The organism is Sphingomonas sp. 3P27F8 (genome assembly GCF_005502745.1).
In the GTDB taxonomy this organism is placed as follows: Bacteria; Pseudomonadota; Alphaproteobacteria; order Sphingomonadales; family Sphingomonadaceae; genus Sphingomonas.
The window spans coordinates 112,027-168,721 of the sequence record NZ_SCNL01000003.1 but is presented as its reverse complement, the minus strand read 5'-3'; the positions used below and the strand labels follow the sequence as shown (position 1 = coordinate 168,721).

General features: G+C 63.8%; 56 protein-coding genes and 1 tRNA gene (2 of these 57 running past the window's edge). 33 read left to right on the top strand and 24 right to left on the bottom strand.

Translation table 11 applies throughout. The features are described from left to right. Positions 1 to 531 carry the 5' portion of a (2Fe-2S)-binding protein gene (locus tag FFS35_RS05495; protein WP_137786122.1) on the bottom strand. The gene continues 21 nt to the left of window position 1, outside the view, so only the first 531 of its 552 coding nucleotides appear in the window; it begins with the start codon at positions 529 to 531; its stop codon lies beyond the left edge, outside the window. Positions 532 to 678: 147 nt separating this feature from the next. On the opposite strand from FFS35_RS05495, the gene FFS35_RS05490 reads away from it, so the two are divergent. Next, positions 679 to 1,971, top strand: coding sequence for a sugar MFS transporter (locus FFS35_RS05490; protein ID WP_137786121.1), 1,293 nt, complete (start codon positions 679 to 681; stop codon positions 1,969 to 1,971). Positions 1,972 to 1,985: 14 nt separating this feature from the next. Here the strand turns inward: FFS35_RS05490 and FFS35_RS05485 are convergent, their stop codons facing one another. Continuing rightward, a complete protein-coding gene (locus FFS35_RS05485) occupies positions 1,986 to 3,107 on the bottom strand; it encodes a CaiB/BaiF CoA-transferase family protein (RefSeq protein WP_137786120.1) in 1,122 nt (373 codons plus the stop codon). A gap of 160 nt (positions 3,108 to 3,267) precedes the next feature. Between FFS35_RS05485 and FFS35_RS05480 the strand changes: the two genes are divergently transcribed. From FFS35_RS05480 to FFS35_RS05465, 4 genes are all read left to right on the top strand, one after another. Then, positions 3,268 to 4,704: an amidohydrolase gene (locus tag FFS35_RS05480; protein ID WP_137786119.1), complete on the top strand. Its 1,437-nt coding sequence runs from the start codon at positions 3,268 to 3,270 to the stop codon at positions 4,702 to 4,704. Further along, positions 4,704 to 5,999 (top strand): amidohydrolase family protein, encoded by a 1,296-nt coding sequence (locus FFS35_RS05475; RefSeq protein WP_137786242.1) that lies wholly within the window; start codon positions 4,704 to 4,706, stop codon positions 5,997 to 5,999. Before FFS35_RS05480 ends, FFS35_RS05475 begins: the two co-directional genes overlap by 1 nt. Before the next feature lie 39 nt (positions 6,000 to 6,038). After that, on the top strand, positions 6,039 to 7,217 hold the full coding sequence (locus FFS35_RS05470; RefSeq protein WP_137786118.1) for a VWA domain-containing protein: 1,179 nt from the start codon (positions 6,039 to 6,041) through the stop codon (positions 7,215 to 7,217). Positions 7,218 to 7,477: 260 nt separating this feature from the next. Then, positions 7,478 to 7,852, top strand: coding sequence for a hypothetical protein (locus FFS35_RS05465; protein ID WP_137786117.1), 375 nt, complete (start codon positions 7,478 to 7,480; stop codon positions 7,850 to 7,852). A gap of 3 nt (positions 7,853 to 7,855) precedes the next feature. Here FFS35_RS05465 and FFS35_RS05460 read toward each other — a convergent pair. Continuing rightward, positions 7,856 to 7,945, bottom strand: a tRNA-Ser gene (locus FFS35_RS05460). 263 nt (positions 7,946 to 8,208) lie between these two features. On the opposite strand from FFS35_RS05460, the gene FFS35_RS05455 reads away from it, so the two are divergent. From FFS35_RS05455 to mazG, 10 genes are read left to right on the top strand one after another with little or no spacing between them, the layout of a single operon-like run. Next, the gene (locus FFS35_RS05455; protein WP_137786116.1) at positions 8,209 to 9,243 is read left to right on the top strand and encodes a lytic murein transglycosylase; all 1,035 of its coding nucleotides are present in this window, start codon (positions 8,209 to 8,211) and stop codon (positions 9,241 to 9,243) included. Then, a complete protein-coding gene (locus tag FFS35_RS05450; protein ID WP_137786115.1) occupies positions 9,227 to 9,997 on the top strand; it encodes a septal ring lytic transglycosylase RlpA family protein in 771 nt (256 codons plus the stop codon). Before FFS35_RS05455 ends, FFS35_RS05450 begins: the two co-directional genes overlap by 17 nt. Before the next feature lie 9 nt (positions 9,998 to 10,006). Continuing rightward, positions 10,007 to 11,182, top strand: coding sequence for a D-alanyl-D-alanine carboxypeptidase family protein (locus FFS35_RS05445; protein ID WP_137786114.1), 1,176 nt, complete (start codon positions 10,007 to 10,009; stop codon positions 11,180 to 11,182). Next, positions 11,179 to 11,805, top strand: a complete 627-nt coding sequence (tmk, locus tag FFS35_RS05440; RefSeq protein ID WP_137786113.1) for a dTMP kinase — start codon at positions 11,179 to 11,181, stop codon at positions 11,803 to 11,805. Before FFS35_RS05445 ends, tmk begins: the two co-directional genes overlap by 4 nt. Next, complete coding sequence (locus FFS35_RS05435) at positions 11,802 to 12,752, top strand: AAA family ATPase (protein ID WP_137786112.1); 951 nt, start codon at positions 11,802 to 11,804, stop codon at positions 12,750 to 12,752. Before tmk ends, FFS35_RS05435 begins: the two co-directional genes overlap by 4 nt. A 9-nt stretch (positions 12,753 to 12,761) precedes the next feature. Further along, complete coding sequence (gene metG, locus FFS35_RS05430) at positions 12,762 to 14,306, top strand: methionine--tRNA ligase (protein WP_137786111.1); 1,545 nt, start codon at positions 12,762 to 12,764, stop codon at positions 14,304 to 14,306. Further along, positions 14,306 to 15,082 (top strand): TatD family hydrolase, encoded by a 777-nt coding sequence (locus FFS35_RS05425; protein WP_137786110.1) that lies wholly within the window; start codon positions 14,306 to 14,308, stop codon positions 15,080 to 15,082. Before metG ends, FFS35_RS05425 begins: the two co-directional genes overlap by 1 nt. Next, positions 15,079 to 15,843, top strand: coding sequence for an MBL fold metallo-hydrolase (locus FFS35_RS05420; RefSeq protein WP_137786109.1), 765 nt, complete (start codon positions 15,079 to 15,081; stop codon positions 15,841 to 15,843). The genes FFS35_RS05425 and FFS35_RS05420 overlap by 4 nt, the downstream gene beginning before the upstream one ends. Next, positions 15,840 to 16,442: a TIGR02281 family clan AA aspartic protease gene (locus tag FFS35_RS05415; RefSeq protein ID WP_137786108.1), complete on the top strand. Its 603-nt coding sequence runs from the start codon at positions 15,840 to 15,842 to the stop codon at positions 16,440 to 16,442. The genes FFS35_RS05420 and FFS35_RS05415 overlap by 4 nt, the downstream gene beginning before the upstream one ends. Before the next feature lie 30 nt (positions 16,443 to 16,472). Further along, positions 16,473 to 17,231, top strand: a complete 759-nt coding sequence (mazG, locus tag FFS35_RS05410; protein WP_137786107.1) for a nucleoside triphosphate pyrophosphohydrolase — start codon at positions 16,473 to 16,475, stop codon at positions 17,229 to 17,231. A gap of 4 nt (positions 17,232 to 17,235) precedes the next feature. Here the strand turns inward: mazG and hflX are convergent, their stop codons facing one another. The 12 genes from hflX to FFS35_RS05350 form a co-directional block, all read right to left on the bottom strand. After that, complete coding sequence (gene hflX / locus FFS35_RS05405; RefSeq protein ID WP_137786106.1) at positions 17,236 to 18,531, bottom strand: GTPase HflX; 1,296 nt, start codon at positions 18,529 to 18,531, stop codon at positions 17,236 to 17,238. Next, positions 18,528 to 19,091 carry an RNA chaperone Hfq gene (hfq, locus tag FFS35_RS05400; RefSeq protein ID WP_137786105.1) on the bottom strand — a complete coding sequence of 188 codons (564 nt, stop codon included), beginning with the start codon at positions 19,089 to 19,091 and terminating at the stop codon, positions 18,528 to 18,530. Before hfq ends, hflX begins: the two co-directional genes overlap by 4 nt. Positions 19,092 to 19,155: 64 nt before the next feature. Beyond that, positions 19,156 to 20,526 carry a sigma-54 dependent transcriptional regulator gene (locus tag FFS35_RS05395; RefSeq protein WP_137786104.1) on the bottom strand — a complete coding sequence of 457 codons (1,371 nt, stop codon included), beginning with the start codon at positions 20,524 to 20,526 and terminating at the stop codon, positions 19,156 to 19,158. Position 20,527: 1 nt separating this feature from the next. Beyond that, positions 20,528 to 22,762, bottom strand: coding sequence for an ATP-binding protein (locus FFS35_RS05390; RefSeq protein WP_137786103.1), 2,235 nt, complete (start codon positions 22,760 to 22,762; stop codon positions 20,528 to 20,530). 61 nt (positions 22,763 to 22,823) lie between these two features. Next, positions 22,824 to 24,257, bottom strand: a complete 1,434-nt coding sequence (gene ntrC / locus FFS35_RS05385; RefSeq protein WP_137786102.1) for a nitrogen regulation protein NR(I) — start codon at positions 24,255 to 24,257, stop codon at positions 22,824 to 22,826. Further along, positions 24,254 to 25,327, bottom strand: a complete 1,074-nt coding sequence (locus FFS35_RS05380) for an ATP-binding protein (RefSeq protein WP_137786101.1) — start codon at positions 25,325 to 25,327, stop codon at positions 24,254 to 24,256. The genes ntrC and FFS35_RS05380 overlap by 4 nt, the downstream gene beginning before the upstream one ends. Continuing rightward, entirely contained in the window at positions 25,327 to 26,325 is a 999-nt protein-coding gene (dusB, locus tag FFS35_RS05375) for a tRNA dihydrouridine synthase DusB (protein ID WP_137786100.1), read from the bottom strand. The genes FFS35_RS05380 and dusB overlap by 1 nt, the downstream gene beginning before the upstream one ends. Before the next feature lie 73 nt (positions 26,326 to 26,398). Beyond that, positions 26,399 to 28,036, bottom strand: coding sequence for an inorganic phosphate transporter (locus FFS35_RS05370; protein WP_137786099.1), 1,638 nt, complete (start codon positions 28,034 to 28,036; stop codon positions 26,399 to 26,401). A gap of 100 nt (positions 28,037 to 28,136) precedes the next feature. After that, entirely contained in the window at positions 28,137 to 28,655 is a 519-nt protein-coding gene (locus FFS35_RS05365) for a GNAT family N-acetyltransferase (RefSeq protein ID WP_137786098.1), read from the bottom strand. Beyond that, complete coding sequence (ndk, locus tag FFS35_RS05360; RefSeq protein ID WP_137786241.1) at positions 28,656 to 29,078, bottom strand: nucleoside-diphosphate kinase; 423 nt, start codon at positions 29,076 to 29,078, stop codon at positions 28,656 to 28,658. Positions 29,079 to 29,161: 83 nt separating this feature from the next. Next, on the bottom strand, positions 29,162 to 29,602 hold the full coding sequence (locus tag FFS35_RS05355) for a DNA polymerase III subunit chi (RefSeq protein WP_137786097.1): 441 nt from the start codon (positions 29,600 to 29,602) through the stop codon (positions 29,162 to 29,164). Further along, a complete protein-coding gene (locus FFS35_RS05350; protein WP_137786096.1) occupies positions 29,602 to 31,074 on the bottom strand; it encodes a leucyl aminopeptidase in 1,473 nt (490 codons plus the stop codon). The genes FFS35_RS05355 and FFS35_RS05350 overlap by 1 nt, the downstream gene beginning before the upstream one ends. Positions 31,075 to 31,261: 187 nt before the next feature. On the opposite strand from FFS35_RS05350, the gene lptD reads away from it, so the two are divergent. The 4 genes from lptD (at position 31,262) to rsmA (ending at position 36,739) form a co-directional block, all read left to right on the top strand. Continuing rightward, positions 31,262 to 33,466 (top strand): LPS assembly protein LptD, encoded by a 2,205-nt coding sequence (lptD, locus tag FFS35_RS05345; protein ID WP_137786240.1) that lies wholly within the window; start codon positions 31,262 to 31,264, stop codon positions 33,464 to 33,466. 69 nt (positions 33,467 to 33,535) lie between these two features. Beyond that, positions 33,536 to 34,897 (top strand): peptidylprolyl isomerase, encoded by a 1,362-nt coding sequence (locus tag FFS35_RS05340; protein ID WP_137786095.1) that lies wholly within the window; start codon positions 33,536 to 33,538, stop codon positions 34,895 to 34,897. A 7-nt stretch (positions 34,898 to 34,904) separates the two neighbouring features. Beyond that, positions 34,905 to 35,903 (top strand): 4-hydroxythreonine-4-phosphate dehydrogenase PdxA, encoded by a 999-nt coding sequence (gene pdxA / locus FFS35_RS05335; RefSeq protein ID WP_137786094.1) that lies wholly within the window; start codon positions 34,905 to 34,907, stop codon positions 35,901 to 35,903. Further along, entirely contained in the window at positions 35,900 to 36,739 is an 840-nt protein-coding gene (gene rsmA, locus FFS35_RS05330; RefSeq protein WP_137786239.1) for a 16S rRNA (adenine(1518)-N(6)/adenine(1519)-N(6))-dimethyltransferase RsmA, read from the top strand. The genes pdxA and rsmA overlap by 4 nt, the downstream gene beginning before the upstream one ends. Here rsmA and FFS35_RS05325 read toward each other — a convergent pair. The 3 genes from FFS35_RS05325 to guaB are packed head-to-tail and all read right to left on the bottom strand — an operon-like array spanning position 36,729 to position 39,918. Then, positions 36,729 to 37,235, bottom strand: a complete 507-nt coding sequence (locus tag FFS35_RS05325) for a tetratricopeptide repeat protein (protein ID WP_137786093.1) — start codon at positions 37,233 to 37,235, stop codon at positions 36,729 to 36,731. The genes rsmA and FFS35_RS05325 overlap by 11 nt on opposite strands. A 34-nt stretch (positions 37,236 to 37,269) precedes the next feature. Continuing rightward, positions 37,270 to 38,445, bottom strand: a complete 1,176-nt coding sequence (locus tag FFS35_RS05320; protein ID WP_137786092.1) for an RsmB/NOP family class I SAM-dependent RNA methyltransferase — start codon at positions 38,443 to 38,445, stop codon at positions 37,270 to 37,272. A gap of 15 nt (positions 38,446 to 38,460) precedes the next feature. Further along, the gene (gene guaB, locus FFS35_RS05315) at positions 38,461 to 39,918 is read right to left on the bottom strand and encodes an IMP dehydrogenase (RefSeq protein ID WP_137786091.1); all 1,458 of its coding nucleotides are present in this window, start codon (positions 39,916 to 39,918) and stop codon (positions 38,461 to 38,463) included. A gap of 119 nt (positions 39,919 to 40,037) precedes the next feature. Here guaB and FFS35_RS05310 point away from each other — a divergent pair, with 119 nt between their 5' ends. Next, positions 40,038 to 41,015: an SPFH domain-containing protein gene (locus FFS35_RS05310; RefSeq protein WP_137786090.1), complete on the top strand. Its 978-nt coding sequence runs from the start codon at positions 40,038 to 40,040 to the stop codon at positions 41,013 to 41,015. Then, complete coding sequence (locus FFS35_RS05305; protein WP_171007521.1) at positions 41,012 to 41,500, top strand: NfeD family protein; 489 nt, start codon at positions 41,012 to 41,014, stop codon at positions 41,498 to 41,500. The genes FFS35_RS05310 and FFS35_RS05305 overlap by 4 nt, the downstream gene beginning before the upstream one ends. On the opposite strand, the gene FFS35_RS05300 is transcribed toward FFS35_RS05305, so the two are convergent. Next, the gene (locus tag FFS35_RS05300; protein WP_137786089.1) at positions 41,462 to 41,794 is read right to left on the bottom strand and encodes a hypothetical protein; all 333 of its coding nucleotides are present in this window, start codon (positions 41,792 to 41,794) and stop codon (positions 41,462 to 41,464) included. The genes FFS35_RS05305 and FFS35_RS05300 overlap by 39 nt on opposite strands. Positions 41,795 to 41,863: 69 nt before the next feature. Then, on the bottom strand, positions 41,864 to 43,477 hold the full coding sequence (locus FFS35_RS05295; RefSeq protein ID WP_171007520.1) for a phosphoenolpyruvate carboxykinase: 1,614 nt from the start codon (positions 43,475 to 43,477) through the stop codon (positions 41,864 to 41,866). Positions 43,478 to 43,608: 131 nt separating this feature from the next. Here FFS35_RS05295 and FFS35_RS05290 point away from each other — a divergent pair, with 131 nt between their 5' ends. The 10 genes from FFS35_RS05290 to FFS35_RS05245 all read left to right on the top strand — a co-directional run bounded on the left by FFS35_RS05290 (position 43,609) and on the right by FFS35_RS05245 (position 51,004). Next, complete coding sequence (locus FFS35_RS05290) at positions 43,609 to 44,313, top strand: response regulator transcription factor (RefSeq protein ID WP_137786087.1); 705 nt, start codon at positions 43,609 to 43,611, stop codon at positions 44,311 to 44,313. Next, positions 44,282 to 45,847, top strand: a complete 1,566-nt coding sequence (locus tag FFS35_RS05285; protein WP_137786086.1) for a stimulus-sensing domain-containing protein — start codon at positions 44,282 to 44,284, stop codon at positions 45,845 to 45,847. The genes FFS35_RS05290 and FFS35_RS05285 overlap by 32 nt, the downstream gene beginning before the upstream one ends. Next, on the top strand, positions 45,840 to 46,268 hold the full coding sequence (locus FFS35_RS05280) for an aldolase (protein WP_137786085.1): 429 nt from the start codon (positions 45,840 to 45,842) through the stop codon (positions 46,266 to 46,268). Before FFS35_RS05285 ends, FFS35_RS05280 begins: the two co-directional genes overlap by 8 nt. After that, positions 46,262 to 47,179: an RNase adapter RapZ gene (gene rapZ / locus FFS35_RS05275; protein WP_137786237.1), complete on the top strand. Its 918-nt coding sequence runs from the start codon at positions 46,262 to 46,264 to the stop codon at positions 47,177 to 47,179. Before FFS35_RS05280 ends, rapZ begins: the two co-directional genes overlap by 7 nt. Before the next feature lie 17 nt (positions 47,180 to 47,196). Beyond that, positions 47,197 to 47,604 (top strand): PTS sugar transporter subunit IIA, encoded by a 408-nt coding sequence (locus tag FFS35_RS05270; RefSeq protein ID WP_137786236.1) that lies wholly within the window; start codon positions 47,197 to 47,199, stop codon positions 47,602 to 47,604. After that, entirely contained in the window at positions 47,601 to 47,870 is a 270-nt protein-coding gene (locus FFS35_RS05265; protein WP_137786084.1) for an HPr family phosphocarrier protein, read from the top strand. Before FFS35_RS05270 ends, FFS35_RS05265 begins: the two co-directional genes overlap by 4 nt. Continuing rightward, positions 47,870 to 48,670 (top strand): RNA methyltransferase, encoded by an 801-nt coding sequence (locus FFS35_RS05260; protein WP_137786083.1) that lies wholly within the window; start codon positions 47,870 to 47,872, stop codon positions 48,668 to 48,670. Before FFS35_RS05265 ends, FFS35_RS05260 begins: the two co-directional genes overlap by 1 nt. Before the next feature lie 68 nt (positions 48,671 to 48,738). Continuing rightward, positions 48,739 to 49,593 (top strand): MoxR family ATPase, encoded by an 855-nt coding sequence (locus FFS35_RS05255; protein WP_137786082.1) that lies wholly within the window; start codon positions 48,739 to 48,741, stop codon positions 49,591 to 49,593. Positions 49,594 to 49,714: 121 nt separating this feature from the next. Beyond that, the gene (locus FFS35_RS05250) at positions 49,715 to 50,272 is read left to right on the top strand and encodes a CHAP domain-containing protein (RefSeq protein ID WP_137786081.1); all 558 of its coding nucleotides are present in this window, start codon (positions 49,715 to 49,717) and stop codon (positions 50,270 to 50,272) included. Positions 50,273 to 50,425: 153 nt separating this feature from the next. Next, positions 50,426 to 51,004, top strand: a complete 579-nt coding sequence (locus FFS35_RS05245) for a hypothetical protein (protein WP_171007518.1) — start codon at positions 50,426 to 50,428, stop codon at positions 51,002 to 51,004. 93 nt (positions 51,005 to 51,097) lie between these two features. Here FFS35_RS05245 and secA read toward each other — a convergent pair whose 3' ends face one another. Continuing rightward, complete coding sequence (secA, locus tag FFS35_RS05240; RefSeq protein ID WP_137786080.1) at positions 51,098 to 53,833, bottom strand: preprotein translocase subunit SecA; 2,736 nt, start codon at positions 53,831 to 53,833, stop codon at positions 51,098 to 51,100. A gap of 114 nt (positions 53,834 to 53,947) precedes the next feature. Next, on the bottom strand, positions 53,948 to 54,301 hold the full coding sequence (locus FFS35_RS05235; protein WP_137786079.1) for a hypothetical protein: 354 nt from the start codon (positions 54,299 to 54,301) through the stop codon (positions 53,948 to 53,950). A gap of 50 nt (positions 54,302 to 54,351) precedes the next feature. Here FFS35_RS05235 and argJ point away from each other — a divergent pair, with 50 nt between their 5' ends. Both argJ and FFS35_RS05225 read left to right on the top strand, forming a co-directional pair. Further along, on the top strand, positions 54,352 to 55,578 hold the full coding sequence (gene argJ / locus FFS35_RS05230; protein WP_137786078.1) for a bifunctional glutamate N-acetyltransferase/amino-acid acetyltransferase ArgJ: 1,227 nt from the start codon (positions 54,352 to 54,354) through the stop codon (positions 55,576 to 55,578). A gap of 1 nt (position 55,579) precedes the next feature. Next, positions 55,580 to 56,191 (top strand): glutathione S-transferase N-terminal domain-containing protein, encoded by a 612-nt coding sequence (locus tag FFS35_RS05225; protein ID WP_137786077.1) that lies wholly within the window; start codon positions 55,580 to 55,582, stop codon positions 56,189 to 56,191. Positions 56,192 to 56,194: 3 nt separating this feature from the next. Here FFS35_RS05225 and trxA read toward each other — a convergent pair whose 3' ends face one another. After that, positions 56,195 to 56,518 carry a thioredoxin gene (gene trxA / locus FFS35_RS05220; protein WP_137786076.1) on the bottom strand — a complete coding sequence of 108 codons (324 nt, stop codon included), beginning with the start codon at positions 56,516 to 56,518 and terminating at the stop codon, positions 56,195 to 56,197. Positions 56,519 to 56,585: 67 nt separating this feature from the next. Next, on the bottom strand, positions 56,586 to 56,695 hold the end of the coding sequence (gene addA, locus FFS35_RS05215; protein WP_249341464.1) for a double-strand break repair helicase AddA. The gene runs 3,316 nt beyond the window's last position; the window shows 110 of its 3,426 coding nt (coding positions 3,317–3,426); its start codon lies beyond the right edge, outside the window — the gene reads right to left on this strand; its stop codon occupies positions 56,586 to 56,588.

Here is a 56,695-nt window from a genome sequence, read left to right as displayed (position 1 = left end):
GGGATTGAACGCCGGGACGGTGCGCGCTGCATCGCGCGGATCGATCCCGGTCCGCGCGCCGGCCGGCAGCGTCTCGTCGCCGCGCATCGCCCGCGCGGCGCGCTGGATTGCGTCGATCAGGCGAGGGTAAATCCCGCAACGGCACAGATTGGCTATCCCGGCTGCGATCTCCGCATCGCTGGGGCTGCGGCTGCGTTTGATGAGCACGGCGGCCGCCATGGTTATACCGGGGATGCAATAGCCGCATTGCGGCACGTTCGCGTCGATCAGCGCGAGTTGCACGGGGTGGGAGCGCTCTCGCGACAACCCCTCGATCGTGGTGACAAAGGTTCCCTCCGCCTGCTCCAGCGTAATTTGGCAGGATTTGATGGCCTTGCCGTCGACATCGACGATGCAGGCGCCGCAGCTTCCGGTGCCACACCCATATTTTGTGCCGGTCAGGTTCGACGCATCACGCAACGCCCACAGGAGCGGTGTCTGCGGATCCATGCGATATTCGATCGCTTCGTTGTTTACCGTCATCTTGGGCACGGCCGAATGCTAGGCTAACGGCGCAGCCTTCGCCAAGCGACTTGGCGAAGATTGTGGAATTTACCGGAAGGGGCCAACCAATCGGCTTGCTTTACCCTTCCGTCCGCCGCTTGAATGTTTGCCGGTGAGCGAAACTAGGAGAATGACATGCAAGCCCACGGCGCCTCCGGCCCGGCAAGTGGTGATGCCGAGCATGGTTATGATGCACCTGACCTGCGTGTTTTCGTCTTGGCGCTATTCTTCATCTTCGGTGGCATCACCAGCCTGAACGATGTCATCATTCCCAAGCTGAAAGAGCTCTTCACGCTCAATTACGCGCAGGCGCTGCTGGTGCAGTCATCGTTTTTCGGGGCGTATGCGATCATGTCGATCCCGGCCGCAGCAATCGTCCGGCGGGTCGGCTACATGCGCACTGCCGCGATTGGCCTTGTTGCCATGATGGCCGGATGCCTGTTGTTCGTGCCGGCATCTGCATCCGCGAAATTCAGCCTGTTTCTGTTCGCGCTCTTCGTGCTCGCCAGCGGCATCACGATCGTGCAGGTGGTGGCCAATCCGCTTATTTCCTTGCTGGGCCCGCCAAAGAGCGCGCACAGTCGGCTCACCTTCGCGCAGGCTTTCAATTCCCTGGGCACCACGATTTTTCCCTATGTCGGATCGATCGTGATCCTGGGCAGCCTCGCCAGGCTGGACGTAACGACGCTGACGGGCGCGGCGTTGAACACCTATCGCGCCCAGGAAACGCACATCGTCGTGGTGACTTATCTGTGCCTCGCGGCCGTCCTGGCCCTGGTGGCGTCAGTCGTCTGGTCGCGACGCAATCGATTGAAGGAAGAACAGGTCCACGGAAATATTTTCCAGGCTTTCCATCTGCTGTCGCGCCCACGCTTTGGAATCGGCTGCCTGTGCATTTTCCTGTATGTCGGTGCGGAGGTGGCGATCGGCTCCCTAATCGTGAGCTACCTGATGCAACCCGACGTGCTTGGGCTGAGCGATCAGGCTGCGGGCAAGCACGTGCCATTTTACTGGGGCGGGGCGCTGATCGGGCGCTTCATCGGTGCCTATGCGCTGACACGCCTGTCGCCGGGCAAGGTGCTGGCCGCAGTTGCGGCAGGGGCGATATTGCTGATCGCGGTATCCGCAAACACCAGCGGCATGGTTTCGGGCTGGGCGCTGCTGACGATCGGTTTGATGAACGCGATCATGTTTCCGACGATCTTCAGCCTCGCCAGCGAGGGGCTTGGCAAGCGCGCGGCAGACGGGTCGGGCGTGATCGCAACCGCGATCGTCGGCGGTGCGGTGATACCTCCGCTGACGGGGCATCTGGCGGATATCAGCGGCAGCCTGCATTTTGCCCTGCTGCTGCCCGCGCTGTGCTACGCCGCGATCCTCGCCTATGGCATCTACGCGCGCCACCCCGCGCCGGAATTGGAGGCGGCCTAGGCACGACTGTCAGGTCACAGACCCAGCGCGGCGACCTCCGCTTCGTCGAAACCAAGTTCTCGTAGAACGTCGGCATCGTGACGTTCACCCGCCATTACCGGCGTGACCGTGGTGCTTTTCGAGTAACGCGGCGCTGGCGCCGGCTGGCGCACGCCGGCCGCTTCGACGAACGTGCCGCGGGCGCGATTGTGCGGATCATTCCAGGCTTCGTCGAAGCCCAGCACCGGCGCAAAACATACTTCATGCCCCCTGAAGGCCTCGACCCAATCGTCGCGGGTGCGCGCCTTGAAGCGCTCGGCCAGCTCGGCCTTGAGCGCCGGCCACTGCCGCCCATCCATCTGTGCTGTCCACTTGTCGTCGGAAAGGCCCATCACCGCGCGGAATTCGGCATAGAATTGCGGCTCGATCGCGCCGAGCGAGATGAACTTGCCGTCCTGCGTCTCGTAGGTATCGTAGAAGTGCGCGGCCGTATCGAGCAGGTTGGTCCCGCGCTCGTCGCTCCAGCGCCCCATCGCGCGGAACGACCACATCATCGACATCAGCACGGCCGAGCCATCCGTCATTGCCGCATCCACCACCTGGCCCTCGCCGGTGCGCTGCGCATGCAGCAGGGCCGCGAGCATCCCGAAGACCAGGAACATGCCGCCACCGCCGAAATCGCCCGCCAGGTTGATCGGCGGGGTGGGCTTCTCGCCCTTACGCCCAAGCGCATGAAGGACACCGGAGATCGCGATATAATTAATGTCGTGGCCGGGTTCGGGTGCCATCGGCCCGGTCTGGCCCCAGCCGGTCATGCGTCCGTAGACAAGCTTCGGATTGTCGGCGAGCAGCACGTCCGGCCCCAGGCCCAGCCGCTCCATCACCCCGGGGCGAAACCCCTCTATGATCGCGTCGGCGGACTTGACGATCCGTCGCACCGCCTCGATCGATTTGGGATCTTTCAGGTCGAGGCCGATCGACTTGCGGCTCCGCAACAACGCGTCCTTGTTGTCGATGGTCAGGCCGCCGCCGCGCACCGGCCGATCGATGCGGATAACCTCCGCGCCATGGTCCGCCAGCATCATGCCGGCGAACGGGCCGGGGCCGATCCCGGCGAACTCGACTACGCGGATGCCGGCAAGGGGCGGGGTGCTCACGACATCTCTCTCCTATGTTATCTGGCCTCCGACTATCGCGCCGGGCCGCACCGGACAAGTGGAACATGACATTTGTTATGGAGCGATCGGTGGATCGCGCTATTGTCTTTGCGGTGCGCGCGGCCCATCAGTTCGCGCTCAAGTGCAAGAAGAGGGGTTCATGGGAATCACGGCTCAAAAGAAGGGCCTGCGCCTGTTGATGGGCGCCGCCGCGCTTTCGCTGGCGGCATGTGGCGCAGATGCGGAGCACCCGAAAACGCCCTCCAGCAGCCCGGCAAAATCGAGCGCGGCGGCCAAGCCATATTCGCGTGATCCCTTTCCATCCACTTATCATGCCTATCCCGGCGTCCCGACTCTGGTGCGCAATGTCACGGTGTTCGACGGCGAGGGCGGGCGGATCGAGAATGGCGCGGTTCTGTTCGCCGATGGGAAGATCGTGGCCATCGGCCAGACGCTCGATGCGCCCGCCAATGCACGGGTGATCGATGGGCAGGGCAAATGGATCACGCCCGGCGTCATCGATATTCACAGCCATCTCGGCGATTATCCCAGCCCCGGTATTCGAGCGCTGTCGGACGGCAATGAGGCGACTTCGCCCGTCACTGCCGATGTGTGGGCGGAGCATAGCGTATGGCCGCAGGATCCCGGCTTCAGCCGTGCACTTGCCAATGGCGGCGTCACCGCGCTGCAAATCCTGCCCGGGTCCGCCAATCTGTTCGGCGGCCGCTCCGTCGTGCTGAAGAACGTCTATTCGCGCACTGTTCAGGGGATGAAGTTCCCGGGTGCGCCTTACGGGCTGAAGATGGCATGCGGGGAAAATCCGAAGCGCGTCTATGGCTCCAAGGGCCGCGAGCCTTCCACCCGGATGGGCAATATCGCGGTTGACCGCGCCACCTGGGCGAAGGCGCAGGCATATAAGCGCAAATGGGACAAATACGAAAAGGATGGCGGCGATCCGCCGGAGCGCGACATAGCGATGGACACGTTGCGCGGGGTGCTCGCGGGGGAAATCCGCGTGCAGAACCACTGCTATCGGGCCGACGAGATGGCCATCGTCCTCGATATGGCCAAGGAGTTCGGCTACAAGGTGACGGCCTTTCACCACGCCGTCGAAGCTTACAAGATTGCCGATCTGCTGAAGGCGAGCGGCACCTGCGCCGCTGTGTGGGCGGACTGGTACGGCTTCAAGATGGAGAGCTATGACGGGATCGGCGCCAACCTTGCGCTGCTCGAGAAAGCCGGCGCCTGCGCGATGATCCACTCCGACGATCAGAACGGGATCCAGCGGCTCAATCAGGAGGTTGCGAAGGCGCTGTCTTCCGGCCGTCGTGCGGGGATCGATATCCCTGACGCGGTGGCGTGGAAGTGGCTGTCGCTCAATCCGGCCAAGGCGCTGGGGATCGATGACAAGACGGGCAGCCTCAAGCCCGGCAAGATGGCGGACGTGGTGTTGTGGAACGGCAATCCGTTCAGCATTTACACCCGACCCGAGAAAGTGTGGGTCGACGGCGCGATGCTGTATGATGCCAACGACCCGAAACGACGCCCGGTGAGCGATTTCGAGCTAGGCCAGCCCGGTACTGGAGATGTGAAGTGATCCGCGCCCTGCTCCTGTCCGCAGCCGCGCTGACCGCGGCTCCTGCAGTCGCCCAGACGGTCGCCATCACGGGCGCCACGGTCGCGCTCGGCGATGGCAGCGCGCCGATCAGGAACGGCACCGTCGTGTTTCGCGACGGCCGGATCGTCGCTGCCGGCGAAAATGTCGCGGTTCCGGCGGGCGCGGAAGTGATCGCCGCGAACGGCAAATGGGTGTCGCCGGGGCTGATTGCGGGCTTCACCGATCTCGGGCTGCAGGATGCTGGCGGAATAGAGGAAAGTAACGACACGTCAGCAAGCAGCAGCCCCTTCGCCGCCGCCATCGACGTTTCGCCCGCGATCAATCCCGCCGGGGCGAAGATCGCCAATGAACGTCTTGCTGGCGTAACGCGCGCGCTGATCGCCCCCGGCACGGCGGGATCGATATTCGCGGGGCAGGGGGCGGTGATCGATCTGGGCGATGATCCCGATGCAGTCACCCGGCCGCGCGCGTTCCAGTATGTCGAGCTCGGAGAGGGCGGCGCCCGCGATGCCGGCGGCAGCCGGCCGGCCGCTTATGCGCTGTTCCGCGACGCCTTGTCGCAAGCGCAGGATTACCGTCGGAATCCAGCCGCCTTTGGTGGCCGCGAGCGCGCGTCTCTCATCAAGCGCGGCGATGCGGACGCGTTGCTCAAGGTGATCGACGGTCAGGTGCCGCTTGTTGTCCACGTCGAACGCGCCAGCGACATCCGGACCGTGCTCGGGCTGGTGCGTGATTATCCAAGGCTGCGGCTGGTGCTGACTGGCGTCAGCGAGGGCTGGATGGTCGCCCGCGAGATCGCCTCTGCGAAGGTGCCGGTTGTAGCGGCTGCGCTGGCCGATCTGCCCGAGAGCTTCGAAGCGTTGGCGGCGACCGAATCCAATGTCGGGCGGATGCGCGCTGCCGGAGTGCAGGTCGCGCTGTCGGCTGCGGGCGCCTCGGGCGGGGAGCACAATATTCGGCAATATGCGGGCAATCTGGTTGCCATCACCCGCGTCCCCGGCGCGACCGGCCTGGAATGGGGGCAGGCGCTCGCCGCAATAACCTCCGGCCCCGCCGCCGCGCTTGCCATGGAGGGCGAGCTTGGTTCGCTGAAATCCGGCCGCCGTGCCGACGTCGTGCTTTGGGACGGTGATCCGCTGGAGATCGAATCACAGCCGGTCGCGGTGTGGATCGATGGGCGGCCGCAACCGATGCGTTCGCGCCAGACGGACTTGCGCGATCGATATCTTACGCCGAACGAAGGGCCTTTGCCCAAGGCCTATGACAGGCGCTAATGCAACTTTCCGCGTGCCGGACATTATCGGAGGCCTCGCATGTTCCTGAACTTTCTTGATGAACTGCGCAGCGCCGGGATTCCGGCAAGCATGAAAGAGCATTTGCTGCTGCTCGAAGCGCTCGAAAAGGATGTGATCGAACGGACGCCGGAGGATTTCTACTATTTGAGCAGGGCGGTCTATGTGAAGGACGAGGGGCTGCTCGATCGCTTCGACCAGGTCTTCGCCAAGGTATTCAAGGGCATTGAAACCAGCTTCGCCCAGCCCGGCGCTGAAATTCCCGAGGACTGGCTGAAGGCCGTCGCCGAGAAATATCTCACCGCGGAGGAGATGGAGGCGATAAAGTCGCTCGGCTCCTGGGACGAGATCATGGAGACACTCAAGAAGCGTCTGGAAGAGCAGCAGAAGCGGCACGAGGGTGGTAGCAAGTGGGTGGGCACCGGCGGCACATCGCCTTACGGCAACTCGGGCTATAATCCCGAAGGCGTGCGGATCGGTGGAGAGAGCAAGCAGAAGCGTGCGCTGCAAGTATGGGATCAGCGCGAGTTCAAGAACCTCGACAGCACCCGTGAGCTCGGTACGCGCAACATCAAGATCGCGCTGCGCCGCCTGCGCAAGTTCGCACGCGAAGGTGCCGCGGACGAACTGGACATCGATGCGACGATCGACGGCACTGCGCGACAAGGCTGGCTTGACGTCCATATGCGTGCCGAACGGCGCAATGCCGTGAAATTGTTGCTGTTTCTGGATGTCGGCGGCTCGATGGATCCGTTCATCAAGCTGTGCGAGGAACTGTTCTCCGCCGCCACGACCGAGTTCAAGAACCTTGAGTTCTTCTACTTTCACAACTGCCCTTATGAGGGCGTGTGGAAAGACAACCGTCGCCGCTTTTCGGAACGCACGCCGACCTGGGACGTGCTTCATAAATTTCCGCACGATTATAAGCTCATCTTCGTGGGCGACGCGGCAATGAGCCCGTATGAGATCACGCATCCGGGCGGGTCTGTGGAGCATTTCAACGAGGAATCTGGCGCGGTGTGGATGCATCGCCTGGCCACGACCTATCCGGCCGCTGTATGGCTGAACCCGGTCGCCCAAGGTCAGTGGGGCTATTCGCAGTCCACGAAGATCATTCGGGAATTGATGAACGACCGCATGTTTCCGCTGACGCTCGGCGGGCTGGACGATGCGATGCGCGAACTGTCGCGTAAAAGATGATAGCGGAGAGGATGGGATTCGAACCCACGGTAAGCGTGAACCTACGGCGGTTTCAAGTTTAGTGTAAACGACGTTTGTGTATGTTTACGCAGGTTTTCATAAGCAAGCGATACACAGGCAGAAAGCGCATTTTGCCGCTTGGACGTTTTATGTAGGTTGTCGTAAGTTATCGAACATCCGCAGCAGTGGGGATAGGCGACACTCCTTCTGTCCTTACGTTGTGCAACGCCTCGAGCCTGCGTATGGTGCGAGGCGTTGCTTTGACGATTCATTTCATGCACGTTCGGTCTATGACGACAGAAAGCAGCATCGAATGGACTGGAATAGGCAAGTGGCTCTCGTTTGCCTCAGCTGGCCTCCTAATATTGCTCGCAATCCCGTTCATATTTGATCACGGGAACGGCGCAGTTGCGGGCTGGAACATCTTCTTGGGTCTCTTGCTGATTGGAGCGATTGCCTCTGGCAATGCGCGAGCGCCCACGATCGCGATGGTAATTGCTGGAATCATGGCAGTTAGATTGGTCGTGGCCGTTGCTATCGGTGCCGGCGCGGTTGACGTGGTGATCGGGATCGCCGTTCTTGCCGTCGTTGGAATATCCGCTTGGGATCTTCGGAAGCAGAAGGCTCAGTTTTGAAATTGGCGGAAGAGGTGGGATTCGAACCCACGGACGGGTTGCCCCGTCGCTGGTTTTCAAGACCAGTTCCTTAAACCACTCGGACACTCTTCCATGCCATTTCGGGGGCTCGCAGCTTACGACAGGCTTATGGGTAATTACACCTGGCGAATCGGACTGACGCTAACCCCTTGTAACAAAACTCCTATTTCCGCGCACTGGTCGCAATCTCCAGTAGTTTTCAAGACCGCTGCCTCAAACCACTCGGCCACCTCTCCGCGAGCAGTTCGCGCGCTGTGGCGTGCTGCGACGGTATGTGCAAGCCCGACGATGACTGGCTGTTTCATAATCGTCTTCCGACGTGCAAGATGGCGCGTATGAGGGGGATAATCATTCGCGCCGTTTCCGTGCTCGCCGCGGTCGTTCTCGCTGCGGCCGCAACGCCAGCGATCGCGCAGGATGAAGCGGGATTCCAAGCCTATCTGCCGACATTGCGCACTCAGGCGCTCGCCGCCGGCGTGAAAGTGTCAACGCTGGATGCCGTGATGCCTACGCTCACGTTCAATCAGCGTGTGGTCGATCTTGATCGCCAGCAACCTGGCGGGTCTCCCAACGCGCCGGTCTCGATGTTCGCGCCCTATCGTGCGCAGCACGTCGATACTGCACGTATAACGCGTGGGCGCGCCACGTATCTCGCCAACCGAAGCAGGCTCGCGTCGGTTGAGGCGCAGACCGGTGTGCCCGAATCGATCATGGTCGCGATATGGGGTCATGAAACGAATTACGGCAGCTACACGGGAAATTTCGATCTGCTGCGCAGCCTTGCGACCCTTGCCTATGAGGGGCGCCGTCGTAACCTCTTCGCGGGCGAGTTCATCGCTGCGTTGAAGATGCTCGATCGCGGCGTGCCACGTGAGCAACTCAAGGGGAGCTGGGCCGGCGCGACGGGCAATCCGCAGTTTCTGCCGTCGATTTACCTCCGGCTTGCGCGAGACGGCGATGGCGACGGCAGGATCGACATCTGGAACAGTTCTGCCGACACACTTGCCTCGATCGGCAATTATTTCGTCAACGCCGGCTGGCGCCCGGGGCAACCGTGGGGCATCGCCGTCAGCGTGCCCGCAACCTATGATCGCGCCGGACAGGTTAATCGTCTGATCTCCCCGAGATGCCCCCGCGTGTTCGAGCGGCACAGCGGCTGGCGCACCATGGCGGAATGGCGCGCGCTCGGCCTCGTGCCGCAGGATCGCCCCTGGCCGGGTGATGGCGTGCTCGCCACGCTCCTCGAGCCGGATGGGCCGGGCAAGACCGCCTATCTGCTTACCGGAAATTACCGCGTGATCCTCGATTACAATTGCTCGAACTTCTACGCGCTTTCGGTCGGGCTGCTTGCCGATGCGGTTGAGCGCTAATCTCTGGCTTCTGGCGCTGCCGATCGCGGCAGTATGCCAGGCGCGCGACGCGCCACCGTCACCGGCGTCGAGCGCGGTGCCGGCGCGCTACGACGAAGTTGGCTACGCGACCTGGTATGGCGAGGAACTGGCCGGCGCCAAAACCGCATCGGGCGCGCCATTTCGCCCGTCCGCCATCACCGCCGCGCACAGGACGCTGCCACTGGGATCCTATGTAGAGGTGACCGCGCTCGATACCGGGCGCACGATATTGGTGCTTATCAACGATCGCGGCCCTGGCCAGCGCGATCGCCTGATCGATCTGTCGCGCGGTGCGGCGGCGTTGCTCGGGAGCGGCCGGCGGGCGAAGGCGGCGGTTCGGGTCCGCAGCGTCGCGGCTGTCGAGCCGGATCGCCTGGCGCTGGCGCGCGGTGACGCGGCGGGGGCGAGGGAAGTGGCCTCGCCTGAGATGCTCGCCAGCCTGCGACGCCGCCTGCCCGCGCGAGATGGCGCGATGGCGATCGCGCTTCAAGCCACGCCTCAACCGTCAATCAAGCTTCAACCGCATGGCAATTATGTCGTGCAAGTCGCTTCGTTTGTTAGCGGATCGCGGGCAAGGTCGCTCGCGGAGCGGCTTCGTGGCAGTGCCGATCTGCATGACGGGCGGCATCGGGTCCGCCTTGGTCCGTTCGACACGGCGGAGGCAGCGCAGCGCGCGCGTGACGACGCCGCGCGACGCGGCTATGGCGATGCATCAATCATTGTTCAGCCCTGAGTATCGTTCATGCCCAAGCTTCCATACGTTCTTGCCGCTCCCGCTATCGCCCTGTCGATCGCCTATCCGTCGGCCGCGTCGGCGCCGCAGTTCGATACGCCCGCACCAGTGGCGTTCATGGAGGATCTGTCGTCCGGCGCGGTGCTCTATCAAAAGGATGCCGATCGTCGCATGCCGCCCGCCTCGATGGCGAAGATGATGACGGTTTACGTCGCGTTCGATCTTGTGAAGCGTGGCGAGCTTAAGCTCGATCAGGAATTCGAGGTTCGGCCCGAAACCTGGAAAAAATGGCACGGCCCCGCAGCGGGTTCCACGATGTTTCTGTCCACTGGTGAGAAGGTTTCGGTCGCAAATCTGCTCTACGGGATTGTCACGCTTTCAGGCAACGATGCCTGCGTCGTGCTGGCGGAGGGCATTTCCGGCACTGAGGGTGCATTCGTGCAGCGCATGAACGAGGCAGCCAAGCGGCTTGGCCTCGACAACAGCCATTTCGGCACGTCGAACGGGTGGCCGGACGGTGGCGTCACCTATGTTACCGCGCGCGATCTGGCGAAGCTTGCGGCGGCGACGATTACCGACCATCCCAAGCTCTACAAGCAATTCTATTCGCGGCCTGATTTCACCTGGGGCAAGACGCTGGGTTCCGGCGCGGCGATCACGCAGGCGAACCGTGATCCGCTGCTGGGGCGGGTGCAGGGCGCCGACGGGCTGAAGACGGGGCATACCGACGAGGCGGGCTATGGTTTCACTGGATCGGCGGAGCAGAACGGTCGCCGGCTGGTGATGGTTCTTGCCGGGCTGACGAGTTTCAATCAGCGCGTGAGCGAATCGGTGCGCTTCATGGATTGGGGCTTCCGCGCGTGGCAGGCGAAGGCGATCGTGAAGGAAGGCCGAAAGGTTGCCGACGCCGACGTTCAGATGGGAAGTTCTTCCCGGATCGGCCTGATCGCTCCGCGTGATCTGAAGGTCGCCCTGCCTGCCGGGGCGGTGCCGGTGCTCAGCGGCAAAATTGTCTATCAGGGGCCGATCAAGGCGCCGATCAAGGCTGGCGACCATATCGCGGATCTGGTCGTCACGTCGCCCGGCCTTCCCGATCAGACGTTGCCGCTGGTTGCGGACAAGGATGTCGGCGAGGCAGGCTTCTTCGGTCGCGCCTGGGCCGGGCTGACGGGCTTGTTCGGATGAAGGGGCGCTTCCTCTCGCTCGAAGGCGGGGAGGGAGCCGGCAAGTCGACTCAGGCGCGGGCGCTCGCGGCTGCGCTGGCGGCGCGCGGTATCCGTACGCTCGTGACGCGTGAGCCGGGCGGCAGCGACGGCGCCGAGGCGATCCGCGCGCTGCTGATGCAGGGTGACGTGAACCGCTGGAGCCCGCGAACCGAGGCGCTGCTATTCGCGGCGGCGCGGGCCGATCATGTCGAAAAAACGATCCGGCCGGCGATCGAAGCGGGGATCTGGGTGATTTCCGATCGCTATATCGATTCGAGCCGCGCCTATCAGGGTGTCGCCGGCGACATAGACGATGCGGCTGTTCTCGCGCTGCACCATTTCGGGGCGGGCGGGTTGCTGCCGGACAGAACATTCCTGCTTGAACTGCCCCCGGTCGAGGGCGCGCGCCGTGCTGTCGGGCGCGACGGCGCGGGCGCGGATCGGTTCGCGATGCGGGGCGAGGATTTCCACCTCGCGGTGGCGGCCGCCTTCGATCGGTTTGCCGAAAGCGAGCCGGAGCGTTTTTGCCGCGTCGATGCGACCCAGTTGCCAGAGCGGGTGACAGCGGCTTTGTTCGACGGGTTGGCTGACTTGCTGCCATGACGTCAATCCGCGGCAATGCCCAGGCCCGCGCCGCATTCGACGCGGCGATGGAGAGCGGTGCTCTGCACCACGCATGGCTCGTCACCGGGCCGCAGGGCGTGGGGAAGGGGGCGTTCGTGCGGGAAGCCGCCTTCCGCCTGCTGGCGCATTCGGCGGGCGACGACAGCGGTGAGCGAACGCGTGCGCTGCTCGAAGCCGGCTCTCACCCTGATTACCGCGAGTTGACGAGGCTGGCGAAGGAAGATCGAGGCGACAAGCGGCTCGCGCGGAGTATCACGATCGCACAGGTGCGATCGCTGCAGTCGTTGTTCGCGACCACGCCGTCGCTCGGGCCGCGCCGCGTGATCGTGATCGACGCGATCGACGATCTTGAGCGGGAAGGCGCAAATGCGCTGCTCAAGAGCCTGGAGGAGCCGCCGCCGAGCACGGTCTTCCTGCTGGTGAGCCACGCTCCGGGTCGCCTGTTGCCAACGATACGCTCGCGTTGCCGTACGCTGCGTTTCGGCGTGCTCGATGACGGCGATGTGCGCGAGGTGCTGCGAGAGCAAGCTCCCGATCTGCGCGGTGATGAACTGGACACACTGGTGCGTGCCGCAGCGGGATCACCCGGGCGGGCGCTGCGATATGCCGGGCTTGATCTCGGCGCGATCGATACGGCGCTCACGACGATCGCGCGCAGTGGCGACAGGAGCAACGCTGAACGGACGAGGCTGGCCAAGGCGCTTTCCACCAAGGCGGCCCAGCCGCGTTACGAAGCATTCCTCGATCGCGCGCCGGAATTCATCGCCGGGCAGGCGCCGCAGCGTGGTGGAGAAGAGCTGCGCACCGCGCTCGATGCTTATGAAGACGCATTGGGAATCGCCGGCGCCGCGCGGCGATTGTCGCTGGATGCGGGGGCGACAGTATTCGAATTGGCGGGGGTGGTCGCGCGCCTGTCACGGCTGTAGGGGATGGCCATGGGCGACCCGTTCTACATCACCACCGCGATCAGTTATCCCAATGGCAAGCCGCATATCGGCCATGCTTACGAAGCGATCGCCGCCGATGCGATAGCGCGTTTCAACCGGCAGGCCGGGCGCGATGTCCGCTTTCAGACCGGAACGGACGAACACGGCCTCAAGATGGTGCAGACCGCTCGCGAGCGCGGCGTCGACGTACGCGATCTCGCGGGAGAAATGTCGCTTTTGTTCAAGGCGATGTGTGACGATCTGAACATTTCGTATGATCGCTTCATCCGCACCACCGACAGCGATCATTACCGTGCCAGCCAGGCGATCTGGCGGGCGATGCGCGATGCTGGCGATCTGTATCTCGATCGCTACGAAGGCTGGTATTCCGTGCGTGACGAAGCCTTCTATGACGAGAAGGAACTGATCGACGGGGAGGGGGGGGAGAAACTCTCGCCGCAGGGCACGCCGGTGCAATGGACGGCCGAGGAGACCTGGTTCTTTCGTCTGTCGAAATATCAGCAGCCGCTGCTCGATCTTTATCGCGACAATCCCGATTTCGTCCGGCCCGAGGCGAGGCGCAACGAGATCATGCGCTTCGTGGAGGGTGGGCTCTCCGATCATTCAGTATCGCGCACCAGCTTCGACTGGGGCGTGCCGGTTCCAGACAGTCCCGGCCATGTGATGTACGTGTGGGTCGATGCGCTGACCAATTACCTGACCGGCGCCGGTTATCCCGATCACGAGATGAAACACTGGCCGGCCGATCTTCATCTGATCGGCAAGGATATCGTGCGTTTTCATGCGGTTTACTGGCCCGCCTTTCTCATGTCGGCGGGTATCGCGCTGCCGAAATCGGTGTTCGGGCACGGGTTCGTGCTGCATCGCGGCGAGAAGATGTCGAAGAGCGTCGGCAACGTGATCGATCCGCTCGATCTGACTGCGGCATTCGGCGTGGATGCATTGCGTTATTTCCTGCTTCGTGAAGTCAGTTTCGGGCAGGATGGCAGCTATTCGGCCGAGGCGATCGTTACGCGCGTCAACGCTGAGCTGGCGAATGCTTTCGGCAATCTGGCCCAGCGCACGCTTTCGTTCATCGCCAAGAATCTTGGTGGTGAGTTCCCCGGGCCGGGTCGGGCGGACGACGCGGATGGCAGGCTTATCGAGGAAGTGATCGTCGCCGCCGCCGGGTTCAAGACTGCGTTTGGTGATCTCATGCTGAGCCAGGGCGTCGAGGCTTGGCTGCGCGGGGTGTTCGCGTGCAACGCCTACATCGACGCGCAGGCACCATGGGCGCTGCGCAAGACCGATCCCGAGCGGATGCATGCGGTGCTGCGCACGTTGATCCGCGCGATCCACATTCTGGCGATCACGATCTTGCCGGTGGTTCCTGTCGCGGCGGGCAAGGTGCTGGATCAGCTTGGGGCCGACGCACGCGATCACGCGGCGATCGATGACGACGGCTGGTATGACGGGCATGCGGCTAGCGGCTTTCGCATCGCCACGCCCACGCCGGTGTTTCCGCGTCTGGAATTGCCGACGGAGCCCGCCTGATGCTGGCCGACAGCCATTGCCATCTGAATTACAAGGGCTTGGTCGAGGAGCAGCAAGCGGTGCTGGAGCGCGCGCGTGCGCGCGGCGTCACGGCCATGCTCAACATCGCGACCCGCGAGAGCGAATGGGACGAGATTATCGGCACCGCCGAGCGTGAGCCGGATGTGTGGGCGACCGTCGGCATCCATCCGCACGAGGCTGACAGGCATCCAAATGTCGATACCGCTAAGCTTGTGGCCCGCGCAGCCCATCCGCGTGTTGTGGGGATAGGGGAGAGCGGTCTCGATTATTATTACGATCATTCCGATCGCGCGCGGCAGCAGGACAGTTTCCGCGCGCACATCGCCGCAGCGCGGGAGGCGGGGGTGCCGATCGTCGTTCATACGCGCAGCGCGGAGGATGATACGGCAGCGATATTGCGCGACGAAATGGCGAAGGGCGCCTTCACTGGCGTTATTCATTGCTTCACCAGCAGCGGCGCGTTCGCGGATATCGCGCTAGACCTCGGGCTCTACATTTCGATTTCGGGTATCGTCACCTTCAAGAACGCACGAGATCTTCAGGAAACCGCCGCGCGCCTGCCGATCGAGCGCCTGCTGATCGAAACCGATGCTCCGTTCCTGGCACCCGTGCCGCATCGCGGGAAAGCGGGCGAGCCGGCCTTTGTTGCCGATACGGGTGCGTTTCTGGCCGCGCTGCGAGGCCAATCGGTGGACAGTTTGCAGGAAGCCACGGCCCGTAACTTTCACACGCTTTTCAGCAAAACCATCGCATGAGAGCGCGGATTCTCGGATCCGGCACATCATCCGGTGTTCCGAGGATCGGTAATGACTGGGGCACGTGCGACCCGGACGAGCCGCGCAACCGCCGCACGCGCGCGTCGATATTGATCGAACATGAGGGGACACGGATCCTCGTCGATACCAGCCCCGACATGCGCGCGCAGTTGCTCGCGGCGGATGTCGGCACGGTCGACGCGGTGATCTGGACGCATGAACATGCCGATCACGTTTTCGGCATCGACGACCTGCGACAGGTTTTTCACGCGTTGGGCCGCCCGGTTCCGGGATACGCCAGGGCAGCGACGCACGCCGGTCTGGCCAGGCGGTTCGACTATATCTTCGCGGGAAATCACGGATATCCGCCGGCCGTTGCGCTTTCCATGCTGCCGGACTCGCTGACGATTGGTTCAGTCCGGATCGATGTCGTCGATCAGCCGCATGCGTCGATCACCTCGGCGGGCCTGCGGTTAACCGCCGGCGGCAAACGTATAGGATACGCCACCGATCTCAGTAATTTAACCAGCGATCTTCGCACTTTGTACACGGGACTGGACGCGTGGATCGTGGACGCGCTGCGGCGGCGGCCGCATCCCTCGCACCCGCATCTCTCGCAGGTGATAGACTGGGTAGCGGAGCTGAAGCCGCGCCGCACCGCCTTGGTCCATATGGATCAGTCGATGGACTATCGCACGTTGCTCGAAGAGCTTCCTCCCGGGATTGAACCCGGATACGACGGCATGGAAATCGCCGTATGACCAATGGCGCGGAGGTCGCGCTTTACGCGCTCATGCTGCTCCTTCCGTTGTCCGCCTTGTTCAGCCGGCGTCTGGCGCTCGGCACCACGATGAAGATGGCGCTCGCATGGATCGCGATCTTTGCGGTCGGGCTCATGATCGCGTGTCAGCGCGAGCGGCTTGAGCCGATCTGGGATGGCGCGCGCGACGCCCTGGTTGGGCGTGACCAGCGCGTCACCGGAACCGCCGTGCGGATTGCGATGGCCCCGGATGGTCATTTTTGGGCAAGCGTTCGGATCGACGGCGTCGAACGGCGCATGCTGATCGACAGCGGCGCGACGATCACCGCCTTGTCAGTCGCGACCGCCAAGGCAGCGAATGTCGATACCACCGAGAGCCCGTTTGCGACGGCGATCGATACTGCAAACGGGTCTGTCCAGGCGGATCGTGGCCGGATCGCCAGGCTCGAGGTCGGCGCCATCACCGTACGGGATCTGGCGGTGGTGGTAGCGCCGGAATTCGGCCAAACTGACGTGCTTGGCATGAATTTCCTCTCCCAGCTCCGGTCGTGGCGGGTAGAGGGGAGAACGTTGATCCTCGATCCGAAAACACGCACGTGATTTACATAATGTATATTATCGGTCAATTATATGCCTGAACCGACGACGGCCCCTATCGATCGGTTGCGCGAGATCATGGTGCGTTTGCGTGATCCCGACGGCGGTTGCGCATGGGACGTTGCGCAGACATTCGAAACCATCGCGCCATACACGATCGAGGAAGCCTATGAGGTTGCCGACGCGATCGCGCGTGGCGACATGGCGGAACTGAAGGATGAGCTCGGCGATCTGCTGCTTCAGGTGGTGTTCCACGCGCGGATTGCCGAACAGAACGGCCTGTTCGACTTCGACGCGGTTGCGACAGCGATCGCCGACAAGATGGAACGACGCCACCCGCACATATTCGGCGATCACGCGGCTGGCGGTCATCACCTGTGGGAGCAGATCAAGGCGGAGGAGCGCGCCGCCAAAGCCGACGATAGCGCCCTCGCCGGGGTTGCGCTCGGCCTGCCGGCGCTGCTTCGCGCGGAAAAGCTGCAGAAACGCGCCGCACGCGTCGGCTTCGACTGGCCGGACCCGAGCGGCGCGCACGCCAAGATCAATGAGGAAATCGCGGAGGTTGAAGCCGCTACCGGCCCGGCCGTCGCGGAGGAAATCGGCGACCTGTTGTTCGCGGTGGTGAACTGGGCGCGCCATCTGGGGGTCGACCCGGAAACCGCGCTGCGTGCCGCCAATGCCAAGTTCGACCGGCGCTTTCGTGCGATGGAGCGCCGCGCGGACGGCGCATTCCCAGGCCTGTCGCTCGACGAGAAAGAGGGCCTGTGGCAGCGCGTCAAAGCTGCCGAGTGACCATTCAGGCTCCGCGGCGCGTCATGAACCGTTCATAGTCGCGGGGCGCCATTCGAACCTCGTAGATCGCTCGATCGCCGTCCATTTCCCGATCCAGCACGTCGCCATATTGATGCAGCCACGCAGCGCCCGCACCGTCCGCTGCCTCCAGCGTAATCGTGTAGCGTTGATGGCCGGCGGTGAGGTGACTGGCGACAGCGGCGATCAGATGATCCACCCCTCGCCCGGTCAGCGCCGAGATAGCCACAACATCCTCGCGACGCGCGGCTTCCGCCAGCAATTCGTCGCGGGCGTCGTCTTCAAGCCGGTCGACCTTGTTCCATGCCTCGATCCGCGTGGTCGACTCCGCCACGCCGATCTCGGTCAGGACAGCCTCCACGTCCGCACGCTGGGCCTCGCTATCCGGATGGGCAAGATCGCGAACATGAATCAGCAGGTCAGCCGAAACAACTTCCTCCAGCGTCGCCTTGAACGCTGCGACCAACTGCGTCGGCAGTTCCGAAACAAAGCCGACGGTGTCGGACAATATCGCCTTGTCGATGCCCGGCAGTGAAATCTGCCGCAATGTCGGATCGAGCGTCGCGAACAGCAGATCTTTCGCCATGACGTCACTTCCGGTCATGCGATTGAAAAGCGTCGACTTTCCGGCGTTTGTATAGCCGACGAGCGCGATCACCGGCCACGGCGCCCGCTGCCGCCGGTCGCGGTGCAGCCCGCGCGTGCGCGTCACCTGTTCCAGTTCGCGTCGCAGCCGCGCCATGCGATCGCGGATCAACCGGCGATCGGCCTCGATCTGCGTTTCGCCCGGGCCGCCGAGAAAACCGAAACCGCCGCGCTGGCGCTCAAGATGGGTCCAGCTTCGCACCAGCCGCCCGGCCTGATAATCGAGATGGGCCAGCTCCACCTGCAACCGCCCTTCCGCGGTGGCCGCACGTTCACCGAATATCTCCAGAATCAGCCCGGTCCGGTCAATCACCTTGGCTTCGAGCTGGGTTTCCAGGTTGCGCTGCTGGATCGGCGTGAGGCTGGCGTCGAACACCACGAGCCCCGCGTCTTCCATCCGGGCGACCGTCGCGACGGCTTCCACCTGCCCGGCGCCGATCAGCGTCGCGGCACGAGGGGTGCGGACGCGAACAGCCTCACGCGCGACCACGTCGATGCCGATCGCCGCCGCCAGTCCGGCGGTTTCCTCCAGACGAGCATCAGCATCGCGGGATGAGCCGCCCAGATCGGGATAGACGACTACAGCGCGCGCGCCGCGCGTGAACTCATCGCGATCGCGTTCGAATCCGGTACTCAATCGCCTTCCGAGTCCGACGTTTCTTCGGCCAGGTTCAGCGCGCGCGAAGGCTGGATCGTCGATACGGCGTGCTTGTAGACAAGCTGCGACGCGCCGTCGCGCTGCAACAACATGCAGAACAGGTCAAACGCGGCGATATTTCCCTGAAGCATCACGCCGTTCACCAGAAACATCGTGACGGGGTCTTGCGCCTTGCGGACTGCATTGAGAAACACCTCCTGCAACAAGGGCTGCTTCTTCCCGTTCTCGCCCATCTGCTCGACGATGGCCGCAACGTCCAGATGGCCACCGGGCATGATGGTGGAAATGGCGTGTTTGTAGATCAGCTGGGATTGCCCGTCGCGGCGCAGCAGCACCGAGAAATTGTCGAACCAGGTGACGATCCCCTGAAGCTTCACGCCTTTGACGAGGAACATCGTCACCGGGGTCTTTGATTTCCGAAGGGCGTTGAGGAAGAGATCCTGCAGGGATGTTTGCTTTTCGGCCATTGGCTCGATCCTTCGATTCTTGGCGGGGTTTTCCCCGCGATGCGCCGGTGCCCGGCGTCGGGTTGCCGCCATGCCGGCGACGGCGCCAATCTAGGCGCGCCGGATCGTCGCGGCAACCATCGCAATGGCGCCGGCGTCAGTCTTCCTTGGTTTCGGTTATGCCCAGCAGCTTCAGTTTCCGGTGAAGCGCCGATCGCTCCATGCCGATGAACGTGGCGGTGCGGGAGATATTTCCCGAAAAACGCCGTATCTGAACACGGAGATATTCCCGCTCGAACGTTTCCCGCGCCTCGCGCAACGGCGCCCCCATGATCGCGGCGGTCCCGGCGCTCCCCTCGCCCTCGCCCAGAACCTCGGCGGGCAGCAGGTCGAGATCGATGCGTCCGATCCGGTCGCCTGGCGCAAGGATGATCGTCCGCTCCACGACATTGCGTAATTGGCGGACGTTGCCCGGCCAGTCGTAACTTTGCAGCGCCACCATGGCATCGATCGCGACCTCGGGCGTCGGCACGCGGCGTTCCGAAGCGTAATGGGCCACGAAATGCTCGATCAGCGGCGGGATATCCTCGCGCCGCTCGGCCAGCGGCGGCAACGTCACCGGCACGACATTGAGCCGATAATAGAGATCCTCGCGAAACCGGCCTTCGGCGATCTCTGCGGTCAGATCGCGGGCGGTCGCGGAGACGACCCGCACATCCACCTTAACCAGCCGGGTACCGCCGACGCGCGTGAAGCTCTGATCGGTCAGCACGCGGAGGATGCGCGCCTGCGTCGCCACGGGCATGTCGGCGATCTCGTCGAGAAACAGGGTGCCGCCATGGGCCTGCTCCAGCAGGCCGGGACGAACCAGATCGCCCCCCTCCTCCACCCCGAAAAGCTCGTCGTCGACCCGTTCGGGGGTCATGCGCGCCGCACTGACGATCACGAACGGTGCGCTCGCGCGCTGGCTCCAGGCGTGCAGCAGGCGTGCCGCTATTTCCTTCCCCACGCCGGCCGGGCCGGTGATCAATATCCTGCTGCCCGTCCCCGCTACTCGTTTAAGTGTCGCGCGTACGGCGTTGATCGCGCTCGAATTTCCGGTGAGATCGGTATTGTGGCCGGCCGAGGCGCGCAACGACGCGACCTCGCGGCGCAACCTTTCCGTTTCCGTCGCGCGCTCGACCATCAGCAGCAGGCGCTCGGCCTGAAATGGCTTCTCGATGAAATCAACCGCGCCCGCGCGGATCGCCGCCACGGCGGTGTCGAGATTGCCATGGCCGGAAATCATCAGCACCGGGATCGATGGATCGCGTCTCTTGATTTCGTCGAGCAGCTGGAGCCCGTCAAGCCGCGACCCTTGCAGCCAGACGTCCAGCAGCACCAGGCTGGGCCGTCGCGTCGCGATCGCTTCCAGCGTGGCATCGCTATCGGCGGCGACGCGGGTTTCGTAGCCCTCGTCCTCCAGTACGCCCGCGACCAGTTCACGGATGTCAAGTTCGTCATCAACAACGAGAATGTCGAGCGCCATGTCAGATTGTCCGGTTACGAGTAAGCTCGACGATCCCGCCAAGGTCGCCGTTGGACGCCAGGTCATCTCCTGCTTCGAGACTGGCGAGCGTGGTGGTGTCGAACGTCATCGTCACCAATGTTCCCCCGCCGTCATGGTCGGAAAACGATATGGTTCCAAAGTGTTCTTCGACGATCTTCTTGACGATTGCGAGGCCGAGCCCGGTGCCGCCCGCGCGCGTCGTCATATAGGGTTCGACGATACGATCCCTTTCCACCGGAAGGCCGACGCCGGTATCCGCCACGGACACCGTGACCCGTCCCGGTGTCTCGCTCAACGTCATGCGAACCTCGCCGCCGCTTGCGCCCTTCGCTTCGATCGCTTCGACGGCGTTCTTGACGATGTTGGTCAGTGCCTGCCCGATCTGTCGCCGGTCGCAAATCAGCGACGGGCCAGGTTCCTCATGCACCAGCTCGAACCGGACTCCGGCATGCGCAACTTCGTGCAGAAACATGGTGTTGCGCGCGATATCGACCAGGGATTCCGCGCGAAACACGGGCTTCGGCATGCGGGCGAACGACGAGAATTCGTCAACCATTCGCCGCAGGTCGCCGACCTGGCGAACGATCGTATCGGTCAGCCGCCCGAAGGTCGTGTCGCCCTCCTCCACCTTGCTGCCGTAGCGGCGCTGCAAGCGCTCCGCCGCGAGCTGGATCGGGGTCAGCGGGTTCTTGATCTCGTGCGCGATGCGACGCGCCACGTCGGCCCAGGCGGCGCGGCGCTGATCGAGCAGTTGCTGGGTGATATCGTCGAAGGTCAGGATCGGCCCCGTGCCGTCGCGCGTGATCCGCACCGCCAGTGTCCGCGGCTCGCCGTTGACGGCAATCTGCACGATCGCCTCGCGCGCATTGCTCTCCAGCAGCCCGTCAAGCTCCGGCGCGACCGCTGCCAGCGATTTGCCGACGGGCGCTTCCGATACGCCGAGCAACATCTCCGCCGAGCTGTTGATCAGGCGTACCTTGCGATCGCTGCCAATGGAAATCACCCCGGCGGACACGCCGGACATCACCGCCTCGATCAGCATCCGGCGACTGTCGAGCTGAGCGTTGGCGGTCATCAACGCGGTATTCTGCGCTTCGAGCTGGGCCGTCATTCGGTTGAACGCGGTGGCGAGCGTGCCGACCTCGTCGCGCGCCGTTGTGTTCGGCACCCGCGCGGCAAGATCGCCGCCCTCGACCCTGCGCGCCGCGTTGACCAGTTCCGCCACCGGGCGCACCAGGCGATCCGCTACCGCCAGCGCGATCCACACCGCCACGCCGACGATGAGCAGCGACAGCACCAGCAGCGCCACGTTGAAGCGGATCTGCAGCGTCCGCGCCTTCACCAGCAGCGCGTGATAATTGGCGAGCGCATCCTCCGCGCGCCTGGTCTGCGTCGTCATCTGTTTCGGATCGGTGACGCGCGCTGCGTAAAGGAAGATATTGGATCCCGGAACGCGCGTCACCGTCTGGATGCGATCGCCGGTCACGGTAACCACGCTGCGCTGCCCGCGCCGCAGCTCGGTAACGGCCTCGGCCGAAACCTGTCGCGCCAGGTTCAGGTCATACGGGTTGACGAAGGCGAGCGTCTGCAATTCGCCCTTGGGCGTAACGGAAAACAGCAACGCTTCGGACAGGCTGCGATAGAATGTCTGCTGGAAAAGGAACGAGCCGAATCGCGGATCGTCGATCGGTCGCTGGCTCAGTTCGGCGGAGATATCCTGCGCCATCGTGACGGTGGCCTCTTCCCAGCGCTGGAGGAACTGGTTGTACGAGGCACGCGTCAGTGATGTCGCATTCTCAAATACGCCGCGCGCGCGATCCGAATACCAGAACTGGACGCCGTACTGGAACAGCAACGACGCCGCGATCGTCACCAGCAACATCGGCACGGCCGCCACGATCGAGAAGATCGCGACCAGCCGAACATGGAGACGCCCCTCCCCGCCGATCAGCGATCGCCGCGCCCGGCGGTTCGCGATCCGCCGGCCCAGCAGCATCAGCAATGCGATGCCGGGGACGAGGTTTGCGATCAGCAGGAAAGCCACCAGCGGCGGCGCGATCAGGCCCTGCGGCCGCCCCGCATGCTCGATGACGAAATAGCTGGCGACCAGCACGGCAACGAACGCCGCCAGCACCGCCATCTCGACGACTGGCGTAACAACGAGCCGCCATGTCGGCGTTAAATCGTGTTCGTTGGGCGCCAAGCTGGCAGTCATCGTCTCCGTGGTACAACAAAGGTGTTGCAGGGAGAACACATAATCGACCAGCCCGCTTGCATCAGCGATCAGGCGAGCGTGGCGCGGGATCGATCCCGAGCATGTCGAGACGTTTGCGTAACGTGTTGCGATTGAGCCCCATCGCCCGCGCGGCGCGCAGCTGATTGCCGCCGAACCGCGCGAGCATCGTCTCGATCAGTGGCCGCTCCACCTCCGCGATCACGCGATCGTACAGCGAGCCATCGGTCAGCACATGCGGCTCGGTGCGGGCGAGCTGATCGATATAGGCGCGCACGGAGGCCGCGATCGCGGGGTCGAGCGTCGGCGCGATTGCCGCCGGCGCCCCGAGCATCTCGTGGATTTCGCCCGCATTGATGCGATCATCGCGTGACAGCGCCGCCAGCCGACGCATCAGGTTTTCCAGCTCCCGCACATTGCCTGGCCAGTCATGTGCTTCCAGCGCGTCGATCGCATCGTCGTCGAGCAGTTTGCGCGGCAATCCGGCGGCCGCCGCCCGTTCCAGGAAATGCCGCGCGAGCACGCCGATATCCTGCCGCCGCTCCCGCAACGCCGGCAGGACGACCGGCACTACATTGAGGCGGTAGTAAAGATCCTCGCGGAACGCCCCGCGCGTCACCGCCTGCTGGAGATCGCGGTTCGTCGCCGCGACGATGCGCACATCGGCCCGGATCATGCGGGAGCCGCCCACGGTCGTGAACTCGCCCTGCTGCAACACGCGCAGCAGTCGGGTCTGCGCCTCGATCGGCATGTCGCCGATCTCGTCCAGGAACAGGGTGCCGCCGGCGGCCTGCTCGAACCGGCCGGCGTTGCGCTGGGCGGCCCCGGTGAAGGCGCCGCGCTCGTGCCCGAACAATTCCGCCTCGATGAGTTCGCGCGGGATCGCGGCCATGTTGATCGCTACGAACGGCCCGTGCTGCCGCGGCCCAAGATCGTGGATCGCGCGCGCCACCAGCTCCTTGCCGGTGCCGGATTCCCCCGAAACCAGCACCGTCAGATCATTCGACACGAGCCGGGCGATGACGCGATAGACCTCCTGCATCGCGGGCGAGCGCCCGATAAGCGGCAGCGCGTGATCCTCGTCGGCTTCCGGTCGCGGCGCGACGGGGCCGCGTCGCGCCAGTGCCCGTGCAACCGTGCGGCTGAGCGTATCGAGATCGAACGGCTTGGGCAGGTAATCATAGGCGCCGGCCTCGTTGGCGCGGACGGCGGTGGTCAGCGTGTTGCGCGCCGAAAGCACGATCACCGGCATGTCCGGCCGCTCCGCGACAAGCCGCGTGGCGTGTTCGATCCCGTCACCGTCGGGAAGGACGACATCGGTGACGAGCACGTCCGGCGTGCCGAGCTTCAGTTCGCGATCGAGGTCGGCAAGGCTGGCCGCCGTGCGGACGCGATAGCCGGCGCGCCGCAGCGCCTGGGACACGACGGTACGGACCGCGTTATCGTCATCGACCAGCAGCACTTCGCCCGCCGTCATGCCGTCGCCCTTGGCAGCAGGATCCGAAACACGGTCATGTGCGGTATTCCCTCTCGCGAATATTGGACGATCCCGCCCATGTCGCGCACCAGCTTGTCCACCAGCGCCAGGCCCAGCCCCTTCCCCTCCGGGCGGCTGGAGACGAAGGGATCGAACAGATGCTCCGCGATGTCGTCCGGGGCGCCCGGGCCGGAATCCATGACGCAGATCTCGATCGGCAGCGGAAGGCGCGGTCGGCCCGCGCCGGGGCTCACGGCCATGCCGTGTCTATAGGAAGTGGCCAGGACGATGCGTCGCTCGCCGCGCGGCCCGAGCACCTCGGCGGCGTTCTTGAGCAGGTTTACCAGCACCTGAAGCAGCGCGTCGCGATTGGCGAGCGCCGGCGGCAGCGAGGGGTCGAAGCGTTCCTCGATCGTCACGCCGCGCGCGAATCCGGCGAGCGCGACGCTGCGCGCATGGGCCAGGAGCGGATAGATGTTGAGCGGCTCGAGGATGAGCGGGCGCGTATCGGTGAAATCCTCCATGCGGTCGATCAGCATGGCGATGCGATCCACCTCGTCGATCATCAGGCGGGTCAGTTCGTCCGCTGCGGCGCCGTCCGCGATCAGTTGCGCCGCCCCGCGGATGCTCGAAAGCGGGTTCTTTATCTCATGCGCCAGCATCGCGGCGGCGCCTACGGCGGAGCGCGTCGCCGCCGCGCGGTCCGCCGAATGGCCCAGCCTGCGCGACGTGGCCGCGTTCTGGAGGGTGATGACCCGCCATCCGGGATGATCCGCCAGCTCGACCTGCGCGAGATCGACGCGGATGCGGCCGTTGCCGCGCGTATCGACCACCGCGTCGAACGCGGCGAAGCCCCTGCCGGCCTGCCCCTCCGCCTCGTCGGGCAGCGCGAGCGCCGCCTGCAGCGGGCGCCCGATCATCGATCGCTCGGATCGGTTGAGCAACAGCTCGCACTCGGCGTTCGCGCGGACGATCCGGTTGTCGGGATCGATCAGCAGGAGCGCGATCGGCAGCGCCGCGAGCACCTCCGCCAGATCGGGCGCGGGATGCGGGCTGTCCGGCATGGGCATCAGGCCGCCGCGCGGCTCCGCCACGGCGCATAGAATTCGGCGAGCATCGCCTGGACGCGCCTGGCGTCCGGCTCCTGATTCACCTTGTTGCGGAAATCCGCCGAGCCAGGCAGCCCCCGGGTATACCAGCCGATATGCTTGCGCGCCATGTTGACGCCGGTCATCGTCCCGTAATGGGTGAGCATCGCCTCGTAATGCTCTGTGATGGCGAGATATTGTTCTTCTATCGACGGATCGTCCACGCGGCGCCCGGTCGCGAACCACTCCATCACGTGCGCAAGCAGCCAGGGCCGCCCATAGGCGCCGCGGCCAATCATCACGCCATCCGCGCCCGACAGCGCCAGCGCCTGCTCCGCATCGTCGATCCCACAGATGTCGCCGTTGACGATCACCGGCACCGATACCGCGTCCTTCACCTGCCGCACGAACCGCCAGTCCGCCGAGCCCTTGTACATTTGGTTGCGGGTGCGGCCATGAACCGTGATCATCCGGCAGCCCAGATCCTCGGCGATGCGCGCGAGTTCCGGTGCATTGAGGCTGTCGTGGCACCAGCCCATCCGCATCTTGAGCGTGACCGGCGCCTTCACCGCCTTCACCACCGCCGCGACGATAGCGCCCGCCAGCTTGAGATCCCGCATCAGCGCCGATCCGGCATCGCCGTTCGTCACCTTGCGCACCGGGCACCCCATGTTGATGTCGATGATCGCGGCGCCCTTGTCCTCCGCGAGCTTCGCGGCCTCGCCCATCTCATACGGCGTGCAGCCGACGAGCTGCATCGACACCGGCTCTTCCGAAAGGTGCCACGCCGCCTTCTGGAGCGATTGTCGCGTCTCGCGGAGCGCCGCCTGGCTGGCGATCATCTCGGTCACATTCAGCCCCGATCCGTACCGTCGCACGAGCGTGCGAAACGGCTGGTCGGTCACGCCGGTCATCGGCGCGAGCACCACGGGGCTGTCGATCCGCACCGGGCCGATCTGGATGGGCTTTAATGTCTGCATCGGAGTTTGCCTGAAAAACAGGCAAGTAGGTCAAGCGCCGGGCGCTGGCAAGCTATTGCGCGCCACCACCCCGTCAACCGCCGTTCAACCGCACGATGGTCAGCAGCGCCCAATAGAGGCCGCCGGAAAGCGCCATCGCCACCGGCAGGGTCAGCAGCCATGCCGCCGCCAGGTGGATGATCGTCCTCTTCTGCAGGCCGAAGCCGCTGGCGACCGACGCGCCCGCCACGCCGGACGAAAGGATGTGCGTGGTCGATACCGGCAGCCCGAAGCGATCGGCGGCCAGGATCGTGCCCGCTGCCACCAGTTCGGCCGTCGCGCCCATGCCATAGGTCATGTGCTGCTTGCCGATCTTCTCGCCGACCGTGACGACGATGCGCTTCCAGCCGATCATCGTGCCCAGCCCCAGCGCCACCGCCACCGCGATCTTCACCCACAGCGGGATATACCGCGTCCCCGCTTCCAGCCGCGTCTGATAATCTTTCAGCGTGCCGATCTGTGCCGGCGTGAAAATGGTGTTCTCTTTCTTCGTTATCAGCCGCGTCGCATCGAGAACCAGATACATGTCGTTGCGGATGTTCGACGCGGCCCGCGCGGGAATGCGGGATAGCGCGCCGTAGCTGGTCACCTGCTCGCCAAGCTCCCGCGAAACCTCGACCACGGCGCCGTACGCCCGCGGGTCATTCGGATCGCGGCGTTCCAGCGCCTTCATCAGAATGGGTCGTGCATCCTTCGCATCGACCGGCACCGCACCATGCGCCTGGAGCGCGGCGGACGCTGCCTGCGCGCTGCTGACGAAGGCGCGCGTTTCACTGGCCGGCAGCGTGCGATTCAAGGCGTAGGCGGTCGGGGCGCAGCCGATCAGGATAAGCATGATGAGCCCCATGCCCTTCTGCCCGTCGTTCGAGCCGTGGCTGAACGAAACGGCGGTGCAGGTGAAGATCAGCAACGCGCGGATGCCGCGCGGCGGCGGCGCATCGCCCTTGGGCGCCTCCTTGAAGAGCTTGGGCTTACGCAGCGTCGCGCGCAGCACCAGCAGCAACAGCACGGAGGCGCCGAAACCGATCAGCGGCGCCATCCACAGGCCGCTCAACACCTTGGTCGCCTGGCTCCAGTCCACCCCAGACGTCCCGGCGCGGCCCGCGCTCAGAAGCTGGTTGGCGAGCCCAACCCCCAGCACTGACCCGATCAATGTGTGGCTCGAACTGTTCGGCAATCCGACATACCAGGTGGCGAGATTCCACACGACCGCCGCCAGCAGCAGCGCGAAGATCATCGCGAATCCCGCGCCGGAGCCCACGTGGAGGATGAGATCGACCGGCAACAGCGTGACGATCGAATAGGCGACCGCGCCGGATGACAGCATGACGCCGAGGAAATTGAAGAAGCCGGACCAGACGACGGCGAGGTTGGCCGGCATGGAATTGGTGTAGATCACCGTCGCGACCGCGTTCGCGGTGTCGTGGAAGCCGTTGACGAATTCGAAGCCCAGCGCGATCACCAGCGCCAGCCCGAGGAACAGGAATACCCCGAGCGCCATCTCCTCGCCCACCTGGCGCGTGTCCAGCAGCACGCTGACGCCCGCATAAAGAAGCCCCAGCACCACCAGCGCCAGGAAGATCACCCGCGCGATCGGATGCGGCGCGCGATCGAATCTGCGTGACGAGGCGGTGGTGGACGGCTCGGCCGCCTCGACAACATTGCTTGCCATGATGGCACCATGCTCTCTCGCGCTTTGATGACGCTTTGATGACAATCAACCGCGCAAAATCGCTGCATGTCGATCGTTGGCGCGAGAACGCGCCGGGAGCTTAGAGCGCGCGGCCGAAAATAAGGTCGTCGTGCCAGGTCGCGCCGACGAGAAACCGCCGCTCGCCGACGATCGCGAAGCCGTGCTTGGTGTAGAACCGCTGTGCACGATGATTGCGGCCATAGACGCCGAGGAGCATTCGGCGGCAGCCGAGCGCCCGGGCATCGTGGAAAGCGCGCTCCATCAGAGCAGCGCCCAGGCCGGTGCCATGAGTGGGGAAAAGCGCGTAGATGCGCTTCAGCTCGATATCGCCCGGCGCGGTCGGCAGCGGGAGGTCGGGTTCGCTCAGTGCCGTGTAGCCGAGCGGCGCCGCGCCGGTCGTTGCCTCTGCGAGCGTCACTACGCTGGCAGGATCTTCAATCAGGCGGAGGAAGCTCGACGGATCGGATTTCGCGCCGACATGGGCGACGATATCCGGCCCGTCCAGGATACCGGCGAACGCTTCGAGAAACGTGGCCCCCGCGACGAGGGCACAGGCGGCCGCGTCGGCGGTTTCAGCGCGACGCAGCCGCCAGTCCATTCAGCCGACGATTTCTTCGGCCTTGAAGAAATAGGCGATTTCGATCGCCGCATTCTCATCCGAATCCGAACCATGCACCGAATTTGCCTCGATCGATTCGGCCAGTTCCTTGCGGATCGTGCCGGCGTCGGCGTTCTCGGGGTTGGTGGCGCCCATGATGTCGCGGTTGCGCTGAACGGCATTCTCGCCCTCGAGCACCTGCACGACGACCGGGCCGGAGATCATGAAGGAAACCAGATCGTTGAAGAACGGGCGCTCCTTGTGCACCGCGTAGAAGCCCTCGGCCTGTTCCTTGGTCATCTGGATGCGCTTGGAGGCGACCACACGCAGGCCGGCCTCTTCCAGCATCTTGGTGACGGCGCCGGTCAGATTGCGGCGGGTGGCATCGGGCTTGATGATCGAAAAGGTACGGTTCGCGGCCATGATGGTCACGGGCTCCTTGGCAAGGTTTGATGTGGGAAAACTGGCGGCGCTCTAGTCTTGGTCCGGCGAAAGAGCAACCGTGGCTAGGCCACCTGTTCCCAGCGACCCGCCTCGTTCTGCTTCCAGTAGCGACGGTCCACGCCCTCGCGCGCCTGGAGTTCTCGCCACGCGGCACGGGCGGCCTCGATCGAATCGTCGTCGAAGAAATGGAACGCGCGCTCGAACGTCAGCGCCGCCTCCCGCCAGATGCCGTCCACCAGCGCCACATGCCGCGCCCCGTTGGCCGCTATTACCTCACCAGAAATCAAAACCGCCTGCCCCCTATCGTCTTCCGCACCCGCCGGCGCGTGCGGGAGGAAACTATCCGGTGCGTAGCTCCACAGCAATCGGTCGAGCGCGGCGCGCTGCTTATCGCCGCCCGCCACTATCAACAGCCGATTGCCGGAAGCCAGCACCTTCTCGGCAACCTGCGGGAGCGCGCGCTCCAACGGGGTGAAGTTCAGATGATAGAAATCGACCTTCATCAGCGCTCGAAATTATCGGCGACAAAGCGATCGAGCAACCGCACACCATATCCGGTCGCACCTTTGCCCCAAGTCGGGCCGTCCTTATCGGCCCAAACCATGCCGGCAATGTCGAGGTGCGCCCACTTAACACCATCATCCACGAAGCGCTGGATGAACTGCGCCGCCGTGATCGATCCGGCACCGCGCGGGCCAACGTTTTTCATGTCAGCGATGGGGCTGTCGATCAGCTTGTTGTAGGCGTCACCGAGCGGGAAACGCCACAATTTGTCGCCGCTCGCCCTGCCGGCAGCCAGCAACTGGTCGGCAAGCCCGTCATCGTTCGCAAAAACACCGCCATACTCGTTGCCGAGGCTGATAATCATCGCGCCGGTCAACGTGGCGAGATCGACGATCGTCTTTACCTTGTGCGTTTTCTGAGCCCAGGTGATGCAATCGCACAGAACGAGCCGCCCCTCGGCGTCCGTGTTGATGACCTCAATTGTCTGGCCGGACATGGAGGTAACAACGTCCCCGGGGCGCTGGGCGTTGCCATCGGGCATGTTCTCGACTAGCCCGCAAATGCCGATCACATTCGCTTTCGCCTTGCGCAGCGCGAGCGCCTTCATGGCGCCAGCCACCGCGCCAGCACCGCCCATGTCCCACTTCATGTCCTCCATCCCGGCCGCAGGCTTGATCGAGATGCCGCCAGTGTCGAACGTTACGCCCTTGCCAATCAAGGCAAGAGCAGGATCGCCTGGCTCTGCGCCATTCCAGCGCATCGCCAGTAGGCGAGGCGCGCGGCGCGAGCCCTGTGCGACACCCAGCAGCGAGCCCATACCAAGCTTGCGCATCGCCGTTTCGTCGAGCACTTCGATTTCCAGTCCGAGCCCGTCGATGTCCGCCACCACGCGCTCGACGAAGCTTTCCGGGTAGAGGATATTCGCGGGCAACGTCACGAGCGTCCGGGTAAGCGCCAGCCCTTGGGTCACCGCGTCGCGGTTCTGCCAGGCCTCCTCACTTCCGGCGGGGGCGTTCACGATCGTCAAAGTCGCGAGCGTCACTTTCGACTTCTCGGGCAGGCGTGTGCGATATTCGTCGAACCGCCACCCGCGCTGCGCAAAACCCGCGGCAAAGCGGGCAGTGGCCAACGCGGTAGCGCCGCTTTCGGCGAGATCGAGCGTAACGCCAGTCACGCCGGAGGTGATGAGTTTCGCCGTGAGTGCCCCGCCTGCGCGCTCATAACCGGTGTCGTCGCCGTCGCCAACGCCGAGCAGCAGAACCCGTCGTACGCTCTCACCTATGCTCACAAATGCTTCAGCGACACTGCCCGCCTCACCCTCGAAGCGCTGACCGCTGGCCGCGGCGGCAAGAACCGCGCGAGCCGCGGCGTCGAAACCCGGCAATGCGAGCCCAGGCGCATCGCGCTTTCGCACGATGAAAGCGAGCGCATCGTCATTCTCGGATCTTGTCGGGGCGAAAACGATCTTCATCATACATTCCTCAATACTTGCCTTCGCCACTGGGCTTTCCCGGTCCGGCTGGCAAGGCGTTGCAGCAAGCGCGTAGCGATGCGATAGGGCGCTTGTCCGCCGCCATTCCGGCCGCGCCGACGAGTTGCGGGAATTGCGCGCGTTGCGTTTCGATCGTCTTGCCTGCTGTGCTCTGCCGCTCGCGCTGATGGCGGGAGTGGCCGAAGCGCAGGATCTTCAGGATCGCGCCGTCCCGCCGCCGCCGCCATCGTCCGTTGCGCCGCCCGCCGCCGACGATCAGGTGCAATTCAGCGCCAATGCACTCGAATATGACAGCAACGCAGATATTGTCACCGCGACAGGCGATGTGCGCATGTTCCGTCAGGGGCAACGTCTACGCGCCGAGCGCGTGGTGTGGAATCGCAAATCGGGTCAAGTTACCGCCAACGGCAATGTCGCAATTACCAACCCAGAAGGCGACGTGGCGTATGGCGATTCGATCGAGCTGACTGATTCGCTGCGTGATGGGGTCGTTCACAACATGCTGGTCGTGCTCGACCAAGGCGGCCGCCTCGCTGCGACCGAGGGCGCCCGGCATGACGACGGATCGATCTCTCTTCGCCATGCTGCCTATACCGCCTGCTCGGTAACCGATTCGGATGGGTGCCCAAAGGAGCCGAGCTGGAAGATCACCGCGATCAAGGTGCTATACCGGCCAGATCGTGAGCGCGTATATTATACCGGCGCGCGCATTCATGTTTTCAATGTCGTCAGCGTGCCGTTGCCGCGTTTCTCTCATCCGGTGGGAAGCGGCAACACCAGCGGCCTGCTCAGCCCGATCCTGCGCGTCGATCAGGTCAACGGCCTGGAAATCGCCACCCCTTACTATTTCGATCTGGCGCCCAACCGGTCACTCACCATTACGCCGCACGTCTATACTGCTGTGCTGCCGATGCTGCAGGCCAATTATCAAGCGCTGGAAAGCAACGGCGCGTTCAGTCTCAGCGGCTATATTACGTCCAGCCGACGCAGCGACGACATCTCGGCTGGGCCCGGTGCATCGACCAGCATGGCATTGCGCGGGTATCTCGATGGCGTCGGTCGTTTCCAGTTTGATCAAAACTGGAGCCTGTCGGGCTCGCTGCGACTCGTTACCGATCGCACCTTCCTGCGCCGGTACGATATCTCGAACGACGATCGACTTCGGACCACATTGGCACTGGAGCGCGTAGATCGGGACACGTACTTCTCGCTAGCTGGCTGGGCGGTTCAGACGATGCGCGTGGGTGACGTGCAGGGGCTTCAGCCCGTCGCCCTCCCCGAAATAGATTACCGACGTCGTATCACCGATGTGCTGTTTGGTGGGACGGTGCAGCTGCAGCTGAACACACTCGCGATCAGCCGCGCGCAGGGGCAAGACACCCAGCGGGCTTTTGCGGCGGCGCGCTGGGATCTGCGCCGGATCACCACACTTGGCCAGGAAGTGACGCTTACCGCCTACGGTCGGGTCGATGCTTATAACACCAGCGACATCGCCGCGACGACGGTGCCTTCCTATCGCGGGCTGGACGGTTTTCACACTCGCGGCATCGCGGCGCTGGCGGTCGATGTGCGCTGGCCGTTCGTCGGGCCATTGTTCGGCGGCACGCAGCGTTTTACCCCTAGGTTCCAGATCGTCGCGTCGCCGAAAATCAACAACCTCGACGTACCGAACGAAGATGCCCGTGCGGTGGATCTGGAGGATTCGAACCTTTTCGCGCTCAATCGCTTTTCCGGGTACGATCGGTGGGAGGATTCGAGCCGCGCCACTTACGGTGCGGAATGGGCGCTGACCCTGCCGGGCTTCACGTTGTCGAGTGTCATCGGGCAAAGTTATCGCCTCAGCGACAGACCATCGATTCTTCCCCCCGGCACCGGCCTGAGCGACCGCTTCTCCGACATTGTGGGCCGCACCGAGCTTCGTTTCCGCGATTTTGTTTCGATCATTCATCGCTATCGCGTGGACAAAAGCGATTTCGCGGTTCGCCGGAACGAGATCGACGCAACCGTTGGCACCCGCTCGAACTATATCATGGTCGGCTATCTGCGCCTCAACCGGAACATCACCTCGATAGAAGATCTTCAGGATCAGGAGGAATTGCGCGTCGGTGGCCGGGTCAAATTCTCGCGTTTCTGGTCGGCCTATGGCTCGACGGTGATCGATCTCACGAACAGCGCGAATGCCACCAGTATACCGCTGCCGGTCGCTACGGGCAGCAATTTCAATCCCGTCCGCCATCGGCTCGGCATCACATATGAGGACGATTGTCTCGTGCTGGGTGCCACGTGGAGGCGCGATTATCAAACCACGGGGGACGCGCGCGCGGGCAACAGCTATCTGTTGACGCTGGCGTTCAAGAACCTCGGACGCTAAGCCTCGGTTCAGTAAGTCTGGAGCAGACCCGCGACGCTGCGGCAAAGTAGGAATCCAATCAGAGTGATCATGCGACGGAACGGGGCGACGCGATATGGCCGCCTGATCGGTGCAATGCTGGCGGTGGCAGCAGCTACGGTGGCATTCGGTCAACAACAGACCGTGCAGGATCAGTCGCTGCCCGACAATACCGGGCTGGATATCCCGGCCAACCTCCAAATATTTGGCAAGCTTGATCCGAACATTCGCAAGGCGACCGCGATCGTCAACGACAGCGTCATCACCGGCACCGACGTCGATCAGCGTGCGGCGCTTATTATTGCCGCTAACAACATCAAGTTGCAGGGCGAGGAGTATGATCGCCTGCGATTGCAGGTGCTCCGCCAGTTGATCGATGAGGTGCTGGAAATTCAGCAGGCCAAGACCGCTGACGTGAAGGTGGACGCCGCCGAAATCGATCAAAGCTTTGCGAATGTCGCCAAGAATTTCGGTAAGACCCCCAAAGAATTTTCGGCATTCCTGCGTCAGAGCGGCTCGTCCGATCGCTCGATCCGACGGCAGATTGAGGCCGAACTGGCGTGGAGCAGGTATCTTCGCCGTCGCGTGGAGCCTTTCGTCAATGTTGGCGATATCGAGGTGAAGGCTATTTTGGCGAGGCTCGAGGCCGCGAAAGGCACGGAGGAATTTCACCTCAACGAAATATATCTTAACGCGACGCCAGATCGCACTGAGCAAGTTTATGCCAACGCGCGGCAGCTGATCGACGAGATTCACAAGGGCCAGGCCCCGTTCGGCTATTTCGCGCGCAATTTCTCGGAAGCCTCCACGCGCGGCGTGAATGGCGACCTCGGATGGGTGCGCAGTTCCCAATTGCCGGACGTTCTTGCGGAAGCGGCCGGGCAGATGAAGATCGGCCAGGTAGCCGGACCCATCGCGGTGCCAGGGGGCTTCTCCATCCTGTTCCTCGTGGACAAGCGACAGGTGCTTACCGCCGACCCACGTGACGCGCGGCTCAGCCTTAAGCAGATGACGATCAAGTTTCCGCCGGGCACGACACAGGCACAGGCCACAGCCCGCACCGCCGAGTTCGCCAATGTCACCCACGCGTTGCAAGGCTGCGGCTCGGTCGAAAAGGTGGCGGCTCAGATCGGGGCGGAAGTCGTCGACAACGATACGATTCGTATCCGCGATCTGCCGGCGGCGCTGCAGGATATCATGCTTCAGCTACAGGTTGGCCAATCCAGTCCGCCATTTGGCTCGCCGACTGAAGGTGTTCGCACACTCGTTCTCTGCGGCCGGGATGAGGCGTCGGCCGGTAAACTTCCTGGCGCCGAACAAATTCAGAACCAACTCGAGCAGCAGCGCGTAAACCTTCGTGCGCAGCAGGCCCTGCGCGATCTGCGGCGTGACGCGGTGATAGAATATCGCTGAGGAAAGGATGATGCTGCCGCTAGCCGTTTCGATGGGTGATCCGGCAGGGATAGGCCCGGAGATCATCGCCAAAGCCTGGGATGCCCGTTCGGCCCATGGCTTGCCGCCGTTCGTCGCAGTTGGCGATGCGCGCGCCGTCGAACGCGTATGGCGTGGCCCGATCGCGCGGATCAGCGAACTTGACCAGGTGACGTCAGCATTTGCAGCTGGCCTTCCCGTGCTGACGGTTGAAGACGCGGGCGAGATCGAACCCGGCGCGCCGGACGCCGACGGAGCGCGTTGCGCGCTTCATTCGCTAGAATTGGCGGTCGGGCTTGCCCGATCGGGGGTTGCCGGTGCGCTTGTCACAGGCCCGGTTTCAAAGGCTCGGCTTTACGGGATCGGCTTCACCCATCCCGGCCAAACCGAGTTCGTCGCAGAGCGTTGCGGCATCGCCGGTCAAAACGCGGTCATGATGTTGGCGGGGCCGTCGTTACGCGTCGTACCCATAACCACGCACGTTCCGCTCGAACGCGTCGCCTCGTTGCTGACGATCGATCTGATAGTTGCCAAAGCGCGCGCGACCGCGCGCGGACTGGCCAGGAATTTTGGCATTGAAAAGCCCCGTCTCGCATTCGCGGGCTTTAATCCGCATGCCGGCGAAGGCGGCGCGATCGGACGCCAGGAAATAGACTTGATCGAGCCGGCGATCGCAATCCTGCGCGACGAGGGAATAGACGCGCGTGGGCCGTTTGCCGCCGATACGCTGTTTCATGGGCGCGCCCGCGCTCATTACGACGCAGTTTTGTGCTGTTATCACGATCAGGCATTGATCCCCCTGAAAACGCTTCATTTTGACGAGGGGGTTAATATGACCCTGGGGCTGCCGATCGTTCGGACGTCGCCCGATCACGGCACTGCATTCGCGATCGCGGGTAGTGACCAGGCGGAGCCGGGCGCAATGATCGCGGCGATTGCAATGGCAGGAGAGGCTGCGGCGCGACGCGCAGCGTGGCCGACCGCGTGATCGAACTTCCGCCGCTGCGTGAAGTGATCGCGCGGCATGGGCTGTCGGCGTCCAAGGCTTTGGGCCAGAATTTTCTGTTCGATGCACAGTTGCTTGCGCGGATCGCGGCGATCCCCGGCGATCTCCATGAGGAACAAGTTCTGGAGATTGGCCCCGGGCCGGGCGGTCTGACGCGCGCACTGCTTGCAGCGGGCGCGCGCGTAACCGCAATCGAGCGGGATCGACGCTGCCTACCCGCGCTTGCCGAATTGGCTGAGGCCTATCCCGAAAGATTGCGTGTTATTGAGGGCGACGCGCTGGAAGTTGACGGACAGGCCCTTTTCGATGCCGCCCCCCATATCGTCTCCAATCTGCCCTATAACGTCGGGACGGCACTGTTCGTTGGCTGGCTATCGGCGGATTGGCAGCCATGGTGGAAATCTCTGACATTGATGTTCCAGCGGGAGGTCGCGGATCGGATAGTCGCGGCCCCCGGAAGCGACGCCTATGGCCGGCTTTCCGTGCTAGCCCAGTGGCGGGCGTCGGCGCGGATCGCGATGCCGGTGCATCGTTCGGCCTTTACTCCACCGCCCAAAGTAATGTCGGCCGTGGTCCATGTAGTTCCCACAGCGGCCCCCTCCGATGTTCGATTGACGGTGCTGGAACGCCTGACCGCCGCCGCGTTCGGGCAGCGGCGCAAGATGTTGCGCCAGAGCTTGCGCGGCGTGCCCAGCGCATTGGATGCGCTGTCAGCCGAGGGGATCGATGCCACGCGGCGCGCCGAAACGGTAAAGGTCGCGGAATTTGTTAATCTCGCCAGACGGCTTTCCGCGAGCTTGAAGCCGGTCAGTCTTTAACCGGCGCGGTTTTGGCCGGCACCGCTTGCGCGGTGGCGATCGGCGGCGGCCCCTTCGCTATCACCGCGGCAAGGGCGTTCGCCTGTGGGCAGTCGCCCTTGCAAACGGTACGCAGCTTGGCGAGATTCTCCTTCGCCCGCGCCATAGCGCCCTTGGAAACCAACGCCTCGCCCTGCCCTTTAAGAGCCACCGGGTCGTTCGGTTCCAATGTAAGCGCCTCTCGATAGAAGCGGATCGCCTTGCCAGACAAGCCCCGCGCCTCGGCGACTTCGGCCATGACGATGAACGCCTGACGGTTGCGCGGATCGACCGCAACCGCACTTTCCAGTGCATCGCCAGCCCCGTCGAGATTGCCCGCCGCCATTGCTGCGCGGCCCTGCGCGAGCAACGCCATGGAGCGCGGATCGATCTGGTCATCCGGGCGCTGGCCGTGGAGCGAGGTCGAAATCGAAACCAGCGCCAGCGAAGCGGCGATGGCGACGGACGAAAAACGCATGATCAGCTCCGACTTCGACACTATGAGCGGCGGGTTAGCATGGGGCGATCAGCCGTGCGACAAAAAAGCCGTCTGTCCCATCGTGCGCGGGGCTGAGCCTGACACCGGCGTGGTGACGACGACCAAGTGCCAATGTAGGTGGTTCAGCTGTCCAGCCGGGGTGCGTCGCGAGAAACGGCATCACCTGCCCCGCCCCCTCCTCATCGACCAGCGAGCAGACAATATAGATCAGCGCGCCGCCCGGCCGCGTCAGGGCGGCGCCTATGCCGAGCAGGCGCTGCTGGGTTTCAACCAACCTCCCCAGTCTTGCGGGTGTGATCCGCCATCTCGATTCAGGATTCCGCCGCCATGTTCCAGTTCCGGAGCAAGGCGCATCGATAAGCACGACATCCGCGGCAGTTCGCAAGCCTTGCAGTGCCGCCAGTTCATGGTCGGGATTGAGGAGCACCGTTTCCGCGATCGTGACGCCTGCCCGCACGGCGCGCGGAGAAAGGCGGCCGAGCCTGGATCGATCGGTGTCCGCCGCAACGATTCGCCCCTCATTATGCATCGCGGCCGCCAGCGTGAGAGTCTTGCCCCCCGCGCCAGCGCAAAGGTCGAGCACGGTCATGCCCGGTTCGACCCGCGCTGCGCCGGCAACGATCTGGCTGCCCGCGTCTTGCACCTCCAGCCGGCCGCCATAACTCTCCACATTGGTACCGGCGGGCAAACGCAGCCCACCAGGGACGCCGGCTATAGGCGCGGCGCCCGGAATTTCGCTCGCCATCACCTCGGCGTCCGCAATCAAAGTATTCACGCGGACGTCGAGGGGCGCGCGCTCAACCAGCGCGGCCAATTCCTCCTCGTCGAGCCCTGACTGCCGCATCCGCTCCGCAAGCCAGGCCGGAGCCGTACCACCGGTCGCGACAGGTTCCTCGGGATCGATCGGTGCAGGCCCATGCACAGACCCGTCGAAACCGCGCACGAGATTCTCGTCCCCGCGCGTCAACAGCAGCATCGCCGCGCGGCCCGACACAGGCATTTCTCCGCAAGCCCGGATCGCCGCGAACACAAGCTCACGCACCGCCCGGCGATCCTTCGAGCCGGCGTAGCGGCGGGTGGAGAAATAGCGCTGGACGATCGTGTCGGCCGCCGCACCGCCCTCGCGGGCGGCCGCAAGCACGAGATCCAGCACCTCGATCGCCGCCTGAATGCGCGCGGCTGGCGTCATCGGACAGACCTGAAATCAGCGCGTGGGATAGTTGGGCGCCTCTCGCGTGATGGTCACGTCATGCACATGGCTTTCCTTCAGCCCCGCGCCAGTGATTCGAACGAAATTTGCGCGGCGCTGAAGATCGGCGATCGTCGCAGCGCCAGTATAGCCCATCGCGGCCTTGATCCCGCCGACAAGCTGGTGGATCACATCACGCGCCGGGCCCTTGAACGCGACCTGCCCCTCGATACCCTCGGGCACCAGCTTGAGCTGATCCTTGATATCGCCCTGGAAATAACGGTCCGCCGACCCGCGCCCCATCGCACCCACGCTTCCCATCCCACGATAGGATTTATAGGCACGCCCCTGATAAAGAAAGGTTTCTCCGGGCGCCTCTTCCGTACCCGCCAGCAACGAGCCAACCATGCAAGTCGATGCGCCGGCCGCCAGCGCCTTCGCAAGATCCCCCGATGTGCGGAGACCACCGTCGGCGATAACCGGTACGCCGGCTTTCGCCGCAGCCTCCGCGCAATCCATCACGGCGGTGAGTTGCGGCACGCCGACGCCGGCGACGATCCGCGTCGTGCAGATCGATCCCGGACCGATACCCACCTTGATCCCGTCGGCACCCGCGTCGATCAGCGCACGAGTCGCCTCCCCGGTCGCGACGTTGCCGGCGACGACCTGCACCGCGTTCGAGAGCTTCTTCACCCGCTCCACCGCCGCCGCCACATCGCGGTTATGGCCATGCGCGGTATCGATCACGATCAGATCGCACTCTGCGTCCACGAGCGCTTCGGTTCGATCGAAGCCTTTGTCGCCCACCGTCGTCGCCCCCGCGACGCGCAACCGACCTGCCCCGTCCTTCGTGGCGTCGGGATAGGTTACGGCCTTTTCGATATCCTTTACCGTGATGAGGCCGACGCAGCGGTAGGCATCGTCCACCACCAGCAGCTTCTCGATCCGGCGCTGGTGGAGCAGGCGCCGCGCTTCCTCCTGGCCGACGCCGGTCTGCACCGTCGCGAGATTCTCGTGGGTCATCAATTCGCTGACGGGCTGTTTCGGGTTCCCGGCGAAACGCACGTCGCGGTTGGTGAGGATGCCGACCAGCTTTCCGTCCTTCTCCACCACCGGAATGCCGCTGATGCGGTGCTGGGTCATCAGGGCCTGCGCATCAGCCAGCGTGGCGCTCGGCGCGATCGTGATCGGATTCACCACCATGCCGCTTTCAAACCGCTTAACCTGCCGGACTGCCGCGACCTGCTCCTCAACGGTAAGGTTCCGGTGAAGAACGCCGATGCCGCCAAGCTGCGCCATGACGATCGCCATATCGGCTTCCGTAACCGTGTCCATCGCGCTCGACAGGATCGGAATGTTGAGGGCGATCCCGCGCGTGACCTGCGTTCGCGTGTCTGCGCCGCTGGGCAGCACCTGCGATTCAGCGGGCACCAAAAGGACATCGTCGAAAGTGAGGCCGAGGCGAATGTCCATATGCTTGCCGAATCCTGCGTGGGGGAAGGAGGTGGCGGGCCATGTAACCGCGCGAACGCGGTTTCGCTAGGCCCCCGCTGGTGTGATAGTTATGATGCACGCACCTTCGGGAGAGAGATATGGTCGCGATCGTCGTAACCCTGCTGCTGGCGCTGGTGCTTTTCTACCTGATGACGAGCATCAAGATCGTTCGCCAAGGCTATCAATATACGATCGAACACTTCGGCCGTTACACGACGACGGCGGCGCCGGGGTTCAATTTCTATCCCGCCTTCTTCTACCGCGTCGGCAGGCGCGTGAATATGATGGAGCAGGTGATCGATATTCCGGGGCAGGAAATCATCACCAAGGACAATGCGATGATCTCGACCGACGGGGTCGTGTTCTTCCAGGTGCTCGATGCGGCCAAGGCCGCGTACGAGGTGTCGGACCTGTATGTCGCGCTGCTCCAGCTCACCACGACCAATCTGCGCACGGTGATGGGCTCGATGGACCTCGACGAAACGCTCTCCAAGCGCGATGAGATCAACGCGCGCCTGCTGTCCGTGGTCGATCACGCGACGACGCCATGGGGGGTCAAGATCACCCGCGTCGAGATCAAGGACATCCGCCCGCCCGCCGATATCGTCAACGCGATGGGCCGGCAGATGAAGGCGGAGCGCGAGAAGCGCGCCAATATCCTCGACGCGGAGGGAACTCGCGCCTCCGAAATCCTCCGTGCCGAGGGTCAGAAGCAGGCCCGCATCCTGGAAGCCGAGGGTCGAAGGGAATCGGCGTTCCGCGACGCCGAGGCGCGCGAGCGCGCCGCCCAGGCCGAAGCGAGCGCTACACGGGCCGTCTCAGAGGCGATCGAGGGCGGCAATACGCAGGCGATCAACTATTTCATCGCACAGAAATACGTCGAGGCGATCGGCAAATTCGCGACCAGCCCTAACGCCAAGACGATCCTGTTTCCGGTCGAGGCGACGCAGCTCATGGGCACGCTGGGCGGGATCGGCGAACTGGCACGCGACGCCATAAGCGCGATGCCCAGGTCCGAGCAGCCCTCAGCCGGGCCTTCCGTGCCGCGCGTCAAGGGGGCTTCTACCCCGCAATGATCCTCGACGATTTCGTGCAGCATATGGCGGCGGCCTGGATCGCGGCGGCGGTCTTGCTTGGCATAGCGGAACTGGCGATCCCCGGCGTATTCCTGGTTTTCCTGGCGATCGCGGCGGCGATCACCGGCGTCGCGCTGTTCGCGCTGCCCGATCTGCCGCTTGCGGCACAGGCGGGCAGCTTCGCGGCCTGGAGTGTCGTGTCGGTAATGATCGGGCGGCGGTGGTATCGCGACTATCCGCTCGAAACCAGCGACCCCATGCTCAACGATCGCGCAGCGCGCGCGATCGGGGCGACGGTGGTGATCGCCGAGCCGATCGTCGATGGTCGCGGTCGTGCGCGGCTGGGCGACAGCACGTGGCCGGCGACGGGCCCAGACGCCGCCGCCGGCGAGCGCATGCGGGTACTCGCCGTGGAAAACGGCATTCTCCGCCTCGAGCCGCTTGGATCAACTCTTGCCGAAAAGCTTCCCGGCCAGCCCGGATAGCAGGCCGCCGGCGCCGCCCTCGCCGTCCCCACCGCCCGTAGCCCCGATGATCTGGGCGAACTGCCCGAGCGACCCCTCGCCCCCGATGTGGCCGACGATCTCCTGCAATGTGTCCGCCGGGAGGCCGGTGGTCTGAGCCGCGCCGTCGACCGTGTCGCCGGGCTCGGTATGCGACTGGGTTAGCGCGGAGATGGCCTGTTCCACCTGATCCTGCGACAAGCCAACCTTGGCGGCCAGATTAGCCACGTCCACGTTCGAGCCGATCTGGCCGAGCAAACTATCGAAAATACCCATCGCTAACCTCGCAAAAGCAGCCCCCGGCGATCACACTGTATCAGTGGTCGCCGGGCGGTGCGAGCGCGATCAGGCGGGTTGCGCAACCTTCGGTGCGGACTGGCGAACACCCTCGTCGACATGATCGGCGAACTGCGCGAAATTCTCGTTGAACAGATCAACGAGCTTGGCTGCGGTCGCGTCATATTCGGCGGCATTCGGCCACGTCGCTCGGGGATCGAGGATGCTGGCATCCACCCCCGGCACACTCACCGGCACCTTGAACCCGAAATTGGGATCGGTGCGGAACTCGGCGTCGTTCAGGCTCCCATCGAGCGCGGCATTGAGCAACGCACGGGTCGCTTTGATAGGCATACGGCTGCCGACGCCGTATTTGCCGCCGGTCCAGCCGGTGTTGACCAGCCAGCAATCCACCCCGCCCCTGGCGATCCGCTCCTTGAGCAGATTGCCGTAAACCGACGGATGGCGCGGCATGAACGGCGCGCCGAAGCAGGTCGAGAAGGTGGCGTCCGGCTCGGTCACGCCGATCTCCGTGCCCGCGACACGCGCGGTGTAGCCGGACAGGAAGTGGTACATCGCCTGATCTGGAGTAAGCTTGGCGATCGGTGGCAGAACGCCATAGGCATCCGCCGTCAACATCACGATATTCTTCGGCACGCCTCCCATGTTCTCGGCGGAGGCATTGGGGATGAAATCGATCGGATAAGCGCCGCGACTGTTCTCTGCGAGCGTCGCATCATCCAGATCGAGCTCGCGGGTTTCCGGGTCCATCACGACATTTTCGAGTACGGTGCCGAACCGCTTGGTCGTGGCGTAGATTTCGGGCTCGGCCTCAGCCGACAGCCGGATCATCTTGGCGTAGCAGCCGCCCTCGAAATTGAAGACGGCAGTGTCGGACCAGCCATGCTCGTCGTCGCCGATCAGGGTGCGGCTCGCATCGGCCGAAAGGGTCGTCTTGCCCGTGCCGGATAGCCCGAAGAACACCGCCGTCGAACCGTCCGCGCCCATGTTCGCCGAACAGTGCATCGGCATGACGCCATCGACCGGCAACAGATAGTTGAGCAGGCCGAACACCGATTTCTTCATTTCGCCGCCATAGCGGGTCCCGCCGATCAGGATCAGCTTCTCGGAAAAATTGACAGCGATCACTGTTTCCGAGCGGGTGCCGTGGCGCATCGGGTCCGCGCGAAAGCTGGGCAGATCGATGATCGTGTAATCCGCGTCGAAGCCCTTGAGCGCGGATACTTCCGGGCGAACCAGCATCGTGCGGATGAACAGGTTATGCCACGCCAGCTCGTTGATGACGCGCACGCGAACACGATGCGACGGCTGCGATCCGCCGTAAAGATCCTGAACGAACAGATCATCCTTATCGCGAAGCGCTGCGAAGAAATCAGCCTTGAGCGCGGCAAAATGCTCTGGCGTCATCGCCTTGTTGGTCTTGCCCCACCACACCGTATCGGCGGTTTCGGCATCCTTCACGATGAATTTGTCCTGCGCCGACCGTCCGGTATGCGGCCCGGTTTCGACCACCAGCGGGCCATCCGCCGCAAGCTTCCCCTCGCCACGCGCGACCGCGCTTTCGACAAGGCGCGCCGTGCCGAGATTCCAGTGCAGATTAGCGCGGGTCTCGATGCCCTGGGCCTCCAGGCCGGCCGCCGGAATACGATCGCTCACAGGCATATCCCCTAAAAACAGACTACAGCCGGCACCGTATCCGGGCCGGTAAATGCCGAGCGCATATAATCAGCGCCGCCGCCCGTCAAACGACGCGGGCATTGAGCCCGTCCCATCTTTGCACTAGGCGCGATTCCATGACCGCAACGATCGCGCTCGTGGACGACGACCGGAACATCCTGACTTCGGTTTCGATCGCGCTCCAGACCGAGGGATTCCTCACCCGCGTCTATTCCGATGGAGAGACTGCGCTGAAGGCGCTGATCGAGAACGCGCCGGATCTTGCCATCTTTGACATCAAGATGCCGCGCATGGACGGGCTTGAGCTGTTGCGGCGGCTACGCGAGAAGAGCCAGATCCCGGTGATCTTCCTCACCAGCAAAGACGACGAACTGGACGAGGCGCTAGGCCTTGCGATGGGGGCCGACGATTATATCGCCAAGCCGTTCAGCCAGCGCCTGCTGATTGCGCGCGTCCGCGCTATCCTGCGACGGACGGAACTGACCCAGGCCCCGGATGGCGCCGAAACCGAAACCCAGGGTCCGCTCGAACGGGGGCGGCTGGTGATGGACCCGGCTCGCCACCGCGTTACCTGGGGCGGCACGCCGGTCACCCTCACCGTTACCGAATTTCTGATCCTGGAAACGCTTGCCCAGCGGCCGGGCATCGTGCGCACCCGCAACCAGCTGATGGATGCGGCCTATCAGGACGACATCTATGTCGATGATCGCACGATCGACTCACACATCAAGCGGGTTCGGCGAAAGTTTCGCGAGGTAGATGGCGAATTTGACGCTATCGAGACACTCTATGGCGCCGGATACCGTTTCTCCGAAGAGTGAAGGCAGCGACCTCGCGCTCCGCTGGTCGGGTCGCGTATCGCTAACCAGACGCATCCTGGCGGTAAACATCTTCGCACTTTTGCTGCTCGCAGGCGGATTCTTTTATCTCGATTCGTATCGCGCGCGTATTCTCGACAACCGTACCGAGCAGGCGATGCGCGAAGCGCGCCTGATCGCGGAGGCCCTTCAGACCGTCACCCCGACGCTGCGCAATCCGCTGATCGTCCAGCTTGCGCAGGATACGGGTACGCGCATTCGGCTGTTCGCTCCGAACGGCGCGCTGACCGTGGACAGTCGCGCGCTCGGCAAGCGGAACTTCCAGCTTCTCGATCCCGACAAGGATGATCGCGGGCAGCGGATCGCACGCTTTCTGGATGCCGGTATCGACACGGTGGTGGGCGCGATCCGCCCGCCCCTCTATCGCGAGCATGACGATGGACGAAGCTGGCCCGATGTGCGCACCGCTCAGTCGGGTCATGCCGCCGCGACGGTATGGCGGGCGCCAGATCGAACGCCGGTGATCACCGCTGCCGCCCCGCTCCTTGACGGCGCCGCGGTCATGACGGCGGTCAACGCGCGCGACATCACCCAGACGGTGCGCGTCGAGCGCTACAGGCTCAGCCTGGTGTTGCTGACGGTGACGGTCGTGTCGATCCTGCTGTCGCTATTTCTCGCGCGAACGATCGTGCGCCCGCTCCGCCGGCTCGCGCGCGCCGCGGTGCGGGTTCGGCTTGGGCGTGCCCGGGAGGTAGTGGTGCCGAGGCTGCCGGACCGCAAGGACGAGATCGGCATGCTGGCCCGCGCTTTATCCGACATGAGCCTGGCCCTGCGCGCCCGGATCGACGCGACCGAGGCGTTCGCGGCGGACGTGACGCACGAGATGAAGAACCCGCTTGCTTCGCTTCGATCGGCGGTCGAGGGGCTCGGGCACGTCAGGGATCTCGAGCTTCAACAGCGTCTGCTTTCCATCGTTCGCGAGGATGTCCATCGTCTCGACCGGCTTATCACCGATATCTCGGAAGCGTCGCGCCTGGACGCGCAGCTGAGCCGGGCGAAATTCGAGCCCGTCGATGTAGGCGCGATGGTTGAGGGGATGATCGCGCAGCGCCGGGAACGCGGCATCGAGCGGGAGATCCGCATCCGGCTGGACCGCTCGCAACATATTCCCATGATGGTATCCGGTGAGGGCGCGCGACTGGAGCGAGTGTTCGAAAACCTGATCGACAACGCTCTCTCCTTCTCCCCTGATGGCGGCCTGATCGCGATCGCCGCCCGCGCGGCCGACGGTGCACTTGAAATAGGCGTGGAGGATGAGGGCCCGGGCGTGCCGGAGGATGCCCGCGAGGCGGTATTCCGCCGCTTCCAGTCGATTCGCCCGCACAGCGAAGCGTTCGGGCAGCATTCGGGGCTCGGGCTCGCGATCGCGCGCACTATCGTGGAGGCGCACCAGGGCACGATCGAGGTGCAGAGCCGTGAGGACAGGCTGACAGGCGCCCGATTCGTGGTGCGGTTGCCGCTCGCGGACGGTGGTTGAAGTGTCAGCGACGGAGGCGGTGCACGCCACGACGGTCGCGATCGGCGGACGGGCGGTAATGCTCGTCGGATCATCCGGGTCCGGCAAATCAGATCTGGCGCTTCGGCTGATTGACCGCGGCGCGCGGCTCGTATCGGACGATTATACCGAATTGACGCTCGGCGACGGCATCCTCTTCGCAGCCGCGCCCCGGCCGATCGCCGGCCAGATGGAGGTGCGCGGCATCGGCATCGTCGATATGCCGCATCTGGACGAGGTGCCGGTGGCGCTTGTCGTCTGCCTCGATGCCCGTGTGGAGCGGATGCCCGAACCCGCCACTTGTACCTTTGCCGGATGCGCCATTCCGGCTATCGCGTTGAGCGCCTTCGAGGCGTCTGCCCCGATCAAGATCGAGCTTGTGATGCGCCGGATTCCATCGTGACCCCTCCCCCGGAAATATTGCTGGTCACCGGCATGTCCGGCGCAGGCAAATCGACGGTGCTCAAGACGCTCGAGGATCTTGGCTGGGAAGTCGTCGACAATCTGCCGCTGTCGCTGCTGGATCGGCTGCTGAACGCGCTCCCGCCAGCGGGCACGGAGGATATGCATCGCCCGCTCGCGCTCGGAATCGGCGCTCGCACCCGGGATTTCGACGCCGCGCAGGTCGTGGCTCAGGTCGAACGTCTCCGCGCCAAGGGCGGCTATGAGATCGGCACGCTGTTCCTGGACTGCGAATCTGACGAGCTGGCGCGGCGCTATGATGAGACGCGCCGGCGGCATCCGCTTGCGCTTGATCGCCCCGCGCGAGACGGGATCGAGCGGGAGCGGCAATTGCTCGCTCCGCTGCGACAATGGTCCAACCGGCTGAGCGACACGACGCATTTCAATGCCCATGCTCTCGCGCAACAGGTGCGCGCGGCCTTTTCGCGATCTGGTGTCGGGGACACGATCGTTTCGATCATGTCGTTCGGCTTTGCGCGCGGCCTGCCGACCGATGCCGATCTGGTTTTCGACATGCGCTTCCTGCGCAATCCGCACTGGGAGCCGGATCTGCGCCCCGGCACCGGGCGCGATCCGGAGGTCGCGGCTTATATCGCCGCCGATCCGGCCTATGCCGACGCGGTGCGCAAGATCGAGGATTTGCTCCTCCTTCTCATCCCGCGTTATATCGCGGAGGGAAAATCTTACGTCACCGTCGCCTTTGGCTGTACCGGAGGGAGACATCGCTCAGTGCACGTCGCCGATCGGGTGGCAGAGCGGTTGCTTACTGCGGGATTTTCGCCCACGGTTACACATCGCGATCTGGCGGCGGCGCCGCAGGATTCGCTTGAAGGAAACCCGGCAGGGAAATGAACGACCTCAACAAGCAATTGATCGGCCTGGTTCTTGTCACGCACGGGCGTCTCGCCGACGAATTTGTCACGGCGATGGAGCATGTCGTCGGGCCTCAGAAGCAGGTGCAGACCGTCGCGATCGGCCCGGACGATGACATGGAGGCCCGTCGCGCCGACATCCGGGCGGCGATCACCGCCGTGGACGCTGGACGCGGGGTCATCGTGCTGACAGACCTGTTTGGCGGCACCCCCTCAAACCTCGCCATCTCGCTGATGGAGCGTGGCCGCGTCGAGGTGATCGCCGGGATCAATCTCCCCATGCTGATCCGTCTCGAATCGGCCCGTAAGTCGATGACGGTCGTGGCGGCGGTCGCCGCCGCGCGGGAGGCCGGGCGCAAATATATCTCGGTCGCGTCCGAGGTGCTGGGCGAGGCCGCTGCGTGACGGTGTCGCGTGAGGTGCGGATCAGCAACCGGCGCGGTCTTCATGCACGCGCCAGCGCCAAATTCGTGACGCTCGCCGCGGAACAGCCGATCCCCGTTAACGTCGCGAGGGGCGGTTCGAGCGTGACGGGCACCTCGATCATGGGCCTGATGATGCTGGGAGCGGCGATGGGCGACACGATCACCATCTCGGCGACCGGCGATGAGGCCGAGCATGTCGTCGCCGCCATGTGCGGGCTCGTCGAGGGAAAGTTCGGCGAGGATTGATGCCCCGCCAGATTACCGCTTTTTCCAACCCGCTCGTCAAGCAGGTGCGCGATCTGCGCGACAAGCGCCATCGCCGCGAATCGCGACGGTTCCTTGCTGAAGGCCTGCGCATCCTAACCGAGGCGCAGGAGACCGGCCGCCTGCCGCGCTATCTGTTCTTCACCGCCGCCAGCGCCGGGCATCCTCTGGTCGAGCGTCTGATCGCCGCCGTCGAATCGCGTCACGGCGAGGCGATCGAGACGACAGCCGATATCCTCTCCAAGCTTTCCGGAAAGGATAATCCGCAGGCAGTCGTCGGCGTGTTCGACGAATTCTCCGCGTCCCTCGATACACTGGATCGCTCCGCATCCGGCATCTGGCTAGTCGCCGAGCGACTGCGCGACCCCGGCAATCTCGGGACGATCCTGCGCACTGGCGACGCCGTCGGCGCGGGCGGCCTGATTCTGATCGGCGATTGTGTAGATCACTTCTCGGTCGAGGCCGTACGGGCCAGCATGGGCGCACTTTTCACGGTGCCTGTCGTAAGGTGCGAGTGGGAGGCGTTCCTCGCCTGGCTGCGCGGTGGACCTGGCACGCTCGTGGGCCTGAGCCTTCAGACCGAGCATGATTATCGCACGCCAGCCTACCCCGACCCGACTTTCCTGCTGACCGGCAACGAGGCGCAAGGGCTACCCGAAGATTATGAGGCGGCGTGCGACCTGCTGGTGAAGCTGCCGATGCTCGGCAAGGCGGACAGCCTGAATGCAGCGGTGGCGACTGCCGTGATGGCGTACCAGGTACTGGCCGCACAGCGCGGATAGCGTCTTGCGCGGGACAGTTTATTGCCGCTATCGCCGTACCGAGTTTTTGAATTGAACGGGATGAGGGCATGAAGCGTTTCGAGGGCACGCAAAGCTATGTCGCGACCGATGATCTGAAAGTCGCCGTCAATGCAGCGGTGATGCTCCGTCGCCCGTTGCTGGTGAAAGGCGAGCCCGGCACCGGCAAGACCGTACTCGCCTATGAGATCGCCAAGGCAACCGGCGCGCCGCTGATCGAGTGGAACGTGAAGTCCACCACCAAGGCGCAGCAGGGTCTGTACGAATATGATGCCGTTGCCCGCCTCCGTGACGGACAGCTCGGCGACGAGCGCGTCCACGATATCGGGAATTACATTCGCAGGGGCAAATTGTGGGAGGCATTTACGTCGCCCGAATTGCCTGTGCTGCTGATCGACGAAATCGACAAGGCCGATATCGAATTTCCGAACGATCTGCTTCAGGAACTCGATCGGATGGAATTCCACGTTTACGAGACGAAGGAGACGGTACGCGCGGCCGAGCGTCCGATCGTCGTCATCACGTCGAACAACGAAAAGGAGTTGCCGGATGCGTTTTTGCGCCGCTGCTTCTTCCACTACATCAAGTTCCCCGACCGGGACACGATGCAGGCGATCGTCGACGTTCACTTCCCTGGCATCCAGAAGATCCTCGTTTCGAAGGCGATGGACATATTCTACGAGGTGCGCGAGGTGCCGGGCCTGAAAAAGAAGCCTTCGACCAGCGAACTGCTCGATTGGCTGAAGCTGCTGCTGCACGAGGATATGCCGCTCGACGTGCTGCAGAACCGGGATCCGACCAAGGCGATCCCACCGCTCCACGGCGCCCTGTTGAAGAACGAGCAGGATGTAATGCTGTTCGAACGGCTGGCATTTATGGCGAAGCGGCAGGCCAATCGCCCCTGAAAACGGTCCTAACACGCCGAAGCGAGTCTATCTCACGACGACCCGCTTCTTCGCTAACTATTTGTTAACTGAAAAAGGTAACCATTCCGCCATCAGTGTGAACTGAGAGTGCGATGCGGTGTTGAAGCGATATTCCCTTGGCCTGCTGGCCTTTGCAGCGGTGGCGCAGTCGGTGCCTGCGCAAGCAGCATTGCTCGATTATATCGGGCAGTGCGTGCCGTTCGCGCGGGCCGTATCAGGCATTCAGATCTTCGGCGACGCCTGGACGTGGTGGGATCAGGCGGAGGGCCGTTATCCTCGCGGGCACCAGCCTAAAGTCGGCTCAGTCATCGCCTTCGCCCGGCAGGGCCGGTTGCCGCTGGGACACGTTGCGGTGGTCAGCAGAATCGTCGAGCGGCGCGTGCTGATGCTCACGCATGCCAATTGGTCCCGCGTCGATGGTGCGCGCGGTCATGCAGAGCAGGACGTGACGCTCTATGATGTCTCGCCCGACAATGACTGGAGCGAAGTGAAGGTCTGGTATCGCGATTCCCAAGGGCTTGGTGGTACGATCTATACCGTCAACGGCTTCATCTATGCGCCGGGCCGCCCCTCCCCCGAATTGACCGCGCGCAACCCGGATTATGTCGGCGCGCTGATCGACGCCTATGTGCCGGACGCCGGTCGCGCGACCCGTTGACACCGTCACGGTGCAATTATTCGCCACGACCGCATAAAAACTTTTCGCTTGCCGGCAGATTCCGACGATGAAACCCGACGCGTTCATCGCACGTTTCATCGTCAGGCCCCATGTATGGGGAGGCCGTCGATCGGGCGGGTATGGAGATAGAAGATGATCGAGCATCTCAAAGGTCGCGGCAAGCTCATCGCTGCTATTGCATCGGGCGCTCTGCTGGTCAGCGGCTGTGCGACGGAGACCACCTATCGCCCAGCGACGGGCAAGGGGTTCTACCGCACCGGCTATAGCGATCGACAGATCGAGGCCAATCGCTGGTTGGTCACTTTCGCCGGCAACACCGTCACCGATCGCGACACGGTGGAGCGCTATCTTCTGTTCCGTGCGGCGGAGCTGACACTTCAAAACGGCTATGACTATTTCGTGATGGTCGATCGCACGACAGATCGCCAGGCGCAGACCTATTCGACACCCGGGCCGCGTTTCGGCATGGGCGGCTTCTGGGGGCCATCATGGCGTTATTACGGGCGCGGCTTCGGCTGGCGTGCATGGGATCCGTGGTTCGGCGATCCGTTCTGGGGCGACAATATCGATGTTCGCACGGTCGACCGTTACGAGGCTTCGGCAGAAATCGTGATGCGCAAGGGCACACCGGCGCGCGATGAGGTGCGGGCGTTCAACGCACGTGATGTCGCTGACCGGATCGGGCCGACGGTGGTGATGCCGAAGCCCTGATCCGTTAGGGAAGAAATGAAAAGGGGCGGCCGATCAAAGCGATCCGCCGTCCCTTTTCTCGTTCAGCGCCAGGCGTAGACCCGGCCAGTGATCTCACACCGCGCCGTGGCAATGCTTGTATTTGAGTCCTGATCCGCATGGGCACGGCGCGTTGCGGCTCACCACACCCTTCCAGCTTTCGGGATCGGCGCCGATCTCGGATCCACTAGGCTGCGCAATCTGGAGCGGTGGAAGTTGGGTTGAGATGAGCCCCAGCGATCCCGCGTCGATATCCGCGGAATTGTCTTCGCCGGAGAACGGATCGAAATGCGTCGTGATGAAGTCCGGCAGGTCAGGCAGCGTGGGCGGCGCCTGCATCTGAAACTGCGCGTAGGCAATCGTGCGGGTCACATCCTCACGAATGTTTTCCAGCATTCGCTGAAACAGCGCGAACGCTTCCTGCTTATACTCGTTGATAGGCGTCTTCTGCGCGTAGGCGCGCAGGTGAACCACCTGTCGCAAAGCGTCGAGCGTTGCGAGATGTTCCTTCCAGTGATGATCAAGATTCTGGAGCAGGATTGACTTCTCGACCTGCGTCCACGTCTCAGGCTCAAGATCGGCGGCCTTTTGCGCAACAGCCGCGTCAGCCTCCGCCAGCAGCCGCTCGGTCACCAGTTCCGCATCGATCGCCTCCTCGGCCAGCCAGTCGTCGATCGGCGGCATGATGTTGAGTAATTCTACGACACGCTCCTTCATTCCCGTTACATTCCATTGCTCGGGATAGGAATTCGGTGGGCACGCTTCGCCCACGATCGCGTTGACAGTTTCCGCGCGCATGTCCGTCACCACGTCGCCGACCGTATCCGCGTCCATGATGTGGGCGCGCTGCTCGTAAATCACCTTGCGCTGGTCGTTCATCACGTCGTCATACTCGACGACCTGTTTGCGAATGTCGTAATTGCGCGCTTCGACCTTCTTCTGTGCCGTCTCGATCGCCTTGGTCAGCCACTTCGAGCCAATCGCCTCGCCGTCCTCGATATTGCTGCGCATCATGCGCGCGAACAAAGTATCGGGGCCGAAGATGCGCAGCAGATCGTCATCCAGGCTGAGGTAGAAGCGGCTCAGCCCCGGATCACCCTGACGGCCCGACCGGCCACGAAGCTGGTTATCGATACGGCGGCTTTCATGGCGCTCGGTGCCAAGCACGAACAGGCCGCCTGCTTCCAGCACCTTCTGTTTTTCCGCTGCGATCTCGGCCTTTATATCCGCGATGGCCGCGTCACGCGCCGGCCCTTCCGGCACGCCGGCCAACTCATCTTCCATGCGGAATTCGAGATTGCCGCCAAGCTGGATGTCGGTCCCGCGGCCGGCCATGTTGGTCGCGATCGTCACCGCGCCAAGCCGGCCGGCCTGCGCCACGATATGCGCCTCCTGTTCGTGATAGCGCGCGTTGAGGACCGAGTGATCGACCCCCTCCTGATTGAGGAATTCGCTCAACAGCTCCGATTTTTCGATCGACACCGTACCGACCAGCACCGGCTGACCCTTTTCGGCATGTTCGCGGATCTTGCGGGCGATCGCGCGGAACTTGTCGTGCGTGTCCTTGTAGAATTCGTCTTCCTCATCGACACGCTGCACCTTGAGGTTGGTCGGGATGGTGACGACGTTCATCTTGTAGATGTCGTAGAATTCCGCCGCCTCGGTCGCGGCCGTGCCGGTCATGCCGGAAAGCTTGGGATACATACGGAAGTAGTTCTGGAAGGTGATCGAGGCCATCGTCTGGTTCTCGGGCTCGATCGTAACGCCCTCCTTCGCCTCGACCGCCTGGTGCAGACCGTCGGACCAGCGGCGACCGTCCATCATGCGGCCGGTGAACTCGTCGATGATGATGACCTTGCCGTCTTTCACGATATAATCGGTATCCGCCTTGAACATCATGTTCGCGCGAAGCGACTGGTTCAAATGGTGGACGACCTGCGTATTCTCGAAATCATAGAGATTGCTGCCCTGAAGCAGCCCCGCCGCCTCGAGCATGCGCTCCGCGCGTTCGGTGCCGCTTTCGGTGAGGATGATCGACTTCTGCTTCTCGTCCTTTTCGTAATCCTCGCCGGTGAACTGCTTCACCACCGCATCCACCTGCATGTACAGATCGGACTTGTCGTCGGTCGGGCCGGAAATGATGAGCGGGGTGCGCGCCTCGTCGATCAGAATCGAGTCCACCTCGTCGACAATCGCATAGGCGAACGCGCGCTGTACCATCTGATCGCGCTCGTACTTCATGTTGTCGCGCAGGTAGTCGAAGCCGAACTCATTGTTCGTACCGTAAGTGATATCGGCGGCGTAAGCCTCGCGACGTTCCGCATCGCTTAGATTCGGCACGATCACGCCGACCGTCAGCCCCAGGAATCGATAGACGCGCCCCATCCAGTCCGCGTCGCGGCTGGCGAGATAATCGTTGACGGTAACGACGTGGACGCCCGTGCCCGGCAGCGCATTGAGATAAGTGGCCAGCGTCGCAACCAGCGTCTTGCCCTCGCCGGTGCGCATCTCGGCGATCTCTCCGCGATGGAGGACGATGCCGCCTACCATCTGCACGTCATAATGGCGCTGGCCAAGCACGCGCCGCGCCGCTTCTCTAACCGTGGCGAAGGCTTCGGGCAGCAGCTGGTCGAGCGTCTCGCCGTTCGCAAGCCGCTCACGGAACAGCGTGGTCTGGTTGGCTAGCGTCGCGTCGTCCATCGCCTCCAGCGCCGGCTCGAACGACGCGATCTTGGCCAGGACGGGATTCAGCGAGCGGACGTAGCGATCGTTCGAGGAGCCGAAAAGCGACTTTGCAATGCCAGCAAACATGCGGAGTTCCTGTGTATATCGGGATTGACGCAGCGCGCCGGCAAAGTGCGGCACGCACGCTTGTATAGTGTTACGGGAACGCGTCGCGCGCGAACGCGGATCGCGTCGGGCGCGTTATTCGCGCCGGCGCTCCAGCCACGCCGGGGCAAAGCGAACGGAAAAGATCGTCACCGTGATTCCGCCAGCGACGCTGACGAGCGTCGGCAGCTTCATGACGGGCCGGACGGCGCGCGTTACGACCGCTGCGGCCGGAACGTTGCGCGCTACGCGCTCCTGCGTCATCGTCGGCACGGCTTGCGGCGCAACCACGCGCGCGCCGACGCCCGTCAGCGCGGATAGCAGGGCCGAAAGTAGCAGAAGCAGGTTCATGCGCAGCGAGACATAGGGAGCGACAAGCCAAACGTCCAACCGTTTTGCATCGAGCATCGGTGGATCACGCGCCAGCCCGTAAACGACGGGCGCACCCAATGCGCGCGGCCCCCTTTTGCCGTACGGGACAGATGGCTATGGCGCGGGGCATGTCCACGTCCATTTCGCCACTCGCCACGCCCTTTCCCGATCTGCCCGCCGTTGCTGGCGCGACACCGCGTGTAGCGCGCGCCGGGTACAAGACATGGGATCGCTGCGACCTGACCTTCGTAACGCTGCGCGCCGGCACGGCGGTTGCGGGCGTGTTCACGCAATCGAAATGTCCCTCGCCCGAGGTGGAATGGTGCCGGAAGGCGCTGGTGCTCGGCAATGCGCGCGCGCTGGTTGTCAATGCCGGAAACTCCAATGCCTTCACGGGCAATCGCGGGCGTGCGGCGGTGGAGGCGATCGCCGCGCGGGCGGCCGGGCATCTCGGGTGCCTCCCGTCGGACGTGTTCGTGGCTTCCACCGGCGTGATCGGCGTGCCGCTGCCGATCGACAAGGCCGAGGCCGGGCTGGACGCCGCCTTCAGCGCCCAGCCGTGCGATTGGCGCGCGATGACCGAGGCGATCGGCACCACGGACACCTATCCCAAGGGCGCGAAAGTCACTGCGGTCGTCGATGGCCGCACAATCACCATGGTAGGCGTCATCAAAGGATCGGGCATGATCGCGCCGGACATGGCGACCATGCTCGGCTTCATCTTCACCGATGCGGCGGCAGAGCCGGCGTTCTTGCAGGCGGCGCTGGCGTCGGCGAACGCGCGGACGTTCTCGTGCATCACGGTCGATGGGGATACCTCGACCAGCGACACCGTGCTCACCTTCGCCACCGGCGAGGCGGGCAACGCCCCGCTGTCAGGCGACGACAGCCCCGGCGCGGATGCGTTTCGGGCGGCACTGGCGGATTTGTGCCGCCAACTGGCGATGTTGGTGGTCCGCGATGGCGAAGGGGCGCAGAAGCTGATCGAGATCACCGTAGAGGGCGCCGAAAGCGACCGCAGCGCGCACCGTATCGCGATGTCGATCGCCAACTCGCCACTCGTGAAAACCGCTATCGCCGGTGAGGATGCCAATTGGGGCCGCGTTGTCATGGCGGTCGGCAAGGCGGGCGAGCCAGCCGAGCGCGACCGGCTGGCGATCCGGTTCGGCACGACGCAGGTGGCGAGCGCCGGTCTCGCGGTCGAAGGCTATGACGAGGCCCCGGTCGCCGCGCATCTGAAGGGCCAGGTGGTAGAGATCGGCGTGGATCTCGGACTGGGAGACGGCGGCGCGACGGTGTGGACCTGCGATCTGACGCACGGCTATATATCGATCAACGCCGATTACCGGAGCTGACATGCTGCGTATCTGGGGCAGGCTCAATTCGCACAATGTAAAAAAGGTGGTGTGGCTCGCGGATGAATTGGCGCTTCCCTACGAGCGTATCGACACTGGCGGCGCGTTCGGGATGGACCACGCCTATGTCGCGAAGAACCCGAACCGGCTGATCCCCACGATCGAGGACGGCGACTTCATTTTGTGGGAATCGAACGCCATCCTGCGCTATCTCGCAGACGCGCATCCCGATACTGGCATGTGGCCGGGATCGCCCCGTCAGCGTGCGCTGGCAGATCGCTGGATGGACTGGCAATTCGGCTATGCCGACGCGCAGCGGGACGCTTTCCTTAATCTGGTCCGAAAGGCGCCTGACAAGCGGGATGCCGCGGCGGTCGCGCGATCTGTATCGGCATGTGCCCGGCTACTCACAATCGTCAACGACGCGCTCGCAGCCGACCCGTGGCTATCCGGGTCGCGCTTCGGGATCGGCGATATCCCCATGGGCGTGTATGCCCACACCTGGTTCGCGCTTCCGATCGAACGTCCAGAGCTGTGCCATCTCGCCGACTGGCATCGTCGATTGCAGGAACGACCCGGCTACGCGAGCCGGGTCATGATCCCGCTTACCTGATTGTCAGGCCAACTCGCCTTCAAGCCAAGCCTTGATCCGCCCCTTGGGCTCGGCGCCGACCTTGGTAGCGGCCGGACTGCCGCCCTTGAACAGGATCATCGTCGGAATGCCGCGAACGCCGTAGCGGCCCGGCGCATCCGGGTTCTCGTCGATGTTGATCTTCGCGATCGTTACCTGTTCACCCAGTTCCTCGGAGATTTCCTCCAGGCTCGGGCCAATCATCTTGCACGGGCCGCACCATTCGGCCCAGAAATCCACCAGCACCGGCTTGTCGGACTGGATGACGTCGGCGTTGAAGCTGGCGTCGGTGATCGCTTTCGTAGCCATTCGCAAATCTCCTTTGCGATTAAAGTAAGGCGCGACGCGTCCGCACTCAACCGGGAGCCTGCTAGCTTTACTCCGTGCGCCGATAGCGGGGCTTGTGCTGCGCGAGCAGATCGTCGGGGATCGGCAGCAGCGTCGGGCCATTGGTGTAAAGCAGGGCGACCTCGATCACGCGGCCGG

Coding starts and splice junctions, on each gene's coding strand:
- ndk (WP_137786241.1), bottom strand. CDS start 29,078: ATGGCCGCGAACCGTACCTTTTCGATCATCAAGCCCGATGCCACCCGC.
- FFS35_RS05355 (WP_137786097.1), bottom strand. CDS start 29,602: ATGAAGGTCGATTTCTATCATCTGAACTTCACCCCGTTGGAGCGCGCG.
- FFS35_RS05255 (WP_137786082.1), top strand. CDS start 48,739: ATGAAGCGTTTCGAGGGCACGCAAAGCTATGTCGCGACCGATGATCTG.
- FFS35_RS05225 (WP_137786077.1), top strand. CDS start 55,580: ATGCTGCGTATCTGGGGCAGGCTCAATTCGCACAATGTAAAAAAGGTG.
- ntrC (WP_137786102.1), bottom strand. CDS start 24,257: ATGACGGCGGGCGAAGTGCTGCTGGTCGATGACGATAACGCGGTCCGT.
- FFS35_RS05390 (WP_137786103.1), bottom strand. CDS start 22,762: ATGACTGCCAGCTTGGCGCCCAACGAACACGATTTAACGCCGACATGG.
- FFS35_RS05455 (WP_137786116.1), top strand. CDS start 8,209: ATGAGGGGGATAATCATTCGCGCCGTTTCCGTGCTCGCCGCGGTCGTT.
- FFS35_RS05320 (WP_137786092.1), bottom strand. CDS start 38,445: ATGACGCCAGCCGCGCGCATTCAGGCGGCGATCGAGGTGCTGGATCTC.
- guaB (WP_137786091.1), bottom strand. CDS start 39,918: ATGGACATTCGCCTCGGCCTCACTTTCGACGATGTCCTTTTGGTGCCC.
- argJ (WP_137786078.1), top strand. CDS start 54,352: ATGTCCACGTCCATTTCGCCACTCGCCACGCCCTTTCCCGATCTGCCC.
- dusB (WP_137786100.1), bottom strand. CDS start 26,325: ATGCAGACATTAAAGCCCATCCAGATCGGCCCGGTGCGGATCGACAGC.
- FFS35_RS05365 (WP_137786098.1), bottom strand. CDS start 28,655: ATGGACTGGCGGCTGCGTCGCGCTGAAACCGCCGACGCGGCCGCCTGT.
- FFS35_RS05295 (WP_171007520.1), bottom strand. CDS start 43,477: ATGCCTGTGAGCGATCGTATTCCGGCGGCCGGCCTGGAGGCCCAGGGC.
- FFS35_RS05245 (WP_171007518.1), top strand. CDS start 50,426: ATGATCGAGCATCTCAAAGGTCGCGGCAAGCTCATCGCTGCTATTGCA.
- FFS35_RS05290 (WP_137786087.1), top strand. CDS start 43,609: ATGACCGCAACGATCGCGCTCGTGGACGACGACCGGAACATCCTGACT.
- FFS35_RS05350 (WP_137786096.1), bottom strand. CDS start 31,074: ATGAAGATCGTTTTCGCCCCGACAAGATCCGAGAATGACGATGCGCTC.
- pdxA (WP_137786094.1), top strand. CDS start 34,905: ATGATGCTGCCGCTAGCCGTTTCGATGGGTGATCCGGCAGGGATAGGC.
- lptD (WP_137786240.1), top strand. CDS start 31,262: ATGGCGGGAGTGGCCGAAGCGCAGGATCTTCAGGATCGCGCCGTCCCG.
- FFS35_RS05305 (WP_171007521.1), top strand. CDS start 41,012: ATGATCCTCGACGATTTCGTGCAGCATATGGCGGCGGCCTGGATCGCG.
- FFS35_RS05490 (WP_137786121.1), top strand. CDS start 679: ATGCAAGCCCACGGCGCCTCCGGCCCGGCAAGTGGTGATGCCGAGCAT.
- FFS35_RS05445 (WP_137786114.1), top strand. CDS start 10,007: ATGCCCAAGCTTCCATACGTTCTTGCCGCTCCCGCTATCGCCCTGTCG.
- hfq (WP_137786105.1), bottom strand. CDS start 19,091: ATGGCGGCAACCCGACGCCGGGCACCGGCGCATCGCGGGGAAAACCCC.
- trxA (WP_137786076.1), bottom strand. CDS start 56,518: ATGGCTACGAAAGCGATCACCGACGCCAGCTTCAACGCCGACGTCATC.
- FFS35_RS05370 (WP_137786099.1), bottom strand. CDS start 28,036: ATGGCAAGCAATGTTGTCGAGGCGGCCGAGCCGTCCACCACCGCCTCG.
- FFS35_RS05425 (WP_137786110.1), top strand. CDS start 14,306: ATGCTGGCCGACAGCCATTGCCATCTGAATTACAAGGGCTTGGTCGAG.
- mazG (WP_137786107.1), top strand. CDS start 16,473: ATGCCTGAACCGACGACGGCCCCTATCGATCGGTTGCGCGAGATCATG.
- FFS35_RS05340 (WP_137786095.1), top strand. CDS start 33,536: ATGCGACGGAACGGGGCGACGCGATATGGCCGCCTGATCGGTGCAATG.
- FFS35_RS05480 (WP_137786119.1), top strand. CDS start 3,268: ATGGGAATCACGGCTCAAAAGAAGGGCCTGCGCCTGTTGATGGGCGCC.
- FFS35_RS05470 (WP_137786118.1), top strand. CDS start 6,039: ATGTTCCTGAACTTTCTTGATGAACTGCGCAGCGCCGGGATTCCGGCA.
- FFS35_RS05300 (WP_137786089.1), bottom strand. CDS start 41,794: ATGGGTATTTTCGATAGTTTGCTCGGCCAGATCGGCTCGAACGTGGAC.
- FFS35_RS05420 (WP_137786109.1), top strand. CDS start 15,079: ATGAGAGCGCGGATTCTCGGATCCGGCACATCATCCGGTGTTCCGAGG.
- FFS35_RS05325 (WP_137786093.1), bottom strand. CDS start 37,235: ATGCGTTTTTCGTCCGTCGCCATCGCCGCTTCGCTGGCGCTGGTTTCG.
- FFS35_RS05260 (WP_137786083.1), top strand. CDS start 47,870: ATGCCCCGCCAGATTACCGCTTTTTCCAACCCGCTCGTCAAGCAGGTG.
- FFS35_RS05285 (WP_137786086.1), top strand. CDS start 44,282: ATGGCGCCGGATACCGTTTCTCCGAAGAGTGAAGGCAGCGACCTCGCG.
- FFS35_RS05435 (WP_137786112.1), top strand. CDS start 11,802: ATGACGTCAATCCGCGGCAATGCCCAGGCCCGCGCCGCATTCGACGCG.
- metG (WP_137786111.1), top strand. CDS start 12,762: ATGGGCGACCCGTTCTACATCACCACCGCGATCAGTTATCCCAATGGC.
- secA (WP_137786080.1), bottom strand. CDS start 53,833: ATGTTTGCTGGCATTGCAAAGTCGCTTTTCGGCTCCTCGAACGATCGC.
- FFS35_RS05395 (WP_137786104.1), bottom strand. CDS start 20,526: ATGGCGCTCGACATTCTCGTTGTTGATGACGAACTTGACATCCGTGAA.
- FFS35_RS05450 (WP_137786115.1), top strand. CDS start 9,227: ATGCGGTTGAGCGCTAATCTCTGGCTTCTGGCGCTGCCGATCGCGGCA.
- FFS35_RS05310 (WP_137786090.1), top strand. CDS start 40,038: ATGGTCGCGATCGTCGTAACCCTGCTGCTGGCGCTGGTGCTTTTCTAC.
- FFS35_RS05415 (WP_137786108.1), top strand. CDS start 15,840: ATGACCAATGGCGCGGAGGTCGCGCTTTACGCGCTCATGCTGCTCCTT.
- tmk (WP_137786113.1), top strand. CDS start 11,179: ATGAAGGGGCGCTTCCTCTCGCTCGAAGGCGGGGAGGGAGCCGGCAAG.
- FFS35_RS05380 (WP_137786101.1), bottom strand. CDS start 25,327: ATGCCCATGCCGGACAGCCCGCATCCCGCGCCCGATCTGGCGGAGGTG.